Genomic DNA, 53,725 nt, shown 5'->3' on the forward strand with positions numbered 1-53,725 from the left:
GCACGACCTTGCCAAGGTCGGGGTCGCGAGTTCGAGTCTCGTTTCCCGCTCCAAATTTTCTTCCATCTCTTATTTATCCACAGTGCGATCCAGCGCCGGGGATGATTTTCGTTTGGTCTGCAGAAATACTGTGAACAGAGTTATCCACAGGTTGTCGTTTCGTCTCTGACGGCGTAAATGCTTCGCTTTGTAAATAATATCTTTATATCTAATTGAAATTTAACAATTAAATTTCATTTCGAAATGTTAATCCGATCACTTGACCTCGGTCTGCGCCTTGAAACGCAATGTGTTTTAGATTTTATTCACAGCCTGTGAATGAATCAGGCGTCGCGCGGCAGCCCTTTCTCTACCACCCTGACCAGACGTAATTTTTTCGGCAGCTGTACTTCAACGGCGTCGGCGCTCCGTTTTTTCAGCTGCTGGGCCATCGCCCACTCAATGTGTTCGTCGAGAAGCGGGTGCTCGCCCAGGCGACTCTCCAGCGCGCGAAGATGGGCTTCATCCCAGGGCGCATTACCCAGCGCGACGGCGATATTACGCAGCCAGCGCAGGTGACCAATGCGACGAATCGCCGACCCTTCGGTCACCTTCAGAAACCACGCTTCGCTCCAGGCGAACAGCTCCACCAGCGGCGGGGCATGCAGCGCCTGGCGCGGACTGAAATCCTCTTCATCGGTGAGCTGTGAGAAACGGTTCCACGGGCAGATGAGCTGGCAGTCGTCACAGCCATAGATCCGGTTGCCGATGAGCGGACGGAATTCCTCCGGGATCGCGCCTTCCAGTTCGATGGTGAGATAGGAGATGCAGCGGCGGGCGTCGACGGTATAGGGCTCGACGATGGCCCCGGTGGGGCAGATGGTCATGCAGGCGACGCAGCGTCCACACTCCTCCGCGACCGGGCTGTCGACCGGCAGGGGCAGGTCAATCAGCAGTTCGCCGAGGAAAAAGAAGGAGCCGGCGTCGCGGCTTAAGATAAGTGAGTGCTTACCTGTCCATCCAAGGCCCGCTTTTTCTGCGATGGGCCGCTCCAGGATAGGCGCGGAATCGACAAAAGGTCTAAAATTGAGCGAAGCACACTGTTCCTGAATCTTCTCACCCAGTTTTTTCAGGCGATTACGTAGCAGCTTATGATAATCACGCCCAAGGGCATAACGGCTGACGTAACCCAGCGCGGGATCTTTCAGGGTGCGGGCAAAGGCGGCGTTGGCGGGCAGATAGTTCATCCGCACGCTGATGACGCGTAACGTACCGGGCAGCAGTTCGTGGGGGCGGGCGCGCATCATACCGTGACGGGCCATCCACTCCATTTCGCCGTGGTATTGTTTATCCAGCCATGCCTGCAGTTTGGGTTCACTGGCGCTAAGGTCGGTATCGGCGATACCGACCTGCTGGAACCCGAGCTCTGTGCCCCATTGTTTGATTTGTTGCGCTAACTGAACGAGATCGAGGGGCTGTGACATGATGGACCATACAATGACGAAAAACCCTGACAGTATACCATACAACATTTGGCCTGCGGAGGCGCTGCGCCTGGCCGAACGAGAGGCGGCGGACAGCCTGGGACTGACGCTGTTTGAACTGATGCAGCGCGCGGGCGAGGCGGCGTTCCAGCTGGCCAGCCGCGCTTTTCCTGACAGCGCGCACTGGCTGATCCTCTGCGGGCATGGCAACAACGGCGGCGACGGATATGTCGTCGCGCGTCTGGCCCAGGCCGCCGGGCGGCGGGTGACGCTGCTGGCGGTGGAGAGTGACAACCCGCTGCCGGAAGAGGCGCAGGCGGCGCGGGAGGCATGGCTTAACGCCGGCGGCGTGATCCATGCGGACACTGTCCCCTGGCCAGACGATATCTCACTGATTATTGACGGCCTGCTCGGCACCGGGTTGCGCAGTGCGCCGCGCGAATCCATCGCGGCGCTCATCCACCAGGCGAACCACCATCCTGCGCCGGTGGTGGCTCTGGATATCCCTTCCGGCCTGAATGCGCAGACCGGCGCGACGCCGGGGGCGGTCATTCAGGCCGACCATACGCTGACGTTTATTGCGCTCAAGCCGGGGCTGCTGACCGGCAAGGCGCGGGATGTCGTCGGGCAGCTCCACCATCATGCGCTGGGGCTTGAGCGCTGGCTCGCCGGACAAAGTACCCCCCTGACGCGATTTTGCGCCGCCCACCTTGCCGACTGGCTGCCGCCGCGCCGGGCTACCTCCCATAAGGGCGATCACGGCAAGCTGGCGATCGTCGGCGGCGATCGCGGCACGGCAGGCGCGATTCGCATGTGCGGTGAAGCGGCTTTACGCGCTGGCGCAGGGCTGGTGCGAGTGCTCACTCACCCTGAGAATGTGGCGCCCATTGTCACCGCCCGGCCGGAATTAATGGTGGATGAACTGACGCCGCAGACCCTGAAAGCCGCGCTGGAATGGGCGGATGTGGTGGCGATTGGCCCGGGACTGGGGCAGAACGAGTGGGGACGCAGCGCCCTGCGCATGGTGGAAAGTGTTAACAAACCGATGGTCTGGGACGCAGACGCGCTGAACCTGCTGGCATTCAATCCCGATAAACGTCACAATCGCGTGCTGACGCCGCACCCCGGCGAAGCGGCCCGTCTGCTGAACGTCAGCGTGGCAGAAATTGAAAGCGATCGCTTACTTTCTGCGCAGCGTCTGGTAAAACGGTATGGCGGCGTGGTCGTGCTAAAAGGCGCGGGCACGGTGGTGGCCAGTGAAAGCGGGGCGATGGGCATTATCGACGCCGGCAATGCCGGGATGGCCAGCGGCGGAATGGGCGATGTGCTCACTGGCATTATCGCCGCATTGTTAGGACAGCACCTGACGCCGTATGATGCTGCCTGTGCCGGGTGCGTCGCGCATGGCGATGCCGCCGACCGACTGGCCGCCCGCGAGGGCACCCGCGGCATGCTGGCGACCGATCTCTTTTCCACGCTCAGGCGTGTTGTTAACCCGGATGTGATTGACGTAGACCATGATTAACCGAGTGATTCCTTTACCCGATGAGCAGGCCACGCTGGCCCTGGGCGACCGTATTGCGCAGGCCTGTACCGGCGCCACCGTGATTTACCTGTATGGTGACTTAGGCGCGGGGAAAACCACCTTTAGCCGCGGCTTTTTACAGGCGCTCGGTCACCGCGGCAATGTCAAAAGCCCAACCTATACCCTGGTGGAGCCGTACACCCTCGACAAACTGATGGTGTATCACTTCGATCTCTACCGCCTGGCGGATCCTGAGGAGCTGGAATTTATGGGGATCCGCGATTATTTTGCCGACGATGCCATCTGCCTGGTGGAATGGCCGCAGCAAGGCGCAGGTGTCCTGCCTGACCCGGACGTTGAAATTCACCTTGATTACCAGGCACAAGGGCGTGAGGCGCGCATTACCGCGATCTCCTCACGGGGTGAGTCTTTACTGGCGCGTTTAGCCATTTAGCCTGAAGGATGACGGGATGAAGTATCGCATAACCACCTGGCTTGCCGCTGCGCTGATGCTGTCGAGTCTTCACGCCACTGCGGCGAGTTTATCCGATATCCAGGTCTCCAACGGAGACCAGCAGGCCCGTATAACTCTTAGCTTTGTCGGTGAACCGGAGTATTCCTTTACCCCGCAGGGCAAACGACTGGTGGCGCTGGATATCAAGCAGACCGGCGTATTGCAGGGACTGCCGCTGAAGTTTAGCGGCAGCAACCTGGTGAAGAGTATTCGCGCCGGTACGCCGCAGGATACGCAGACGCTGCGTCTGCTGGTGGATCTGACGGAAGATGGCAAAACCCGGGCGGTGAAGCAGCAGAACGGGGCGAATTACACGGTGGTCTTTACCATCAACGCCGACGCGCCGCCACCGCCACCGCCGCCGCCTCCTGTGGTGGTGAAACGGGCCGACCCGCCGCCGGTAATGCCTTCCCGGACGGCGACGGCGGGACGCAATCCGTTTAGCTCGTCGGGCCACGATCGGCAGACGGTGATGACCCCCTCTCAGCCGGCGATGACCAACAATCAGACCGTGACCCGTCCGGCGGCCCGCACGGTGTCGGCGCAGGATAAGGTGATTATCGCCATCGACGCCGGGCACGGCGGTCAGGATCCTGGCGCGATTGGCCCGAATGGCACCAAAGAGAAGAACGTGACTATCGCTATCGCGCGCAAGCTGCGGGCGCTGCTGAACGCCGATCCGCAGTTTAAACCGGTGCTGACCCGTGACGGGGATTACTTTATTTCGGTAATGGGGCGCTCGGATGTGGCGCGTAAGCAAAACGCCAACTTCCTCGTCTCAATCCATGCCGACGCCGCGCCAAACCGCGATGCCACCGGCGCCTCGGTATGGGTGCTCTCGAACCGTCGCGCCAACAGTGAAATGGCCGGCTGGCTGGAGCAGCATGAGAAGCAGTCTGAACTGCTCGGCGGCGCGGGCGATGTGCTGGCGAACAGCCAGGCCGATCCCTACCTGAGCCAGGCGGTGCTGGATCTGCAGTTCGGTCACTCCCAGCGCGTCGGCTACGATGTGGCGACTAACGTGCTCAGCCAGCTGCAGCGGATTGGCAATCTGCATAAGCGCCGTCCTGAGCATGCCAGCCTCGGCGTACTGCGCTCGCCGGACATTCCGTCGATCCTCGTGGAAACAGGCTTTATCAGTAACAACGGGGAAGAACGGCTGCTGGGGAGCGATGATTACCAGGAGCAGATTGCGGAGGCGATTTACAACGGTCTGCGCAACTACTTTATGCAGCATCCGCTGCAGTCTGCGCCTCGCGGCGAGGCGGCGCAGACCGCCAGCGCCGCAGCGCCAGGCGGGATGTTGATTAACTAAGGAGCAGGGGATGCCGATTCAGGTTCTGCCGCCGCAGCTCGCCAACCAGATTGCCGCCGGCGAAGTGGTGGAACGGCCCGCGTCGGTGGTGAAAGAGCTGGTTGAAAACAGCCTTGATGCGGGCGCCACGCGAATTGATATTGATATCGAACGCGGCGGCGCGAAGCTCATTCGCATTCGCGATAACGGCTGCGGCATCAAAAAAGACGAGCTGGCGCTGGCCCTGGCTCGCCACGCGACCAGCAAAATCGCCTCGCTCGACGATCTCGAAGCCATTATCAGCCTCGGCTTTCGCGGCGAAGCGCTGGCCAGTATTAGCTCGGTGGCGCGTCTGACGCTCACCTCGCGCACGGCGGAACAGCAGGAAGCCTGGCAGGCGTATGCCGAAGGCCGCGATCAGGCGGTGACGGTGAAGCCGGCGGCGCACCCGGTCGGCACCACCCTGGAAGTCCTCGATCTGTTCTACAATACCCCGGCGCGGCGCAAATTTATGCGTACCGAAAAGACTGAGTTCGGCCACATTGACGAGGTGGTCCGCCGCATTGCGCTGGCGCGCTTCGACGTCACCATCAACCTCAGCCATAACGGCAAGGTGATGCGCCAGTATCGGGCAGTCGCTCAGGATGGCCAACGGGAGCGGCGGCTGGGAACCATCTGTGGCGCCGCCTTTCTTGAACATGCCCTGGCGATTGAGTGGCAGCATGGCGATCTGACCCTGCGCGGCTGGGTCGCCGATCCGCTGCATACCACCCCTGCGCTGGCGGAAATTCAGTATTGCTACGTTAACGGGCGGATGATGCGCGACCGGCTGATCAACCACGCTATCCGCCAGGCCTGTGAAGACAAACTGGGGGCCGATCAGCAGCCGGCGTTTGTGCTGTATCTGGAGATCGATCCCCATCAGGTGGATGTGAACGTCCACCCGGCCAAGCATGAGGTGCGTTTCCATCAGTCGCGCCTGGTGCATGACTTTATCTACCAGGGCGTACTGAGCGTGCTGCAGCAGCAACTTGACGCGCCGCTGGCGGAAAAAGACGACCCGCCGGCGCCCCGTGCGATGCCGGAGAACCGGATCGCGGCGGGCGGCAACCAGTTTGCGCGGCCGTCGGAAGCGCGTGAACCGGCAACCCGTTTCAGCATCACGCCATCGCGTGAGCCTGCGGCCTCCAGCGGCAGGCCGGGCGGCGCGAGCTGGCCGCACGCGCAGCCGGGTTACCAGAAGCAGCAAGGGGCGCTTTATCGTCAGTTGCTCGACACGCCAACGGCGCCAAAGCCCGCGTTACAGACTCCGGGCACGGCGGAACTGGCCGGTCACAGCCAGAGCTTTGGCAGAGTGCTGACGATTGTGAGCCGCGACTGCGCGCTGCTGGAGCGCGAGGGCGGCCTGGCGCTGCTGTCGTTGACCGTTGCCGAGCGCTGGCTGCGTCAGGCGCAGTTGACCCCGGGAGCAGAGGCCGTCTGTGCCCAGCCGCTGCTGATCCCCTTGCGGTTAAAAGTGACGGAAGGGGAAAAACAGGCGCTGGCCGCCGCGCAGCCTGCGCTGACGCAGCTGGGGATCGATATGCATACCGATGCCCTGCACGTGACGGTGCGCGCGGTCCCTTTACCCTTAAGACAACAAAATTTACAAATCTTGATTCCTGAACTGATAGGCTACCTGGCGCAGCAAAACGCATTCGACGTCGGCAATATCGCCCAATGGATGGCGCGTAATCTGACGAGCGAACAGACGTCATGGAATATGGCGCAGGCGATTGCGCTGCTGGCGGACGTTGAGCGTCTTTGCCCGCAGCTGGTGAGAACGCCGCCGGGTGGCCTGTTACAACCTGTAGATCTCCATTCGGCGATGAATGCCCTGAAAGATGAATGATGTAACCGAGGCGAGCCTGCCCAAGGCAATTTTTTTAATGGGCCCGACGGCCTCCGGCAAAACCGCGCTGGCGATAGCCTTACGTAAAGTTTTGCCAGTAGAGTTGATTAGTGTTGATTCCGCCCTCATTTATCGGGGAATGGATATTGGCACCGCCAAACCGGATGCCGCAGAGCTGAGCGCCGCGCCGCACCGGCTGCTGGATATTTTGGATCCTGCAGAGGCCTATTCCGCGGCGGATTTTCGCCGCGATGCGCTGGCGGCGATGGCGGAAATTGTCGCCGCCGGGCGAATTCCGCTGTTAGTCGGCGGGACGATGTTGTATTTCAAAGCGTTGCTGGAAGGATTGTCGCCCTTACCGTCCGCTGACCCAGAGGTCAGAGCGCGGATTGAGCAACAGGCCGCAGAGCAGGGGTGGAACGCGTTACATCAGCAGTTACAGGAGATCGATCCCGTGGCGGCTGCGCGTATTCATCCAAATGATCCGCAAAGGCTTTCCCGGGCACTGGAAGTTTTTTTCATTTCGGGTAAAACTTTAACGGAACTGACGCAAACGTCAGGAGACGCTCTGCCATATCAGGTGCATCAGTTCGCCATCGCCCCGGCGAGCCGTGAACTGCTCCATCAACGCATAGAACAGCGTTTTCATCAGATGTTAGCTTCAGGTTTTGAAGCAGAAGTACGGGCGCTTTTTGCCCGCGGAGATTTGCATACGGATATGCCTTCCATCCGTTGTGTCGGATACCGCCAGATGTGGTCATATCTCAATGGCGAGATCCCATATGATGAGATGGTTTATCGAGGTGTTTGCGCCACGAGACAGTTAGCCAAACGTCAGGTCACCTGGCTGCGCGGTTGGGAAGGTGTGCACTGGTTAGACAGTGAACAACCTGAACAAGCGCTCAACAAAGTATTACAGGTTGTTGGTGCGAGCCAGAACTGAACGTGTACAATTAAACGGTATCGTGCGTAATTTTTTTTGAGAATCGTAAGGTTCTGAGTACAAAACAAGCATACATATAAGGAAAAGAGAGAATGGCTAAGGGGCAATCTTTACAAGATCCGTTCCTGAACGCTTTGCGTCGGGAACGCGTTCCGGTTTCTATTTATTTGGTGAATGGTATCAAGCTGCAAGGGCAAATTGAGTCTTTCGATCAGTTCGTGATCCTGTTGAAGAACACGGTCAGCCAGATGGTCTATAAGCACGCAATTTCTACTGTTGTCCCGTCTCGCCCGGTGTCTCACCACAGCAACAATGCTGGCGGCGGTTCCAGTAACTATCACCACGGTGGTAGCGCGCAGGGCTCTTCTGCGCCACAACAAGACAGCGACGACGCCGAATAAGGCTAGTGCTGTTTTTCCACGCCGGGGAGCCAGGTTTTCTGCGTTCCCCGCTGGTATTTTATAAGGGGTTTACGCTTGTTTGACCGTTATGACGCCGGTGAGCAGGCGGTACTGGTACACATCTATTTTTCGCAAGACAAAGATATGGAAGACCTCCAGGAGTTTGAAACTCTGGCCTCTTCCGCCGGTGTCGAAGCAATGCAGGTGATTACCGGTAGCCGTAAAGCACCGCACCCGAAGTACTTTGTTGGTGAAGGTAAGGCAGTCGAAATTGCGGAAGCCGTTAAAGCGACCGGCGCTTCGGTCGTGCTCTTCGATCATGCCCTGAGTCCGGCGCAAGAACGCAACCTGGAACGCCTGTGCGAATGCCGGGTTATCGATCGTACCGGTCTTATTTTAGATATTTTCGCTCAGCGCGCGCGCACCCATGAAGGGAAACTGCAGGTCGAGCTGGCGCAGCTGCGCCATATGGCGACCCGCCTTGTCCGCGGCTGGACCCACCTTGAAAGACAAAAGGGCGGGATCGGTTTGCGTGGCCCGGGTGAAACCCAGCTCGAAACTGACCGTCGTTTATTGCGTAACCGCATCATGCAGATCCTGTCGCGGCTGGAAAAAGTCGAAAAACAGCGTGAGCAGGGGCGGCGGTCGCGCGCGAAAGCCGATATTCCAACCGTGTCGCTGGTGGGCTACACCAACGCAGGAAAATCAACGCTCTTTAACCAGATCACCGCCGCCGAGGTCTATGCCGCGAACCAGCTGTTCGCCACTCTGGACCCGACGCTGCGCCGCATTGACGTCCCTGACGTCGGCGAAACGGTGCTGGCCGATACCGTCGGCTTTATTCGCCACCTGCCGCACGATCTGGTGGCCGCGTTTAAAGCGACGTTGCAGGAAACGCGTCAGGCGACGCTGCTGCTGCATGTGATTGACGCGGCGGATGTCCGCGTGCAGGAAAACATTGATGCGGTAAATACGGTTCTCGCTGAAATTGAGGCCGATGAGATCCCGGCGCTGCTGGTGATGAACAAAATCGACATGCTGGACGATTTTGAACCGCGCATCGATCGCGACGATGAAAATAAACCGATTCGGGTCTGGCTTTCCGCTCAGACCGGGGTTGGCGTACCACTGCTTTTTCAGGCGTTAACGGAGCGCCTTTCCGGTGAAGTGGCCCAGCATACGCTGCGCTTACCGCCGAAAGAAGGGCGACTGAGAAGCCGTTTCTATCAGCTTCAGGCGATAGAAAAAGAGTGGATGGAGGATGACGGCAGCGTGAGTCTGCAGGTGCGCATGCCGATCGTTGACTGGCGGCGCCTCTGTAAGCAAGAGCCAACGCTTGTTGACTATGTGGTTTGACCTTGCAGCTTGCCTGAAGATATTGACCCCTGTGGGGATATCAAAAACAAATATGGAGCATATACATGGCGTGGAATCAGCCCGGTAATAACGGACAGGACCGCGACCCGTGGGGGAGCAGCAAACCTGGCGGCAACTCTGAGGGAAATGGCAACAAAGGCGGTCGCGAGCAGGGGCCGCCGGATCTGGATGATATCTTCCGCAAGTTAAGTAAAAAACTTGGCGGGCTCGGCGGCGGCAAGGGCGGACTGGGCGGCGGTAATAGCGCGCAGGGACCTCGCGGACCGATGGGCGGGCGTATTGTCGGCATCGTTGCCGCGGCGGCAGTGATTATCTGGGCGGCCAGCGGTTTCTATACTATTAAAGAAGCCGAACGCGGCGTGGTCACCCGTTTTGGTAAGTTCAGCCATCTGGTTGAGCCGGGCCTGAACTGGAAGCCGACCTTTATCGATAACGTGCAGGCAGTAAACGTGGAGTCGGTACGTGAACTGGCGGCGTCCGGCGTCATGTTGACCTCTGACGAAAACGTGGTGCGCGTTGAGATGAACGTGCAGTACCGCGTCACCGATCCGGAGCGCTATCTGTTTAGCGTCACCAGCGCGGACGACAGCCTGCGTCAGGCCACCGACAGCGCGCTGCGCGGGGTGATCGGTAAATACACCATGGATCGCATTCTGACCGAAGGTCGTACCGTGATCCGTAGCGATACTCAGCGTGAGCTGGAAGAGACGATTCGCCCGTACAACATGGGCATCACTCTGCTGGACGTCAACTTCCAGACGGCACGTCCGCCGGAAGAGGTGAAAGCCGCGTTTGACGATGCCATTGCCGCGCGTGAGAACGAACAGCAGTACATTCGTGAAGCGGAGGCTTACACCAACGAAGTCCAGCCGCGCGCGAATGGTCAGGCGCAGCGTATCCTCGAAGAGGCACGCGCCTATAAGACCCAGACCGTCCTGGAAGCCCAGGGTGAAGTGGCTCGCTTTGCTAAGATCCTGCCGGAATACAAAGCCGCGCCGGAGATTACCCGCGAGCGTCTGTACATCGAAACGATGGAAAAAGTGCTGAGCCACACCCGTAAAGTGCTGGTTAATGACAGCAAAAACGGCAATCTGATGGTTCTGCCGCTGGACCAGATGCTGAAAGGCGCCGCTGCGCCGGCAGCAAAGAGCGATAGCAGTGACGCCAGCGATCTGCTGCGTCTGCCGCCTGCATCCAGCACTGGCAGCGCCAGCACCTCATCAACCTCGAGCTCAACCGGGGGTAGCATTATGGACCAACGCCGCGCTAACGCGCAGCGTAACGACTACCAGCGTCAGGGGGAATAACGATGCGTAAATCTGTTATCGCGATCATTGTCATCGTGCTGGTAGTGCTCTACATGTCAGTCTTTGTCGTGAAGGAGGGCGAGCGCGGTATCACGCTGCGTTTCGGTAAAGTTCTGCGCGACGACGAAAACAAGCCGCTGGTATACGCGCCAGGCCTGCACTTCAAGATCCCGTTTATCGAATCGGTGAAAATGCTGGATGCGCGTATTCAGACCATGGATAACCAGGCTGACCGTTTTGTCACCAAAGAGAAGAAAGACCTGATCGTCGACTCCTATATTAAATGGCGCATCAGCGACTTCAGCCGTTACTACCTGGCCACCGGCGGCGGCGACGTCTCCCAGGCAGAGGTGCTGCTGAAGCGTAAATTCTCGGACCGTCTGCGTTCTGAAATCGGCCGTCTGGATGTGAAAGACATCGTCACCGACTCCCGTGGCCGTCTGACGCTGGAAGTGCGTGATGCGCTGAACTCAGGGTCGGCCGGTACGGAAGACGAGGTTAGCACGCCGGCAGCTGACGACGCGATTGCCAAAGCGGCAGAGCGCGTGGAAGCTGAAACCAACGGCAAAGTGCAGGTGATCAACCCGAACAGTATGGCGGCGCTGGGTATTGAAGTCGTCGACGTGCGTATCAAGCAGATCAACCTGCCGGCGGAAGTGTCGGAAGCGATCTACAACCGTATGCGCGCGGAGCGTGAAGCGGTTGCTCGTCGCCACCGTTCACAGGGTCAGGAAGAGGCGGAAAAACTGCGCGCGACCGCGGACTATGAAGTCACCAAGACGCTGGCGGAAGCCGAGCGCCAGGGCCGTATCCTGCGTGGTGAAGGCGATGCGGAATCGGCAAAACTGTTTGCCGACGCGTTCAGCCAGGATCCGGGCTTCTATTCCTTTATTCGTAGCCTGCGCGCCTATGAGAAGAGCTTCCAGAGCAATCAGGATGTCATGGTCCTGAGCCCGGATAGCGATTTCTTCCGCTATATGCGTTCACCGGATTCGGTGCGTAAATAAGTCGAAGATGACAGTAACCTACAGTGGTTAATGCAAAAAGGCGCCTGAGACAGGCGCCTTTTTTTATGCTACGACGGCGTGAATTAGTTGCCGAGCAGCTTGTTCAGCAGGCCGCCGATCACCGGCAGGCTCGCCAGCGTACTCTCGATGGTGCCGCCGATAGATGAGCCAACGCTTTCGCCCAGGGTTTTGCCCAGGTCCGGCGCCAGATCGGCCAGATTAATGGTGCCAATCAGCGGCAGGTTGATGCTCAGGGCATCGGTGCCCATCGTCCATACGGCGGCGCCGACCTTGCTACCTAAGGAGGCCAGGCCATCCTGTAACCAACCTGCGCCGCTCACATTTTCGATTTCAAATGCGGTTAATTCTCTCATGATAATCTTCCTGATTATGTAGACGTACCGGGTTGTAGTACGCGACGGCATAGTTACAGTTTAAAAAATATCCATCAATACAATTGGTTGTGAATTATGTTTCACTTTGCTGGTTCATAATGAAGCTGAAATACGGGACAATGTGAAATGAGTGAATGAATTCACTGTGCTGGCCGATGACGCCTGCGAAGGCGGCGATGATACTTTTCAATTAGGGTTGACGATGAACTCCACCATTTGGCTGGCGCTGGCGCTGGTTTTAGTACTCGAAGGGCTTGGCCCGCTACTTTATCCGCGCGCCTGGCGCAAGATGGTCGCCAGCCTGAGCCAGCTCCCGGATAATTTATTGCGGCGCTTTGGCGGCGGACTTGTGGTTGCCGGGATTGTGATCTACTACATGTTGAGGAAATCGATTGGCTGATCAAAAAGTGGTCGGATTTGCCTTATTTTGGATGCAAAAAGTGCTGTAACTCTGAAAAAGCGATGGTAGAATCCATTTTTAAGCAAACGGTGATTTTGAAAAATGGGTAACAACGTCGTCGTACTGGGCACCCAATGGGGTGACGAAGGTAAAGGGAAGATCGTCGATCTCCTGACAGAACGGGCTAAATATGTTGTGCGCTACCAGGGTGGTCACAACGCCGGCCATACTCTCGTAATCAACGGTGAAAAAACCGTTCTCCATCTTATTCCATCAGGCATTCTGCGTGAAAACGTCACCAGCATCATCGGTAACGGCGTCGTGCTGTCTCCGGCTGCGCTGATGAAAGAGATGAAGGGCCTGGAAGACCGTGGTATCCCGGTTCGCGAGCGTCTGCTGCTCTCTGAAGCCTGCCCGCTTATCCTTGACTATCACGTGGCGCTGGACGTGGCGCGTGAAAAAGCGCGCGGCGCGAAGGCGATCGGCACCACCGGTCGCGGCATCGGCCCGGCTTACGAAGATAAAGTCGCTCGTCGCGGTCTGCGCGTTGGCGATCTGTTCGATAAAGCAACCTTCGCCGATAAACTGAAAGAAGTGATGGAATATCACAACTTCCAGCTGGTGAACTTCTACAAAGCAGAAGCCGTTGACTACCAGAAAGTGCTGGACGATGTAATGGCGATTGCCGACATCCTGACCGGCATGGTGGTGGACGTTTCCGACCTGCTGGATCAGGCGCGTAAACGCGGCGACTTCGTGATGTTCGAAGGCGCGCAGGGCACGCTGCTGGATATCGACCATGGTACTTATCCGTACGTAACCTCTTCCAACACCACTGCCGGTGGCGTGGCGACCGGCTCCGGCCTGGGCCCGCGTTATGTGGATTACGTTCTGGGTATCATCAAAGCTTACTCGACTCGCGTAGGCGCGGGTCCGTTCCCGACCGAACTGTTTGATGAAACCGGCGAGTTCCTCTGCAAGCAGGGTAACGAATTCGGCGCCACCACCGGTCGTCGTCGTCGTACCGGCTGGCTGGACGCCGTCGCGGTTCGTCGCGCGGTGCAGATTAACTCCCTGTCCGGCTTCTGCCTGACTAAACTGGACGTCCTCGACGGCCTGAAAGAAGTGAAAATCTGCGTTGGCTACCGTATGCCGGATGGCCGCGAAGTGACCACCACTCCGCTGGCAGCCGACAACTGGGAAGGTATCGAGCCTATCTACGAAACCATGCCGGGCTGGTCTGAAACCACCTTCGGCGTGAAAGAGCGCAGCGGCCTGCCGCAGGCAGCGCTGAACTACATCCAGCGTATTGAAGAGCTGACCGGCGTTCCGGTTGATATCATCTCTACCGGTCCAGACCGTACCGAGACCATGATTCTGCGCGACCCGTTCGACGCATAATCACTCGCAAGGGGCGCCGTTCGGGCGCCCTTGTTTTTGCTGTTCGCCCGCCCCATTTTAAATAAATTAGCGGCCTGAGCGCTGGCTGGTTTATCATCAATAATAATGATGTCGCTCGACATACCCTGTTTTCTTTTCCCTGAGGTTTATGTGCAGTTAACGAGTTTCACCGATTACGGACTACGGGCGCTGATTTATATGGCGTCGCTGCCGGAAGGACGGATGACCAGTATCTCGGAAGTGACCGAGGTCTATGGCGTCTCCCGTAATCATATGGTTAAAATAATCAATCAGTTAAGTCGCATGGGCTACGTAACTGCCGTGCGGGGGAAGAACGGGGGCATTCGCCTCGGCAAACCAGCAGGACAGATCCGCGTCGGTGACGTGGTGCGCGACCTTGAACCCTTATCGCTGGTCAACTGCAGCAGCGAGTTTTGCCACATTACACCAGCCTGTCGTTTGAAACAGGCGCTAGCTGAAGCCGCGCAGAGTTTTCTCAAGGAACTGGATAACTATACGCTGGCTGATTTGGTTGAGAAGAATCAACCGCTTTATAAATTATTGCTGGTGGAGTGACGCCACTCTGCCGGAGATGACAACGGAGGAACCGATATGTCACAAGATCCATTCCAGGAACGCGAAGCTGAGAAGTACGCGAACCCAATCCCGAGCCGGGAATTTATCCTCGAACATTTAACCAAACGGGAAAAGCCTGCCAGCCGCGATGAGCTGGCCATCGAGTTAAATATCGAGGGCGAAGAGCAAACCGAAGCGCTGCGCCGCCGCCTGCGCGCGATGGAGCGCGACGGTCAGCTGGTCTTCACCCGCCGTCAGTGCTATGCGCTGCCGGAGCGCCTTGATCTCCTCAAAGGTACCGTTATCGGCCACCGCGATGGCTATGGTTTCCTGCGCGTTGAAGGGCGCAAAGACGATCTCTACCTGTCGTCAGAGCAGATGAAAACCTGTATTCATGGCGACCAGGTGCTGGCCCAACCGCTGGGCGCGGACCGTAAGGGCCGCCGCGAAGCGCGCATTGTCCGCGTCCTGGTGCCGAAAACCAGCCAGATTGTTGGCCGCTACTTTACCGACGCTGGCGTCGGTTTCGTCGTCCCGGACGACAGTCGCCTGAGCTTCGATATCCTGATCCCGCCGGAAGAGATTATGGGCGCGCGGATGGGCTACGTGGTGGTGGTCGAGCTGACCCAGCGCCCGACCCGTCGCACCAAAGCCGTGGGGAAAATCGTCGAAGTGCTGGGCGACAACATGGGTACCGGCATGGCCGTCGATATGGCGCTGCGCACCCATGAAATTCCATACGTCTGGCCGCCGGCGGTAGAAAACCAGGTTTCCGGCCTGAAAGAGCAGGTGCCGGAAGAGGCGAAAGCCGGGCGCGTCGATCTGCGCTCCCTGCCGCTGGTCACCATTGACGGCGAAGATGCCCGCGACTTCGATGACGCGGTGTACTGCGAGAAGAAACGCGGCGGCGGCTGGCGCCTGTGGGTAGCCATTGCCGACGTCAGCTACTACGTGCGTCCGGGGACGCCGCTGGACGCTGAAGCGCGCAGCCGCGGAACCTCGGTCTACTTCCCGTCGCAGGTGGTGCCGATGCTGCCGGAAGTGCTGTCTAACGGTCTGTGCTCGCTGAACCCGCAGGTCGATCGCCTGTGCATGGTGTGCGAGATGACGATTTCGTCAAAAGGCCGTCTGACCGGTTATAAATTCTATGAAGCGGTGATGAGTTCACATGCTCGCCTGACCTATACCAAGGTGTGGCATATGCTGCAGGGCGACCAGGAGCTGCGTGAGCACTACGCGCCGCTGGTGAAGCATATTGAAGAACTGCATAACCTCTACAAGGTGCTGGATGGCGCCCGCGAAGAGCGCGGCGGTATCTCATTTGAAAGTGAAGAAGCTAAATTCATCTTCAACGCCGAGCGCCGTATCGAGCGTATCGAACAGACCCAGCGTAACGATGCGCACAAGCTGATTGAAGAGTGCATGATCCTGGCGAACATCTCCGCTGCGCGCTTCGTTGAGAAGGCGCAGGAGCCGGCGCTGTTCCGTATTCACGATAAGCCGAGCACCGAGGCGATTACCGCGTTCCGCAGCGTGCTGGCGGAGCTGGGTCTGGAACTGCCGGGCGGCAACAAGCCGGAGCCGCGCGATTACGCCGAACTGCTGACCTCCATCGCCGATCGCCCGGATGCGGAAATGCTGCAGACGATGCTCCTGCGGTCGATGAAGCAGGCGGTCTACGATCCGGAAAACCGCGGCCACTTTGGCCTCGCGCTGCAGTCCTATGCCCACTTCACCTCGCCGATCCGTCGTTACCCGGATCTGTCGCTGCACCGCGCCATCAAATATCTGCTGGCCAAAGAGCAGGGGCATAAAGGCAATAGCACGGAGACCGGCGGCTGGCACTACAGCATGGAAGAGATGCTGCAGCTGGGCGAGCACTGCTCGATGACCGAACGTCGCGCCGATGAAGCGACGCGCGAAGTCTCCGACTGGCTGAAGTGTGACTTCATGCAGGATCAGGTAGGCAATATCTTCTCCGGGGTTATCGCCAGCGTGACCGGCTTTGGCTTCTTCGTTCGTCTCAACGATCTGTTTATCGACGGCCTGGTGCATGTTTCCTCCCTCGATAACGACTACTATCGTTTCGACCAGGTGGGGCAGCGTCTGATCGGCGAGTCCGGCGGGCAGACCTATCGCCTGGGCGACCGCGTGGAAGTCCGTGTGGAAGCGGTCAACATGGACGAGCGTAAAATCGACTTTACCCTGATCTCCAGCGAGCGCGCGCCGCGTAATGTCGGCAAAACCGCCCGTGAGAAAGCGAAAAAGAGCACCTCCGGCAAACCGGGCGGCCGTCGTCGTCAGGTTGGTAAGCAAGTGAACTTCGAGCCGGACAGCGCGTTCCGCAAAGAAAAAGACCAGGCGAAAGCGAAGCCGAAAGGCGAGAAGAAAGCGAAAAAACCGTCGGCGAAAACGCAGAAAATCGCCGCCGCGACCAAAGCCAAGCGCGCGGCAAAGAAGAAGAGCGCCGAGTGATTGACCACCCTTCACTCTGAAGTCTGCTGACGCAGAACGGGGTGAAGGGCGGATTACAGAACCTAAAACGAGTACATCAATGAGTGAAATGATTTACGGCATCCATGCGGTGCAGGCACTGCTGGAGCGCGCACCTGAGCGTTTTCAGGAAGTTTATATTCTGAAAGGCCGTGAGGATAAGCGCCTGCTGCCGCTGATCCACGCGCTGGAAGCGCAGGGCGTGGTGATTCAGCTGGCCAACCGCCAGTTCCTCGATGAGAAGAGCGAAGGCGCGGTACACCAGGGGATCATTGCCCGTGTGAAGCCGGGGCGTCAGTATCAGGAGAACGATCTGCCGGATCTGCTGGCGCAGCTCGATCAGCCGTTCCTGTTGATCCTTGACGGCGTGACCGATCCGCATAACCTCGGCGCCTGCCTGCGCAGCGCCGATGCTGCCGGCGTGCACGCGGTGATTGTGCCGAAAGATCGTTCCGCGCAGCTGAATGCGACGGCGAAGAAAGTGGCCTGCGGCGCGGCGGAGAACGTCCCGCTGATCCGCGTCACCAACCTGGCGCGCACCATGCGCCTGCTGCAGGAGGAGAACGTCTGGATCGTCGGAACCGCAGGTGAAGCCGACCATACGCTGTTCCAGAGCAAAATGACCGGGCCGATGGCGCTGGTGATGGGCGCGGAAGGCGAAGGTATGCGCCGCCTGACCCGCGAGCACTGTGATGAGCTGATCAGCATCCCGATGGCGGGCAGCGTCTCCTCGCTGAACGTCTCGGTGGCCACTGGCATCTGCCTGTTTGAGGCGGTACGCCAGCGCAGCTAAGCTGATCCGCTGACGGAACTGAAAAGCCATCCTCCGGGATGGCTTTTTTGTGACCGCTCTCGCGGGCGAGTATCTCCCTGGATAACCATACTTATGGTTATCGCCATTGATGGAGGGAGACACGATGCACTGGCAAACGCACACCGTTTTTAATCAACCGACCCCGCTGAATAACAGCAATCTGTTCCTGTCTGATACCGCCCTGCGTGAAGCGGTGGTCCGTGAAGGCGCCGGCTGGGATGGCGATCTGCTCGCCAGCATTGGCCAGCAGCTGGGGACCGCAGAATCGCTGGAGCTGGGACGCCTGGCCAACAGCAACCCGCCGGAGCTGCTGCGCTATGACGCCACCGGCGCCCGACTGGACGACGTTCGCTTCCACCCCGCCTGGCACCTGCTGATGCAGGGGCTGTGCGCGAACCGGGTGCATAATCTCGCCTGGCAGGAGGAGGCCCGTGAAGGCGCGTTTGTCGCGCGCGCCGCTCGCTTTCTGCTCCACGCCCAGGTAGAGGCCGGAACGCTGTGCCCGATTACCATGACCTTCGCCGCGACGCCCCTGCTGCAGCACGCCCTGCCTGCGCCTTTTGGCGACTGGCTGTCGCCGCTGCTGAGCGACCGTTACGATCCCCACCTCGCGCCGGGCGGCCAGAAGCGCGGCCTGCTGATTGGCATGGGGATGACCGAGAAGCAAGGGGGCTCCGATGTGCTTAGCAATACCACCCGCGCGGAGAAAACGGCGGAAGGGTTTTACCGGCTGGTGGGACACAAATGGTTCTTCTCGGTGCCGCAGAGCGATGCCCACCTGGTGCTGGCCCAGGCGCCTGCGGGCCTGTCGTGCTTCTTTGTGCCGCGCCTGCTGCCCGACGGACAGCGCAACGGCGTGCGGCTGGAGCGCTTAAAAGAAAAGCTCGGCAACCGCTCCAACGCCAGTAGCGAAGTGGAGTTTTATGACGCCTGCGGCTGGCTGGTGGGCGACGAGGGCGACGGCGTGCGGCAGATCCTCAGGATGGGCGGCCTGACCCGCTTTGACTGCGCGCTGGGTAGCCATGCCCTGATGCGCCGGGCCTTCTCGGTGGCGCTGTATCATGCGTTACAGCGCCAGGCGTTCGGTAAAAATCTGGTCGATCAACCGATGATGCGCCAGCTGCTGGGGCAAATGGCGCTCCGTCTTGAAGGACAAACCGCGTTCCTGTTTCGTCTGGCGCGGGCCTGGGACCGTCGGGATGATGCCCGGGAAAGCGCCTGGGCGCGTCTGTTTACGCCTGCGGCCAAGTTTGCCATCTGCAAGGCAGGCATCCCGTTCGTCGCTGAGGCGATGGAAGTCCTGGGAGGGATCGGCTATTGCGAGGAGAGTGAGCTGCCGCGGTTGTATCGCGAGATGCCGGTCAACAGCATCTGGGAAGGCTCCGGCAATATTATGTGCCTCGATGTGATGCGGGTGCTGAGCAAGCAGCCGGCGGCGATGGAGCTGCTGGCCGCGGAGTGTGCGGAGGTGAAAGGACAGAACCGCCATCTCGACCGCGCATGGCGTCAGCTGCAGCAATTGCTGAAACGACCCGCCGAAGAGCAGGGCAGAGAGATTGCCCGGCTGGTCTATCGTCTGGGGGCGGGGGCGCAGATGCTGCGTTTCGCTTCGCCGCCGCTGGCCGAAGCCTGGTGCCGGATGATGCTCGACACGCGCGGCGGCATACGTCTTGACGCGCCGACCCTCGACGACCTGCTGCTGCGGGCCATGGGGCGGGGGCGCCAGGCGCCTCAGGCGTAGAGGATGGCCTGCACGCGCCAGCTGTCCGGCTGTTGTTCCTCGTACATCTGAATAATGCGATACCAGGAGGCGCCTTGCTCGTCCGCTTTGCGGGCAATGGCGTGCTCCACATCCTGTTGGCTGCCGGAAAGATTAGCGACGGAGATCAGACCGATTTCATTCAGGCCGGTGACGCAATCCGCGCTGGCGAATTCGGCTGACTGCGCGGAGGTGTTGGCCGTCGCAGTGGTTAACAGCAGGCTGGATAGGGTAAAAGATCGTTTCATCGTCAGCTCCATTTCACGTAGTCCCAAGGGCAGTCCGTTGCTAACGTCCTGCCAGGTGGCTGGCCGAACGTTATTATGCACAGGAGAACGTGAATGGACGCAAAGCTGTGTAAAGCAGATTTAAAGACGCCGTCTCGTCATCGACGATAGAGGATCGCCTGCGAATACCACTGGCCGGGTACCATGGTGTCATCGATCATGATGATGACGTAGTAATCGGCTTTGGCCGCTTCTGCTTTGGCCTTCAGCGCCGCTTCGACATCCATCGGCGAACCGTACATCAGTACGCTCACCGTGGCCATTTTCTGCAGGCCAGCCGTCTGGTTGCGCTGGATCTCCTGCGGATGGTCGGTGGCGGGCGGCGGGGCTTCCGGCGTTCCCTGCAGAGCGCTACACCCGCTGAGGACGATAGCCAGTAACCACGGACAAAACCTGCGCATAACCATATCTCGTTTCCTGATAGTGATAGTGTAGTGGTAGCCTTAACAGGATTTCCGGGGAATGTTCCCGAACTGTTATCTCTGACGCGATTTTCGAATGAAAATGTTGTGAAAGCGTAACCGGGTTCTCAACATTATGAATCGTAGCAAACGGGGTTGCCTGGTGAATGCATTTTCCCATGCCGCCTAACCACAATAGAGAAGGGAGACGATAAATGATTGCACTCGAAATGCGCAACCTCGGCGGTGGCGAAATTTTGCATGCCTGCCCGCAGGAGAGTCTGGATAAGCCACTGCCCTGTATCGTCTTTTATCATGGCTTTACCTCGTCAAAACTGGTTTACAGCTACTTTGCAGTGGCGCTGGCCCAGGCGGGTTTCCGGGTGATTATGCCGGACGCGCCGGAGCATGGCGCGCGCTATCACGGTGATGAGACCGGGCGGATGCAGCGCTTCTGGCCGATCCTGCAGCAGAATTTCAGAGAGTTTCCCGCGCTGCGCGAGGCGATTATCGCCGAAGGCTGGCTGGAAGGAGAGCGACTGGCGGTGGCGGGGGCGTCGATGGGGGGAATGACGGCCCTGGGTATCATGACGCATCATCCCGAGCTGAACAGCGTCGCCTGCCTGATGGGGTCGGGTTATTTTCGTTCGCTGTCGCAAACCCTGTTTCCCTCGCCTGGCTTTGATGGCGACAGCCTCAGCGAGTGGGATGTCAGTCATCAGCTGGCGTCGCTCGCCCGGCGGCCGCTGCTGCTCTGGCATGGCGATGCCGACGACGTGGTGCCGCCGGCAGAGACCTTCCGGCTTGAGCAGGCGCTCAGGCAGGGCGATCTTGCCGCCAGGCTGACCTGCGTCTGGCAGAAAGGCGTCCGCCATCGCATCACCCCGGAGGCGCTGGCCACGACGGTCGCCTTTTTTCAGCAGCATCTTTAAACGCGGATCACGCTGACGCCCTGATCCTCAAGCTGCTTGAGGATCGCGGCATCGGCCTGTTTGCCGGTGATCACCACGTCAATTTGCCCGGCCTGGCTGAATAACATCCCGGCGCGCTCGCCGATCTTGCTGCTGTCGACCAGCACCGCCAGCTTGCCGACCACGCTGAGCATTTTCTGCTCGGCCATGGCGGTCAACATATCGGTTTTGTATAACCCCTCGGCGGTTAACCCCTTGCCGCTGGTGAACATCCAGTGCCCGGCATAGAGGCTGTTTTCGCTGCCGTGGGGGCTGAGGGTGATGGCGTGGCTGCGGTTGTACTGTCCGCCCATGATAATCACGCTGTCGTGTTCCTGGTCGATCAGGTAGTTGGCCAGCGGCAGATAGTTAGTGATGATCTGCACCGGTTTGCCGCACAGTTCACGCCCCAGCAGAAAGGCGGTGGAACCGCAGTTGATGACGATGCTCTCACCCGGGGCGATCAGCTGCGAAGCGGCGCGCGCAATACGCACTTTTTCATCCAGATTCTGCGCCTGGTGGATGTTCATCGGCGTCCAGCGGGGGCGCTGCTCGCTAATGGCTTCCGCGCCATTGCGTACCTTTTTCAGTTTGCCGCTTTCATCCAGCTTGTTGATATCACGTCGGGCCGTTGCGGGTGAGATCCCGAGCCGCGACATCACCTGCTCTACGGTAACAAACCCCGTTTGGGCGAGCAGATCCAGCAGAATTTGGTGCCTTTGCGCTTCCGTCATGAGCGAATCCGATTAAAAGTGAACGGCAAAGATGATATTTGAAATCATGTGAAAATACTAACCCTCAGGCGGGGTATTTCCGGCAGGCAGGGCCTGCCGGAGGCGGTTTACAGGAAGGATTTGAACGGCAGATCCGGCTCGATGGTGAAGCAGTCGTCGAAGCCGCGCGGGTAGTGATATTCGAAATTGTCTTTATCCAGCGGCCAGGTAAATTTGCCGCCGACCTGCCAGATAAACGGCTTGAAGCCGTACTTCAGACGATCTTTTTTCATCTCCCACAGGACGCGGATCTCCTGCGGATCGGCCTGAAAGTTCGACCAGATATCATGGTGGAACGGGATCACCACCTTCGCGTTGAGCGACTCTGCCATGCGCAGGATATCGGCGCTGGTCATTTTGTCGGTGATCCCGCGCGGGTTCTCGCCATACGAGCCGAGGGCGACGTCAATCTGATGCTCGTTGCCATGCTTCGCGTAGTAGTTGGAGTAGTGGGAATCGCCGCTGTGGTACAGGTTGCCGCCCGGTGTTTTAAACAGATAGTTGACCGCGCGCTGGTCCATCCCGTCCGGCAGCACGCCGGCGGCTTTTTGATCCGCTGGGAGGGTGATCAGCGCGGTACGGTCGAACGCATCGAGCGCGTGGATCTCAATGTCCTTAATTTTCACGACATCGCCGGGCTTCATGACGATACAGCGCGCTTTCGGCACGCCCCAGCCGATCCACATATCGACGCAGGTTTTCGGGCCGATAAATGGCACATCGGCCGGGCAGTTCTGCATGACGGCGGCGGCGACGTTGACGTCAATATGATCGTTGTGATCGTGGGTCGCAAGGACCGCGTCAATCTGGCGAATGGCGAACGGATCGAGCACGAACGGGGTGGTGCGCAGATTGGGCTGGAGCTTCTTCACCCCTGCCATCCGCTGCATCTGATGGCCGGTTTTCATCAGCGGATTGCCGTGGCTCTGCTTGCCGGTGCCGCACCAGAAATCGACGCAGACGTTGGCGCCGCCTTCGGATTTCAACCAGATGCCGGTACAGCCCAGCCACCACATGGCGAAGGTGCCGGGCGCAACCTGCTCCTGCTCAATCTCTTCATTCAGCCAGCTGCCCCATTCCGGAAAGGTGTTCAGGATCCAGGATTCACGGGTGATGGTCTGTACTTTACTCATCGCGGTCTTCCTTATGCATTTTCAAAAGTAATCAGTATTTGATTGGTTTTGATTTATGTTGTCACTGTACTTCCAGGATTGCAATCATGTTTTCCATTGGTTTTGCGAGCTGACGCGCATATTCTCCCGCCTTTTCCGCAGCTTACGCGCCTTTATTTAATTTTTATCTCTATGATTTGAAATGTTTATTTGCGTTTCGATATAAATGAATCGAAATAACCTGAACGAAGGAAAGGTTTATTGCGGTGTGCGTCACATTTAATCAAATTCAATCTTGTTGTGATTATTTTTGATTATTAGAGTGGGCGGCGAGAAATGCTGAACGTAAGGCGCGTTCAGCGCCTTCACCATCGGGAGTGTGTTATGGCAATCCTCTACAACATCTTTACCGTTTTCTTTAATCAGGTGATGACCAATGCCCCGCTGCTGTTGGGTATCGTGACCTGCCTGGGCTATATCCTGCTGCGTAAAAGCGTCAGCGTGATTATCAAAGGCACCATCAAAACCATTATCGGTTTCATGCTGTTACAAGCCGGCTCCGGCATCCTCACCAGCACCTTTAAACCGGTGGTGGCGAAAATGTCAGAGGTGTACGGCATTAACGGCGCCATCTCTGACACCTATGCCTCGATGATGGCGACCATCGACCGGATGGGCGAGGCCTATAGCTGGGTGGGCTACGCGGTGCTGCTGGCGCTGGCCCTGAACATCTGTTACGTCCTGCTGCGCCGGATTACCGGCATCCGCACCATCATGCTGACGGGCCATATCATGTTTCAGCAGGCGGGGCTGATTGCCGTCTCGTTGTTTATCTTCGGCTACTCCATGTGGACCACCATCATCTGCACGGCGGTGCTGGTGTCACTCTACTGGGGCATTACCTCCAATATGATGTACAAGCCTACTCAGCTGGTCACCGACGGCTGCGGCTTCTCTATCGGGCACCAGCAGCAGTTCGCCTCGTGGATAGCCTACAAAGTGGCGCCCTGGCTGGGGAAAAAAGAGGAGAGCGTCGAAGACCTCAAGCTGCCTGGCTGGCTGAACATCTTCCACGACAACATCGTTTCCACCGCGATTGTGATGACCGTCTTCTTCGGTGCGATCCTGCTCTCTTTCGGCATTGACGTGGTGCAGGCGATGGCGGGTAAAACCCACTGGACGGTCTATATCCTGCAGACCGGTTTCTCCTTCGCGGTGGCGATTTTCATCATCACTCAGGGCGTGCGGATGTTCGTCGCCGAGCTGTCCGAAGCCTTCAACGGTATCTCGCAGCGCCTGATCCCCGGGGCGGTGCTGGCGATCGACTGCGCCGCCATCTATAGCTTCGCGCCGAATGCGGTGGTGTGGGGCTTTATGTGGGGCACCATCGGTCAGCTGATTGCCGTCGGCATTCTGGTCGGCGTCGGCTCCCCGATTCTGATTATTCCAGGCTTCATTCCGATGTTCTTCTCCAACGCGACGATTGGCGTCTTTGCCAACCACTTTGGCGGCTGGCGCGCGGCGCTCAAGATCTGCCTGGTGATGGGCATGGTTGAAATTTTCGGTTGCGTATGGGCAGTGAAGCTCACTGGCATGAGCGCCTGGATGGGAATGGCGGACTGGTCGATTCTGGCACCGCCGATGATGCAGGGCTTCGCCTCCGTCGGACTGGCGTTTATGGCCGTCATCATCCTGATTGCACTGGCTTATATGTTCTTCGCCGGCCGCGCGCTGCGTGCCGAGGAAGACGCGGAAAAACAACTGGCAGAGGCCTCTGCCCAATAAGGAGTTCTGATTATGACCGTACGTATTCTGGCTGTGTGTGGTAACGGGCAAGGCAGTTCCATGATCATGAAAATGAAGGTGGACCAGTTCCTGACGCAATCCAACATCGACCACACGGTAAACAGCTGCGCGGTAGGTGAATACAAAAGCGAGCTGAACGGCGCGGATATCATCATCGCTTCAACCCATATCGCGGGGGAGATTACCGTCTCCGGTAATAAACATGTGGTGGGCGTGCGTAACATGCTTTCGCCGGCGGATTTCGGTCCCAAGCTGCTGGAGGTGATTAAAACTCACTTCCCGCAGGACGTGAAATAAGGAGCGGCCATGAAACTCCATGAATCGCTGGCGCAGAACCACTCCATCCGCCTGCAGGCGGAAGCGGAAACCTGGCAGGAGGCGATAAAAATCGGCGTCGATCTGCTGGTGGCCGCCGACGTCGTGGAACCGCGCTATTACCAGGCCATTCTCAACGGCGTGGCCGAGCACGGCCCCTATTTTGTGATTGCCCCCGGGCTGGCGATGCCGCATGGGCGGCCGGAAGAGGGCGTCAGGAAAACCGGTTTTGCGCTAGTGACCCTGAAAAAACCGCTGATTTTCAACCATGAAGATAACGACCCGGTCGACATTCTGATCACCATGGCGGCGGTTGACGCCACCACCCACCAGGAGGTGGGGATCATGCAGATCGTTAACCTGTTTGATGATGAAGCCAATTTCGACCGTTTACGCGCCTGCCGCAGCGAGCAGGAAGTGCTGGATTTAATTAAAAACGCCACCGCGGCGGCTGTTTAAAAGGAACACTATCATGTCATTACCTATGTTGCAGGTCGCACTGGACAACCAAACGCTGGCCAGCGCCTACGAGTCCACCCGTCTGATCGCCGAAGAGGTGGATATCATTGAAGTCGGCACTATCCTTTGCGTCGGGGAAGGCGTGCGCGCGGTGCGCGATCTGAAAGCGCTGTATCCGCATAAAATCGTGCTGGCGGACGCCAAAATCGCTGACGCTGGTAAGATCCTGTCGCGGATGTGTTTTGAAGCCAACGCCGACTGGGTCACGGTGATCTGCTGCGCCGATATCAACACCGCCAAAGGGGCGTTGGATGTCGCCAAAGAGTTCAACGGCGATGTGCAAATTGAGCTAACCGGCTTCTGGACCTGGGAGCAGGCGCAGGCATGGCGCGAGGCGGGCATTCAGCAGGTAGTTTACCACCGCAGCCGCGACGCGCAGGCGGCGGGCGTGGCGTGGAGCGAGGCGGATATCAGCGCGATTAAGCGTCTGTCCGATATGGGCTTCAAAGTGACCGTCACCGGCGGCCTGGCGCTGGAAGACCTGCCGCTGTTCGCCGGCATCCCCATCCACGTCTTTATTGCCGGGCGTAGCATCCGCGATGCCGCTTCGCCGGTGGAAGCGGCGCGCCAGTTTAAACGCTCTATCGCCCAGCTGTGGGGTTAAGGAGCGGCTATGTTGGCGAAACAAATTCCGCTTGGCATCTATGAAAAAGCACTCCCCGCCGGGGAGTGCTGGCTGGAGCGGCTGCAGCTGGCGAAAGCGCTGGACTTTGATTTTGTGGAAATGTCCCTCGATGAAACGGACGCTCGTCTTGCGCGGCTGGACTGGAGCCCGGAGCAGCGTCTGGCGCTTGTCAAGGCGGTGGCTGAAACCGGCGTCCGGGTGCCATCAATATGCCTGAGCGCCCATCGCCGTTTTCCTCTGGGTAGCGAAGACGACGCGGTGCGTCGTCAGGGGCTGGAAATCATGCGCAAAGCCATCCAGCTGGCGCAGGATGTCGGGATCCGGGTGATCCAGCTGGCAGGTTACGACGTCTATTACCAGCAGGCGAACGATGTGACGCGGCGTCGCTTTCGCGATGGTCTGAAAGAGAGCGTCGAGATGGCCAGCCGGGCCCAGGTAACCCTGGCGATGGAAATTATGGACTACCCGCTGATGAACTCGATCAGCAAAGCGCTGGGTTACGCCCATTACCTGAATAATCCATGGTTTCAGCTTTATCCTGACATCGGCAATCTGTCGGCGTGGGATAACGACGTCCAGATGGAGCTGCAGGCCGGCATGGGGCACATCGTGGCGGTGCACGTCAAAGATACCCGACCCGGCGTCTTTAAAAACGTGCCGTTCGGCGAAGGGGTCGTCGATTTTGAACGCTGCTTCGAAACCCTCAAACAGACCGGCTACTGCGGCCCGTATCTGATTGAGATGTGGAGCGAAACCAGCGCGGATCCGCTAGCGGAGGTGGCGAAGGCGCGCGACTGGGTGAAAGCGCGGATGGTCCGCGCCGGACTGATGGAGGCGGCGTAATGCAACAACTGAAACAGCAGGTGTTCGAGGCCAACAGGGATCTGCCCCGTTACGGCCTAGTGACCTTCACCTGGGGTAATGTCAGCGCGATTGACCGGCAGCGCGGGCTGGTGGTGATCAAACCCAGCGGCGTGGCCTACGACGCCATGACCGTCGATGACATGATGGTGGTCGATCTGCAGGGCAACGTGGTGGAAGGGCGCAGGCGTCCCTCCTCTGATACCGCTACCCATCTGGCGCTCTATCGCCGTTATCCCGGCCTTGGCGGGGTGGTGCATACCCATTCGACGCACGCTACCGCCTGGGCGCAGGCGGGGCTGGCGATCCCGGCGCTCGGCACCACCCATGCGGACTACTTTTTCAGTGATATCCCTTGCACCCGGGCGCTTAGCGCGCAGGAGGTGGATGAGGCCTACGAGCTGAACACCGGGAAGGTGATTATCGAAACGCTGGGCGAGGCAAACCCGTTGCATACGCCGGGGATCGTCGTCTATCAGCACGGGCCGTTCTCCTGGGGGAAAGACGCCCACGAGGCGGTGCACAACGCGGTGGTGATGGAAGAGGTGGCGCGCATGGCGTGGATTGCCTGCGGCATTAATCCGCGGCTGCAGCCGATTGACAGCTGGCTGATGGAAAAACATTTTCTGCGTAAACACGGGCCGAACGCCTACTACGGGCAGAAGTAAACGACGCGCTCCGGGGCTTTCACCGTCATGGTGAAGCAACTGGTCTGGCCCCGGAGCCGTTTTTTAGCCCTGACGATAAGCCGACGGCATAGCGCGCATGCCGATGAGCGTGACCACGCAAATTATCGCGCCAGCGTAAAACGTCGAAGCGGCGCCGAAGGTTTCCCACAGCACGCCTGCGCCGGTACTGGCCAGCAACAGCGCCAGGCCGCTCATCAGGTTGAACATACCGAACGCCGTGCCGCGTAGCGCCGGCGGCGCCGTATGGGCGACCATCGCCGCCAGTAGCCCCTGGGTCATCCCCATATGAATTCCCCACAGCGCGACCCCGACCAGCAGCGTGCTCCAGTGGGCGCTGAGGGCCAGCACGATATCGGCGAGGATCAGCACCAGCAGTCCCCACTGCAGCAGTTTGCTGTGGCTCATGCTGTCAGAGAGCTTGCCGAACGGGTAGGCCGTAACGCTGTAGACCAGGTTCATCGCCACCATTACCAGCGGAATGGTAAACAGCGGGATCTCCATCTGCTGGGCGCGCAGCACCAGAAAGGCTTCGCTGAAGCGGGCGAGGGTGAAGATGCTGCCGATGGCGACCACCCACCAGTAGGCGGCGGAGAGCTTTTGCAGATTTTCGCGCTTCAGCGGATTACTGCGTTTATGGTCGATGGCGGATTTTGGCTCCTGCAGGCCAAAACCCAGCAGGAGAATAGAGAGCACGGCGGGAATAACCGCCACCCAGAATATAGCGTGAAAATCGTTGGCCCAGATAAACATCAGCAGCACCGCCAGCAGCGGGCCGAGAAAGGCGCCAACGGTATCCAGCGCCTGACGTAGCCCGTAGGCGGCGCCGCGGATCTCCGGTGGGGTGACGTCGGCGACCAGCGCGTCGCGCGGCACGCCGCGAATGCCTTTGCCTACGCGGTCGATCATGCGGGCGCTAAACACCACGCCGGCGGTCGGGGCGATGGCAAACAGCGGCTTGCTGAGCGCGCCCAGGCCGTAGCCCAGCAGCGCCAGCCCTTTGCGCTTACCGACGTAGTCGCTGATCGCGCCGGAGAAGATTTTCAGGATCAGGGCGGTGGCTTCCGCCAGCCCCTCGATAAGACCGATGATAATCACGCTGGCGCCGAGGGTGGTGGCCATAAACAGCGGTAAGAGACTGTGGATCATCTCGGACGACACATCCATCAGCAGGCTGACGCCGCCGAGTACCCAAACGCCTTTGGGGATGCGGCCTAAGGTGGCGAAACGCGGAACCATCAATCACTCCTGAATATCAAATGGCGAGTGGCTGATTAAATCAGGTTGCGATGACGCTGATAAGTTGGTTTATAAAATAATTCTCAATTGCGTTTAGCCGCTGGCCTTGCTTCGCCCCTCGCGAGGAGAGGCGAAGAATTGACTTGGCGTTAGCGGTAAATCACCGCGCTGGCGCGAAGCGGGCCGTTGGTTTCGGGTTCGTGCATCAGGATGGGCTGAAAATATTTCGCCCCCTGCGCATCGCTCAGCTGGCTAAGGGCCTGTTCGGCCTCGTGCTCAGTGGCCATATTGTGATTGATATAGATAACGCCGAGGCTCTGCACATCGTCCATGTTGCGGGCCTGTCGTTCGGTGATTTGGATAGCTGCCAACGCGTTGGCGCTGAAGAAAAGCGCAGCCATCATGGCGATGATTTTCAGTTTCATATACTACGCTCCTGACTGACAGTCCTGACGCTGACTCGGGGCTCTCCTGTGGTCATTGGGTTTCTGATTTAAGTGTAATCGCTGATTGAACGGCGTATCGCGACCTTTTCTGATGCAGTTGTTCAAAAAAATGCCGCTTCCTTTGCTGGTTAATTTTAAATCACCCACTTAGCGCCACTTGGCGCTTAGTGCGAATTATTTGTGCAAATGCGCTTGTGTTCCTGGGGGGCCGCCATTAGAATGACGCGTCAATTTTTCAGCCGCCCTTTAACACGTTCCTTGCCTCCATGGGCCGCGGCTGACCCAGACAGGAGGCTGAATAATCCGTAAGGAGCAATTCGATGCGTCATTACGAAATCGTTTTTATGGTCCATCCTGACCAGAGCGAACAGGTTCCGGGCATGATCGAACGTTACACTGGTGCAATCACTGCAGCAGCAGGTACGATCCACCGTCTGGAAGACTGGGGCCGCCGTCAGCTGGCTTATCCGATCAACAAACTGCACAAAGCTCACTACGTTCTGCTGAACGTTGAAGCGCCGCAGGAAGCGATCGATGAGCTGGAAACTAACTTCCGCTTCAACGACGCCGTTATCCGCAGCATGGTAATGCGTACTAAGCACGCTGTTACCGAAGCATCTCCGATGGTTAAAGCGAAAGACGAGCGCCGTGAGCGTCGCGAAGATTTCGCCAACGAAACCGCAGATGATTCTGAAGCTGGGGATTCTGAAGAGTAATCCTGATGACCAACCGTCTGGAGCTGTCCGGCATTATTTGCAGGACTCCACTTCGTAAGGTCAGCCCGTCAGGAATTCCTCACTGCCAGTTCGTGCTTGAGCATCGTTCAGTGCAGGAGGAAGCCGGTTTTCACCGGCAGGCATGGTGTCAGATGCCCGTTATTATTAGCGGTCACGAGAACCAGGCCATTACTCACAGTATAACGGTCGGTAGCGCAGTAACCGTTCGAGGGTTCATCTCTTGCCATAAGGCAAAGAACGGCTTGAGCAAAATGGTTCTGCATGCCGAGCAGATTGAATTGATAGATTCTGGAGACTAGCCATATGGCACGTTATTTCCGTCGTCGCAAGTTCTGCCGTTTCACCGCGGAAGGCGTTCAAGAGATCGACTATAAAGATATCGCTACGCTGAAAAACTACATCACCGAAAGCGGTAAGATTGTCCCGAGCCGTATCACCGGTACCCGTGCAAAATACCAGCGTCAGCTGGCTCGCGCTATCAAACGCGCTCGCTACCTGTCCCTGCTGCCGTACACTGATCGTCATCAGTAATCGGTCACGGTCCATTAATACGACTTTGAGAGGATAAGGTAATGCAAGTTATTCTGCTTGATAAAGTAGCAAACCTGGGTAGCCTGGGTGATCAGGTTAACGTTAAAGCGGGCTATGCTCGTAACTTCCTGGTCCCGCAGGGTAAAGCTGTTCCTGCTACCAAGAAAAACGTTGAATTCTTCGAAGCACGTCGCGCTGAACTGGAAGCCAAACTGGCTGACGTTCTGGCAGCTGCTGAAGCTCGTGCTGCGCAGATCAACGCCCTGGAATCCGTAACCATCGCGTCTAAAGCTGGCGACGAAGGTAAACTGTTCGGTTCCATCGGTACTCGCGACATCGCTGACGCTGTCACTGCAGCAGGCGTTAAAGTTGCTAAGAGCGAAGTTCGCCTGCCGAACGGCGTTCTGCGTAACGTTGGCGAGCACGAAGTGGACTTCCAGGTTCACAGCGAAGTATTCGCTAAAGTTATCATCAACGTGGTTGCTGAGTAATCGGCCTCTGACGTTCTGGTAACAACAAATCGCCGGCCTTGTGCCGGCGTTTTGCTTTTTAGCGCCTTTCATTTTGCGGCGGCGTAACGCTCGCTGTCGTCTTCGCTGCTAGCGCGCACGCACAAAGCTGCCGTTCGACTGGCGGGTAAACAGCACCTGCTGGCCGTTGCCGGTATCAATAGTGAGCCCGGTGACCACGCCGTTGGCGTTCTGCCGAATCTGCACCGTCTGTCCGCTCTGCAACGTGCTTAATGGTTTACCTGCGCCTTCAACCTGCGCCATGGCGTAAACGTCGGTGGCCGGCAGCCCATGATCGCGGAACAGCTGGGCCAGGGTTTTGCCTGACTCGATGCGATAGGTCCGCCATTGCTGCTCAATGCCCGGCGCGGACTGCTGCGATGAGGATTGATAGGGCTGGGAGGCGGCGGGCTGCTGCGTCTGCGCCTGATCCGGCTGCTCATCCTGAATCGGCTCCGGGGCGACCGGCGCCATCTGGTCGGCATCGCTCACGGTAGGCGTATTGGTGATCGGCGGCAGCGGAACGGCCTGATTGCCGCCAGCTTGCGGTTGGGACTGCGACTGCAGATTCAGGTTTGCTTCACGGCTGGTGGACGCCGGGTTTTGGCTATCGTCTGAGGGAAGCAGAATGCCAATAATCACCAACAGGAAGCCAGCGATAATTCCCCGGCGGTGCATCGGGGGCAGTGGGTCCAGGAGGCGAAAATGATCCGGGGCGTGCCAGATTTTCGCCAGGGTAGATGTCAGTTCAAAGCGCCCGGGCATGGCTTTCCTCCTGCTCCGCATATTTTTATCCTGCCTATGAGTATAGATGGCTAACGTCCTGATGACCGGAACAAAGTGAAGTTAACCTGATGCCGCCTATTGTTTCTTTTTCGCTGAGATTTGTCATCATCCGCCGACAAAGTTTTACCCATTTCGCTATGGCTGTTATGCTTCCGGACGCTTTTCTCTTGATGTTTATCACCCAAAAAAGGAACAAAGATGGCAACCCCAACTTTTGACACTATCGAAGCGCAGGCAAGTTACGGTATCGGCTTGCAGGTTGGACAACAGCTGAGCGAATCCGGCCTGCAGGGGCTGCTGCCGGAAGCGTTGGTGGCGGGTATCGCCGATGCGCTGGAAGGTAACCAGCCGCAGGTGCCGGTAGAAGCCGTCCACCGTGCGCTGCGTGAAATCCACGAGCGCGCCGACGCCGTGCGTCGCGAGCGTTTCCAGGCGATGGCCGCTGACGGCCAGAAATACCTTGATGAAAACCGCGAGAAAGAGGGTGTGAACAGCACCGAGTCCGGTCTGCAGTTCCGCGTGCTGACCCAGGGCGAAGGCCCGATCCCGGCCCGTACCGACCGCGTACGCGTGCACTACACCGGTAAACTGATCGACGGCACCGTCTTCGACAGCTCCGTCGCCCGCGGCGAACCGGCAGAGTTCCCGGTGACCGGCGTAATCGGCGGCTGGATTGAAGCGCTGACCCTGATGCCGGTAGGTTCCAAATGGGAACTGACCATCCCGCACAACCTCGCCTACGGCGAGCGCGGCGCTGGCGCGTCGATTCCTCCGTTCAGCACTCTGATCTTCGAAGTTGAACTGCTGGATATTATCTAAACAGCAGAGGCTTCCTCTTCCCCGGCGGCGGGGGAAGCCACAAAAATAGCGTAAAATCCTTAAGTTAAAAATTAATTGGAATTATGTTTTGCATTCATCGCGTATGGGTGTATTTTTGTGAGCTATTTCGCTTTAGATGAGTGATATAACACTCACTTTAAACATAAAATTAACATTATATCTAAATCATAGTATTCATCCCTCCGATTCTTACCTAATATCGACTAGCCCTTGCTGGGGTTAATGACAGACGACAGGCCATCAGAGCCTGAACAACACAGACAGGTACAACAGGAAGAAATCACATGGTAGATCAGGTTAAAGTCGCTGCTGTCGAGCAGGAGCCGACTGAACAATCGCTACGGCGAAATCTCACAAACCGACATATTCAGCTGATTGCAATTGGCGGGGCGATCGGCACTGGATTATTTATGGGTTCTGGCAAAACCATCAGCCTTGCCGGGCCATCCATTATTTTTGTTTATATGATTATCGGTTTTATGCTGTTTTTCGTTATGCGAGCCATGGGCGAATTACTGCTGTCGAACCTCGAATATAAATCCTTCAGCGACTTCGCGGCCGATCTGCTGGGCCCCTGGGCGGGCTACTTTACCGGCTGGACCTATTGGTTCTGCTGGGTGGTGACGGGGATGGCGGACGTGGTGGCGATCACTGCCTACGCGCAGTTCTGGTTTCCCGGACTCTCCGACTGGGTCGCGTCGCTGGCGGTGATCCTGCTGCTGCTGGGCCTGAACCTTGCCACCGTCAAAATGTTTGGCGAAATGGAGTTCTGGTTCGCGATGATCAAAATCGTCGCCATCGTGGCGCTGATCGTGGTCGGCCTGGTGATGGTCATGATGCATTTCAAATCGCCGACCGGCGTCGAAGCCTCTTTCGCGCATCTGTGGAATGACGGCGGCTGGTTCCCGAAAGGGCTGAGCGGCTTCTTCGCCGGCTTCCAGATTGCGGTATTCGCCTTCGTGGGGATTGAGCTGGTCGGTACCACCGCGGCCGAAACCAAAGACCCGGAAAAATCCCTGCCGCGGGCGATTAACTCCATCCCGCTGCGTATCATTATGTTCTACGTCTTCGCGCTGATTGTGATTATGTCGGTGACGCCGTGGAGCTCCGTGGTGCCGAGCAAGAGCCCGTTCGTCGAGCTGTTCGTGCTGGTCGGTCTGCCGGCGGCGGCGAGCCTGATTAACTTCGTGGTGCTGACTTCCGCAGCCTCATCGGCCAACAGCGGTGTCTTCTCCACCAGCCGTATGCTATTCGGTCTGGCGCAGGATGGTCAGGCGCCGAAGATGTTCGCCAAGCTGTCGAAGCGTGCGGTGCCGGCGAAGGGCTTAACCTTCTCCTGCATGTGCCTGCTGGGCGGTGTGGTGATGCTGATGGTCAACCCGAGCGTGATCGCCGCGTTCACCATGATCACCACGGTGTCGGCGATCCTGTTCATGTTCGTCTGGACCATCATCCTTTGCTCTTATCTGGTCTACCGTAAAAAGCGTCCGCAGCTGCACGAGAAGTCCAAATATAAGATGCCGCTGGGCAAATTAATGTGCTGGGTGTGCATGGCCTTCTTCGTCTTCGTACTGGTGCTGTTGACCCTCGAAGATGACACCCGTGAAGCGCTGATGGTCACCCCGCTGTGGTTCGTTCTGCTGGGTGCGGGCTGGCTGTTTGCCGGCAAAAAGCGTCTGGCGAAATAAAAGAGCATTTTAACGTTGCTTGCAACGGACCGTCATAAAAAAGGCCACCCGGAGTGGCCAAATAAGACGGACAATGTCGAGGGCGCCTGCGGGCGCCTTTTTCGTTATTCTCCTGCGAGGGCACGCGGGAACAGCACGTTATTTTCCAGGCTGATGTGCTCCATCAGATCGTCAATCATCTCGTTGATACCGTTATACATCGCTTTCCAGGTGGTGCACGCTTCCGGCGGCGGCGTCACGTTATGGGTGATATGTTTGATCACCTCCAGCAGTTCACCCGCTTCGTCATGCTCGCTTTCCATCACGCTGATGGGGCCCCCGGCCTGGGCGCCCATCCCCTGTTTGATCATCGGGAACAGGATTTGCTCCTCTTTCATCATGTGGCTGGAGAGCTCCTGCTGCAGCATGGTCAGGTACTTCGTCAGCCCTTTCGGCACGTTCGGTTTATCGGCATGGACCCGTTCCACCTTGGTGGCCTGCAGGATCAGCTCCGGCAGCTGTTCGCGGTGCCGATCATGATAGCGAACTATGATATGGTCGATAATCTCCGCGAGAGGCGCCGCGCGCCAGTCGTGGGTGACGGGCTGCTCGGCCAGTTTCGCCAGCTCGGCTTCGATCACCGCGACATCCAGCGCTTTACGCGATGCGGCGCGCGCCAGCGTCTGTTTGCCGCCGCAGCAGTAGTCCATATCGTATTGACGGAACAGGGCGGAGGCGCGGGGGATGGACAGCGCCAGCTCGCCTAAAGGTTGGTCACGGAAAGCCATAGCAGTTACCTCGTCATCAGGAATATAAGATGCATTTTAAATGCATCTTTATGGCGAGGGAATACCCCTTAAGAGGGCCCAGCTACTTTTTTTCGTGCGTCAGCGGTTGCAACGTCGGTTTGTCCGGCCTGGCGCGTACGGCGGAGACCACGCCGAGCACCAGCAGCAGGATACCGCTCAGGGTCAGCAGCGGTGGTAAACTTTGCCGCAACAGAAAGGTATACAGTAGCCCGGCCAGGGTTTCGAAAACGATAAGCGGCCCGAGAATCACCGTCGGCAACCGTTGACTGGCAATATTCCAGCACAGCGCGCCGACCCATGAGCAGAGCACCGCGATGGCCAGCATCAGCGTAATGAACACCGCCGGGCGCGGGCCGAAGGGCAGGGGGAACCCGGCCTGCTGACCGTGCAGCCAGGCGCAGGCGGCGAGATAACCGGCCAGCGAAACCGGAAGCGTCACCAGCGCCTGAGCGGTAGCCCACATCATCGGCGGTTGATGCGGATTCTCCCGCAGCCAGCGGGCGTTGCGCAGCGCATACCAGGCCCAGCAGACCACCGACCCCAGCGCCAGCGCGATGCCGGATCCGTAGCGCCACGGGCTAAAATCAGGCAGCCCCTGGCGCAGTTCCGCGACGTTAACGCAGATCAGGCCGACGGCGATGCAGACCAGCGCCGGAAACAGGCGCCGCCACGGCAGCTTTCCGTCGCGCTGGCTGTAGAGCAGATTGGCGAAGACCGGCAATACCACCGGCAGCGTGCCGATAATCATGGTGGAGACCGGCGCCCCGGTGCGCTGAATGGCGCTGGCCAGACAGACGTAATAGATAAGATTTCCCATCATCGTCAGACCCAGCGCGGTCCACCAGTCGTTCCGGCTCAGTTGGCGCAAACGCGCGCGCCCGAGCCATGCCAGCGGCAGGGCGATCAGACCCAGCGCCAGATAGCGTCCCATCGACTGGAGCATCGCCGGATACTCGGGCACCAGCAAAGGCCCGACAAAGATTAATCCCCACATCAGCCCCGCCAGCAGGGCGTACAACACACCACTAATCATCATTGCATCCATTGTCATCACTGTTGTCTGCAGTGTAGAAGGAGGGCGGGCGGGAATATTGTATGAGATTGCGCATCAGCGCCTGGCGACCTGCTTCTGATAGCGTACCGGCGTAATGCCGTAACGCTGGGTGAAGGCGCGGGTCAGGTGAGACTGGTCGGTAAGGCCGACGGCTATCGCCACTTCGGCGGCGGGCATGCCGTGGGTGAGAAACGCCTTGGCGCGCCACAGGCGGATGGCCATCAACATCTGATGGGGCGTCACATGATAGTGGGCTTTAAACTGGCGCTGAAAGTGGTACGGGCTAAGCGCCGCCACCTGAGCCAGCTCGTCGAGGGTGATGGGGCGCATATAGTTATCGTGCAGGTAGTCGCGCACGCGGTCGAAGCGATGTCCTGTCTCGCCCTGCGCCGAGGCATGGTGGGCCAGAGGGCGGAAGGTGTCGATGAGGTCGAGCAGCATTCCCTGCTGGGCCAGCGCATCGTCGCTGTGCCACAGGCCATATATTAGCTGGCCAATCCGCCGGGACCGCAGGGGATCCTCGCGGACCACCTCGCTGAACCACCAGTCGCGCACCCCGGTGATGGCCTCCAGACGGTCCGGCTCCAGATAAATCATCCGGTAGCGCCAGCCGTCGGCGGTTTCCGCTTCGCCGGTGTGCAGCTCGTCGGGATTCATGGTGACAATAGCGTTGGCGGCGGCGATATGCTGGCTGCCACGGTAGCGAAAGCGCTCGGCGCCTTGCTCAATCACGCCGATGCCGAAGGCTTCGTGAGTATGGGGTTCAAAGGCGTAGCGGGAGATATGGGCGTGGTAAAGCTCCACCCCGGGCAGCTGTTCGAGATGGCGAAAGCGCGCACGATCTTTTTCATCACTAAATTGGGGTGGTACGCCCTGCATGCCTGCCTCCCGACGGTTGATCTCTTCAATATGAGAGAGGAACCGCCGGGACGCAACCGCAAAAGCTGAGAGGGGCGGTTACAGCATGCCTTTCACGCTTTCGGCAAGGGAAGTGGTCGGACGGCCGATCAATGTACTCAGGGTGTGGCTGTCGTCAAACAGCCCGCCTTTCGAGGCGCCGACGTCGGAGTCCGCCAGCATATCCGCCAGACCCGCCGGCAGGCCGACGCTTTTCAGCGCGGCGGCGAAGTCGGCTTCGCTGAGGTTCTGATAGACCACGTTTTTCCCGCTGTGCGTGCTCAGCTCGGCAGCCAGGTCGCTCAGCGTCCAGGCGTTATCGCCCGCCAGTTCGTAAACTTTCCCTGCATGGCCTTCACCGGCGATAACGCGGGCGGCCGCGGCGGCATAATCCGCGCGGGTAGCGGAGGCAATTTTACCTTCGCCGGCGGCGCCGATAAACACGCCGTGCTCCAGCGCCGGCGGCGCGCTGGCCAGATAGTTTTCGGTATACCAGCCATTGCGCAGCAGGGCGTAAGCGATGCCAGAGTCGGCCAGCATCTGCTCGGTTTCAATATGCTCTGCGGCCAGGCCCAGCGGCGAAGTGTCGGCGTGCAGCAGGCTGGTATAGGCGATGAATGTCACCCCAGCGGCTTTGGCGGCGTTGATGACGTTACGGTGCTGTACGGCACGCTGGCCGACTTCGCTGGAGGAGATTAACAGCAGTTTATTCACGCCCTGCAGCGCGGCGGTCAATGCCGCTTCGTCGCTATAGTCGGCCTGGCGGACGACGACGCCCTGCTGGCTGAGCGCCTGGGCTTTGGCCGGGTTGCGGACAATCGCCACAATCTGGCTGGCAGGAACGGTTTTAAGCAGGTCTTGCAGAACGTAGTGGCCAAGCTGGCCGGTGGCACCGGTAAGGGCGATCATGGGGCTTCTCCTTCGTGTTTATTGGCAGTTGTGGTAAGCTAACACCTTAACTAACTTTTAGTAAGTACGTACAAAAAGGTAAGTATGAAAATGGCCGAACCGACGCTGAGCGATAAACTGCGCAACGGCAATCTGTTTGCGGAACAGTGCCCGTCGCGCGATGTGCTTAAACATGTCACCAGCCGCTGGGGCGTGTTGATTCTGGTGGCGCTGCGCGAGGGGACCCATCGCTTCAGCGATCTGCGGCGCAAAATGGGCGGGGTCAGCGAAAAGATGCTGGCGCAGTCGCTGCAGGCCCTGGAGCAGGATGGTTTTATCGACCGCGTCTCTTATCCGGTGGTGCCGCCGCACGTTGAATATAGCCTGACGCCGCTCGGTCTGCAGGTGAGCGATAAGGTGGCCGCCCTGGCGGACTGGATCGAGGTTAATCTGCCCGCGGTGCTGGCGAGCCACGGGGAGTGAAAATGTATCACTCCCTGTAGCCCCGCCACCGGGGAGATGTACCCGGATAGCGGCTGGCGCCTTATCCGGGCTACCCGTCAGCTCCGGTTTGTAGCCCCGGTAAGCGCAGCGCCACCGGGGAACAGGCATTACTGACTCAAATCCAGCTGATAAATGGCGAAGCCGATATCATCGGCGGCCACCTGGCGCATCGGATACTGGGCTTTCTCTTTGATAAACGCCGCGGCTTTGTCGCCAGGCGAGGTCTCAAAACGAATATCCAGCGGTGTCTTACTGTGGATCGGCGCCAGGCGCCAGTTGTTATCCGCCGCCGGATGGATCGCGCCATCCTTCTTCGATTGCGCGCCAATCCACGCCGCCAGCACCGAACGGTTTTCATCCGGTGAGGCAAAGGCGATATGGCTTTCGCCGGTGCCGGCGAATTTACCGCCATAAGCGCGATAGTTATTGGTGGCGACCAGGAAAGTGGCCTGCGGATCGACCGGTTTGCCATTGAAGGTCAGGCCCTTGATGCGCTCTGCCTGCGGATGGATCATCTGGCACTCGCCGTCGTAGCGGGCCGGCTGGCTGACGTCGATCTGGTAGTTCACCCCGTCAATCACGTCGAAGTTATAGGTGCGGAAGCCGTCCCAGTTGATCAGCGACTGCGGCTTGCTGCTGGCCGGGTCTATCTGGTTAAACTGCCCGGCGGAGCACTCCAGCCACTCCTTGACCTCCCTCCCGCTGACCTTCATCACCACCAGGGTGTTGGGGTAGAGATAGAGGTCGGCGGCGTTGCGGAAGGTGAGCTGGCCTTTTTCCACTTCCACGAAGCTCGCCGGATCGTTTTTACGCCCGCCGACTTTAAACGGCGCGGCGGCGGAGAGCACCGGCAGTTTCGCCAGGTCCGGGTCGCCCTGAATGTAGTGTTCGACGTAGGCTTTTTGCGCCATGTTGACCACCTGCACCGTCGGGTCGTCCTGCACCAGCGCCAGATAGCTGTACATGTTGTCGGCGGACTTGCCGATCGGCTGACTGACGAACTCGCGAGTGGCGTCGTGATCGGCTTTCAGCACCGCCACCAGCTTGCCGTCTTCCGCCGCCAGCGATTTCTTCGCCACCGCGTCGTAGATTGGCCGCGCTTCCGCTTTACTCTGAGTCACCTGCCATTTTCCGCTGTCGTTGTTCAGCACCAGATCGACCACCCCGAGGTGATCGCCCCACATTCCCGGCATTACCGCCGGCACGCCGTTCAGCGTCCCTCTGGCGATATCCGCGCCTTTAATGTTGGCGAAGTCTTTGCCGGGGAACACCGCGTGGGCGTGGCCGAACATGATGGCGTCAACGCCGGGCACCTGGCTTAAGTAGTAGACCGAGTTCTCGGCCATCGCCTGATACGGGTCGGCGGAGAGGCCGGAGTGCGCGACCACTACGACCACGTCAGCGCCTTTCGCCCGCATCTCCGGGATATATTTGCGCGCGGTTTCGGTAATGTCGTTGACCGTCACTTTGCCGCTAAGATTGGCTTTATCCCAGGTCATGATCTGCGGCGGCACAAAGCCGATATAGCCGATGCGCAGGGTGTGGGATTGACCGTCGCTGTCCTGAACCGGGGTATCCTGAATCAGGTAGGGGGTGAACAGCGGTTTGCCGGTTTTGGCATCGATGATATTGGCGTTCACGTAGGGGAATTTCGCCCCCGCCAGCGCTTTGTGCAGGAAGTCGAGGCCGTAGTTGAATTCATGGTTGCCCAGGTTGCCGACGGCATAATTCAGGGTGTTCATCGCCTTATACACCGGATGAACATCGCCCTCTTTCAGCCCCCTGGCGGCCATGTAGTCGCCCAGCGGGCTCCCCTGGATCACATCCCCGTTATCTACCAGTACGCTGTTTTTCGCTTCTGCCCGCGCCTGTTCGATCAGGGTGGCGGTACGCACCAGGCCGAATTTCTCCGTGGCGGCATCTTTGTAATAGTCAAAGTCCATCATATTGCTGTGCAGATCGGTGGTTTCCATGATCCGCAGGTCGACCGTTGCGGCGCTGACGCTGGCGGCGATCAGCGTGGCCAGGAGCGTTGCGCTAAACTTAATCATCAGAGGCGTCCTTTTTTTATGAGCGATAGCACAGAAGAAAATGTATTTATATTCTGTTGCTTACAGAAATGTGAATCTTGCCAGAAAAGTGGGCAGCGAAACCGCCATCGTTATCACAGATAGCGGAACTTGCGGTGATGCGATATAAATAAAACAACGAGTTAACGCCACTGTAACCAGACGAGGTGGAGAATGTTAGAACAAGTATGTCAGCTTGCACGGAACGCGGGCGATGCCATCATGGAAGTTTACGATGGAAACCAACCGATCAACGTCGCCAGCAAGAAAGATGATTCTCCGGTCACGGCGGCGGATATCGCGGCGCATAAAGTCATTGTCAGCGGCCTGCAGGCGCTGGATGCCACCATTCCTGTTTTGTCGGAAGAGGACCCGCCGGCCTGGGAAGTGCGTCAGCACTGGCAGCGCTACTGGCTGGTCGACCCGCTGGACGGCACCAAAGAATTTATTAAGCGTAACGGCGAGTTCACCGTCAATATCGCGCTGATTGAAAACGGCAAGCCGACGCTGGGCGTGGTCTACGCGCCGGTGATGAAGGTGATGTACAGCGCGGAAAAAGGCAAAGCCTGGAAAGAAGAGTGCGGCGTGCGCAAGCAGATCCAGGTCCGCGATGCCCGTCCGCCGCTGGTGGTGATCAGCCGCTCCCATGGCAACGATCCGGAGCTGCAGGAGTACCTTGAGCAGCTGGGCGAGCACCAGACCACCTCTATCGGCTCCTCGCTGAAGTTCTGCCTGGTGGCGGAAGGTCAGGCCCAGCTCTATCCGCGCTTCGGGCCGACCAGCACCTGGGACACCGCCGCCGGCCATGCGGTCGCGGTCGCCGCCGGGGCGCATGTTCACGACTGGCAGGGGAAAACCCTCGACTACACGCCGCGTGAATCCTTCCTCAACCCCGGCTTCCGGGTCTCTATTTATTAAGCAGCTTACGCAGCAGGTCGATCACCTGCTGCACCTCCTGCTGGGTGAGCGCGCCGTCTTTGGCCCACTGTACGCGCCCGCTCTTATCCAGCACCACAATCGCGGAGCTCTTCTCGTCCAGCTGCCAGGCTTTCCGCACCAGCCCGTTGCTGTCGACGATAAATTGCGACCACGGGAAGAGCTGTTTATTACTCTCGATACTGTTGCGTACGAACATGCCGGTGCCCGGGATGGCATCGTCGGTATTGACAATGGTGGTGGTCTGATAGCGATCGTGTGGGAAGCTCGCCGCTTTAATCGCCTCGATCAGGTTGGCATTTTTCTCTTTTGCTGACGAGCGACCAGCGATGTGCTGGATGACTCGCACTTTTCCCACCAGCTGCGAGCTATTCCAGTTTTTATAGCTAAACTTATCATTATCCAGAATAAGTTCGCCCCGATCCGCGACGCCGACCGGCTCCACGCGCTGGCCGTCGACAAAGTTATGCGCTGAGGCCAGCAGCGGGAAGAGGAGTAACGAGGCGGCCAGTATGCTACGTAGGGTCATGCGGAATCCTTAATCATTTTTGTGCAGGTGATCCGACCACTTGGTCTCGTTTAATGATAAGTGCGATTGGCGACGATTACCCGCAATGAGGATGCCAGTTTGCGTGTTGACGCACAAATTAGTCGAAAAACGGCGACTTATACTTACTTCATCGTATGTCCGAAACGAAAATTCTGAATTATTGTCATCAAACGGTAAATAAACTTATACACACTGGGTCCCTCTGAGATTCTGGACTATAGTTTTAGGGCATTAAAATTTGCGCTCCCGATACGTGGGCTAACTGTGGCACCACAGGAGCGTAACCCTGGCAGGAGAGAAGAATGAAAATTTTCCAACGCTACAATCCGCTGCAAGTGGCGAAGTACGTGAAGATCCTGTTTCGTGGACGGTTGTACATCAAGGACGTTGGCGCATTTGAATTTGATAAGGGCAAAATCCTTATCCCGAAGGTCAAGGACAAGCTGCATCTGTCAGTGATGTCCGAAGTCAATCGTCAGGTGTTGCGTCTGCAAACTGAGATGGCATAACCTGACACGTAGCAGTACGTAGTAGGTAAAAGACGGCTCCCGATGGGGGCCGTTGATGTTTTCAGCCCTTCATCTCCGCATAGCGTTTGCGATACTCCCCCGGTGGAATGCCGTTATGTTTACGAAACAAGCGGGTGAAATAGACCGGATCGCTGTAACCCACCGATAAGGCAATCTTGTTAAGCGGGAGTGTGGTGCTCTGAATGAGCCACCTGGCGCGGTTGATGCGCTGAGCTTCCCGCCAGGCGTAAACCGTCTGCCCCAGCTCATTTTTGAAAAGGTGCGCCAGACGTGAAGGAGAGATAAATACCATCGCCGCCAGGGTCTCGATTTTTACCTCTTGCGCGATATGGGCGTTAAGGTAGTCGCAGACGGCGTTAATTCGCGGATCGTGGGCGTGGCGGTTGCTGATGGGCTGTTGCTGAAAACAGCGGAGGATCAACCTTTCCAGGGCGTTCATCGCCAGCGCTTCCGACAGCGGCGCGGAGGCCGAGTGGTGGCGTATCACTTCATGGAACAGATCGCGCAGGTGCTGGAGCTGGTCGGGGTCAGCAACGGTCGTTTTGCCGATGCCGTGTGTGGTTTGGTCCCATTTTAGCCAGTCTATCCAGTAGGGGCGGGGAATAAAGTAGATCCAGAGATGGTCCCAATACTCGCTGTGTTCGTCTCTGCCGTAATGATGAGGCACGCCGGGGGGAAACAGCAGCAGATCGTTTTCCCGACACAGAAGAAAGCCATCGCCCGCTTTCGCTCGCGCCTGGCCACGCAGGGTCAGATTGATGATGTAACCTTTCATCCCCTGCGGACGATTAATGTAGTAGTCCAGTTTGGAGCCGCGGGTTATCGGCGTGAAGCCCGCGACAACCCAGGCATTGAAGGTAAAGGTTTTCATCAATGGCGAGAAATTGAGTAGCTCATTGATATCAAGTTCCATTCTCTCTCCCACCTGAGCGTCGCAGCGTCATTACCTTTCGATGATAGTAAATTCCCATGCCCTGAGGCGCAACGGCTGGCCGCAGCGCACTGTTTCCCCGCTCAGCAGGTCGTTCCCCGCCGTTTCGCTACCGAAATCGAGCGTCTCGCCAGAGTAATTGAACAGGAAGTGGATGGTTTTCCCGGCGCGATTACGCATCTTTTTGACCACTAATGGGTAGCGATAGGCGGAAGTGCGCGAGCGCAATGCGAGATCGGCAGTGAGTACATCAAACAGCTGGCTAATCAATCGCTTCTGCGGCAGGAAGCCAACGTACATCGATCGTCCCCGGCCATAATCCGCTTCGGTGGCGGCCGCGTACTCGCCCCATGCCGGATGCTGATAGCGCAGCAGAGTGCGGGTCCCGGCATCGGGCGTCAGCAGCTCCATCCACAGCTCCGCCTGATTGTCGTTGCGGCAATCAATATCCGCGCAGCATGAGCTTACCGTTGTCCCTTCCGGCAGGGTGAACTGGCTGTAGCTGACGCCACAGCTCTGCCGCAGGATCCCAGGCTGCGCGCTGCGGCGCACTTTGACGTTTTCATCGCTAAAGCCCGATTTAAAGCCGATAAGCGCTCTGCCGCCCTCGGCGATATAGTGGTTGATACGCGCCAGCAGGCCATCATCGGCAGCGTACAGGCCGGGAACGATCAGCACCCGGTAGCGAGAGGTCTCCTCGTTGACGTCGTGGATGATATCGAGGCTGATATTGTGGTCATACAGCGCATCGTGGAAGCGGCGGAAAATATCGTTATAAATATTGCCCTTGGCGTCGCCGGGGCGGAACTGGTTAAGGGCGTCCATTGCCTCATTGCTTATCAGCAGCGCAACGTCGTTTTCGGCCTTCAGCTCCGCCAGCTGCGGCGACAGGCGGGCAAAGTCAGCCCCGATAGTGGTGGCCTCCTGCCAGGTCGGATTACGCGAGAAGTCGTGGCTGAGCAGCCCCTTCCAGTAGGTTTCGAAGGCGTTATGAATTGAATGCCAATGCCAGTAGGAGACCATGGCGGCGCCGGAGGCGATATGGCTGAACGCCTGCAGGCGCAGCTGCCCCGGGAAGGGAGTCCACTGGGCGAAACCCTGCGCCTGCGTTTCCAGCACGAAGTAGTTCTGGCCCGGCTTAAGCGAGCGGGTGATGGCGCCGCCGAAGGCGATTTCCCGCCCGGTCAGGTGCGCCTGGCTCGGGTGATAGATATCAACACCGGCGATATCCAGTGCCTGCGCTGCCGCAAAATGGTCGACCCGCGGCTGCACGCCGTAAGAGTAACCGCGCCATTCAAAATCGAAGTTGTGGGTGACGAACTGGTGCGGCTGGGCGTACTCGCGCACGATCTCCGCCTGCCAGGCCAGATACTCGGTGACCTGCTGGCGCTGATAACGGAAAAAGGCGCAGGCGAGGCTGGCGTTGATGGTATTTTCCACCGGCGGAAAATCCTGCCAGCGGTCAATGCGGTTGCTCCAGTAATCCAGACCGAAATCGTGATTTAGCTGCCGGAGGTCAGGATATTTCTCCTGCAGGCTGCGCACAAAGCCCTCCTGCATATAGCGGCCGATATTGTCGTAATGCTTGGTTTCGTTATCCAGTTGCCAGCCGATAATTGCCGGATGGTGCTGCACATGCGCCATCAGCGTGCGGATAATTTTTTCGGCATAGCGGCGAAAGGTCGGGTTGACGATATCCATGATCTGCCGTGGGCCATACTTTTGCTGCCCTGTGACGGTGGTGACCAGAATATCGGGATGTTTCGCCGCCAGCCAGGCCGGGACCGCGTAGGTCGGCGTCCCGACGATGACCGCGATGCCGGCCTCATGCATCGCCGCCAGCACCCGGTCGATATGGTAGAAATTGTACTGGCCCTCTTCGGGTTCCAGCGTACTCCATGTGGACTCGGCGATACGCACTACGTTAATGCCGGTTTCGCGCATTAAGGCAATATCCTTGGCCAGCCGATCTTCCGGCATATATTCATCGTAATACGCCACGCCATAAAATAACTGAGACATGCAGACTACCTCCTGACATTAATTCGCGGGCACAGGTTGTGAAGAGAACACGCGCGCTTTATCCAGCGTGATAAACGAAATGAGCGTGAAGCACAGGGCGATACTTCCCAGCACGATATAGCTGCTGGTAAAGCCCATTCTCTGGTACATATGGCCGATGCCGGTGGAGAGGAAAATAGAGCTAAAGCTTTTTGAAAACTGAAAACCAATTAAGTAAACCGTCGCAGAAAGCAGGGGGTTAAAGTTAGCGGTAATATATTTAAGCGCCGCGACGAGTAACACCGAGCTTTCAAATCCATGGAGAAGTTTAATCAGGCTGATGGATATCGGGCCAATAGCCCACGCGGAACCGATAATGCGCAAGCTCATAATCAGCCCGCAGTATAACAGCGCATTTTTGGGGCCGATTTTATTCACAAACCACGGCGCAAAGAACATGACGACGGCATCAAGGAAAATCTGTCCTGTCGTTAAATAACCGAAGACTTCTGCGCCCCGGGCTTTACTCTCAAAGAAGTGGCTGTAGTAGATAGCGAACTGCTGGTCATAGGTTTCATAGACCGCGCCCACGCCAATCACATAGAGCGCGAAGAACCAGAATTTTTTAATTTTCAGCAGCGAGGCGGCATCGCGGAGGGTGACCGGAGACGTTTTGCCAGACAGTAGCCCCTGCTGCTGATGGGTGCTGATCTGCATTTTCCAGACAATCACCAGCAGGCAGACACCTGCCGCGCTGGCCAGCCAGAAAATCATGTTCTGATCGATGCCGTAGAGCTTTCCTGCCGCAAAGGTGCCGATCGCGGCGCCGATGCCGCCGAACATCCTCGCCCGACCAAATTCGAAGCCGGAGGCGCGGCTGACCTTATCGATGTAGGCTTCGCAAATCCCGCAGCCTGCGCCGTAGGCCATGCCAATATAGAGGCCGCCAGCCAGTGCGCCGAGGAACACATTTATTTTTAACAGAGGCGCGAAGACATAGATCCAGTATGGGGCGAATAAGGTGATAATGATCGCCAGCATCCACATCAAATTCTTACGATACACCAGCTTATCCGATATAAAACCGAATAATGGCTGAACGCAGACGGCCACAATAGCGGTGAAAGAATAAACCAGACCGACGTCCGTGTAGTTAATACCGATGGTTTCCGTTAACCACAGTGATAAATAGGGGTAGCAGCATCCCCAGCCTATAAAGAAAAACAGGAAAAACAGACAGCTGATAAAGTAATTTTTATTCGACGTTATCATGGTAACCCTCGCTTCCTTTATTCAGGAATATGATCGTGTAGACGCGAGCAACGTTACCTTTTTGCGCACGGGGGAGTCATGAACGTTTCGCTATGGAGCAGTAATAATCTGCTATCGGCAGAGGGGCGTGAGCCGCTTCACATTCGGGCAATAAAAAGGGCGGATGATCATCCGCCCTTAAGAGAGAGAAAAGATGACGCTCAGGCGTTCTGGCTTTCCGCCGCTTCCGACTGCTTGGGCACCAGCACCGTTGGCTTGTTATCGATGCGGGTCACCAGCAGCTGGTCGATACGGTAGTTGTCGATATCCACGACCTCGAACTTATAGCCGGAGAACTTCACCGCGTCGGTGCGCTTGGGGATTTTACGCAGCATAAACATCATAAAGCCGCCGATGGTCTCGTAGTTCCCGGACTGCGGAAACTCGTCGATATCCAGCACGCGCATCACGTCATCAATCGGCGTACCGCCATCGATCAGCCACGAGTTTTCATCGCGAGCGACGATCTGCTCTTCCAGCCCCTGGCCGACGAGATCGCCCATCAAAGTCGTCATCACGTCGTTAAGGGTGATGATCCCGACCACCAGCGCATATTCATTCATGATCACCGCGAAGTCTTCCCCGGCGGTTTTGAAACTTTCCAGCGCTTCGGAGAGGGTCAGGGTATCCGGGACGATCAGCGTGTTGCGGATCTGCACGCCGCCGGTCAGCACCAGGCTCTGGTTCGCCAGCACGCGGTTCAGCAGATCTTTGGAATCGACGTAGCCGATAATATGGTCGATATCTTCATTACAGACGAGGAACTTCGAGTGCGGATGCTCGGCCACTTTATTCTTCAGGCTCTGCTCGTCTTCATGCAAATCAAACCAAATGACGCTTTCACGCGGGGTCATGGAGGAAGGAACGGTGCGGGACTCCAGCTCGAACACGTTCTCAATCAGCTCATGCTCCTGCTTGCGCAGCACCCCGGCCAGCGCGCCGGCCTCAACCACGGCATAGATATCGTCGGAGGTGATATCGTCTTTCCGCACCATCGGCAGTTTGAAGATGCGGAAGATCATATTAGCCATGCCGTTAAACAACCACACCAGCGGGCGGAAGACTAACAGGCAGAAGCGCATCGGGTTGATGATGCGCAGGGCCACGGTTTCGGGCGCAATCATACCGATGCGTTTCGGAGTCAGGTCAGCAAACAGGATGAACAAGCTGGTGACCAGGGTAAAAGAGATGATGAAGCTCAGCTGCTCGGAGAGCTCCGGTGACATATACCCGCTGAGCAGGCTATAAAACGCCGGGGAGAAGGCCGCGTCGCCCACGATACCGCCCAGAATGGCGACGGCGTTAAGGCCAATCTGCACAACGGTAAAGAAGGTGCCCGGGTTCTCCTGCATCTTCAGCACCCGCTGTGCGTTGACGTTGCCTTCATCGGCCAGCAGTTTCAGTTTGATTTTACGTGAGGCGGCCAGTGAGATTTCCGATATCGAAAAAAAGGCACTGACGGCTATCAGACAGAGTATTACTAAAATACTGTTTAACATATCTTTTCTGACCGTTGAGGTCAGATCCTCGGAAGGGAAGTTGATCGAACTAAAAGGAAGCTACTTGAACACCCGCCCACAGGCGCGGGCTGGCAATTTCAGAGGCTAGTATAGCGTAACAGTCGGTAAAATCGCCAGAGTATTGATTAATCATTGTTAATTACGCGGGTATCTCACCTCCGCACCTCATCGTAAAAGCGTACATATGATGATAAGAGAGTGAATAGTTATTTACAGCAGGAAGCGTGCTGATGATCTGGCGAGAGGTGAGGTCTACTCTGGTAATAGAGGGCGCGCATGGATCACAAAAATGCGCAGTGCCTGATGAAAAAACCTGAAAATTTGTGAGGACAATAGCAAGGATATTTTTAGCGGCTTGACCATTTATATTCGGAAATTGAATCATACCGGCCAATGAAAACGATATAGCAAACGTTCTCACATTAATTTTATAAATATATTAGTGCCGTCATATTATTTTCCGTTTCATTGAATAATGATCAATTTTAGGGATGAAATATGCATAAAAAAATCGGTTTTATCGTATGTTGCGCGCTTGGGATACCTACAGTCAGTCACGCCCTGACTTTTGATGTCAGAGGTGGATATCGGGCAGGGAGTCACTCCTACGAATCTCGCTATAAAGTCAGTCAGGGGTGGCAAAACGGCTGGTGGGCGAGTATGGAGATGGATAATAAAAACAATAAAAATAACCACCAGGGAAAAAATGGTACCGATAAAGCCGATGGGTCCCACTCCTTTGGCGACAGTACGGTCGATTACAATGAAATAGAGGTCAACTATAGTTGGCCATTCGCCGAAAAATGGACGTTGCAACCAGGCGGGATCTATCACTGGAGCAGCAAAGGTACCCAACTGCGGCCTTATCTGCGCGTTAATGTTAAATCCACGCCAGACCTCACCTTTGGCCTGCGTTACCGCTATGACTACAACACTTACGAAACGGTCAATAGCGCCGGCGAGTCGCATCGGGACAGCGTCAATCGCCTGGATATCTATGTTAACTATAAATTTAACGCGCAATGGAGCGCCTTATATCAAGGCACCGTTTATCGACACGTTAATGACGATTATAAATACAGGAATGACAAATCGTCGGCGACAGAAAATGCCTTTACGCTACGCTATAAATGGAATGACTGGTTCAGTCCCTATATCGAATATGATTATCTCGGGAAACAGGGTTACCATGACGGCCAAAATAAAATTTCAGAGTCCCGTTATCGAATTGGAATGACGTTTACGCTTTAATCTCACCCTGACGCGCAAGAAATAATATTGGTTGCTTCCCCTGGCCCAGTCACGCCTTTGGGCCAGGATTGCGCGCCGTTTAGCGATATGGTCGCGTGGAGGCGCGGGGGATCAGCGTGGGCAGAGAATAGCGCTGGGGATTTTCCGCGTGATTGCTTAGCAGCAGCTCAACGGCATGGCTGGCAAGCTGATCGAGGGGCGTTTTCACCGACGTTAAGGGTATCGGCAGGCGGCTGACCAAAGGAATGTCGTTATAGCCTACCAACGACACGTCGTTGCCAATCTGCAGGCCAAGCCGGTGCGCGGCGGCCATCACCCCGATAGCCAGGTCATCATTGACGGCGAAAATAGCGCTGGGGCGGGAAGGGCTATTCAGTATTTCATAACCGGCGTTTTCACCAGCCACAATGGTAAAGTCGGAATCTCGCCACCAGTGGGGATTCACCTCTGCCTGCGCTTCCTGCATGGCGCGCAGGAAACCTTTTTGCCGGTTTAACGTACTCGATGAGAAATTCGGGCCGGCAATGATGCCGATTTCCCGGTGGCCTAAATCCAGTAAGTGGCGGGTCGCCAGATAGCCCCCCAGTTCGTCATCACCCACCGCTGACGGGCTAATGCCGTCGGTCCTTAATGCTAAAACATGGTTGATCTGTTTTTCCCGCAGCTGCTGGGGCAGGCGGTCACCCAGCCGACAAGTGGAAAGGATCAGGCCGTCCACCCGACGATCAAGCAGAGATTGCGTGGCTCGCTCTTCGGTTTCCGGATCGTTGCCGCAGGTTGCTACCACCGTGAAATAACCCTGACGCGCGGCGGCCTGAGAGACCGCTTCATAGAACATCGCCGTGACGGTATCGGTCAATCTCGGGACCAGAACGCCTATCGTGCCCGTATCGCCACGGCGCAAACTGGACGCCACGTAGTCTCGTCGATAGCCCAACTGCTTCGCCGCTTCACGTATTTTCTCAGCGGAGGGGCTACGGGATGGGGGAAGGCGTTCATCCAGCACGCGCGAAACAGTTGAAACACTCACACCTGCGGCGCGGGCCACATCCTGCATCGTGATTGTTCTTCCGTTTTGTTCTGAAGATGACTGATTTCCCATGGCCCATTCCCTGTTTAAATTCAGCTGAGATTGTATTCGTAGTTATTTCTTCCACGCAACTTAATTGGCGCGAGCGGTGGTAAGTAACAATGTGGGAAATAGATCACGTAATGCAGATTGATAAACATTTAAGCCGCTCATTTTTGTGATTCCAACTGCATTTATTAGCAGAGTCCCCTTGATCTTGGGAGGTAAAGGGAAGACATTTCAATTGACTTGCAATCGTTCCTGCAATCGATTTCAAGAAAGAAGGTTTATCATCTTTATCTATTGAGATTTGAAAGGAGTTAACATGAAAGCACTTGATTTGCGTGGTATTGTTCCAGCCCCCGTTACCCCTTTTACCCGTGATGGCCGCGTTGATCATCAAGCGATCAAACGCTTAGGTTCCTGGCTTGGCAGCGTGAAAGGGGTGAAAGGCCTGGTGGTGCTGGGACACGCCGGGGAAGGTACCTTCCTGACTCAGCAGGAGCAGGCCGACGTCATCCGTAGTTTTGTTGACTCGACCGATGGCCGTGTGCCAGTGATCGCCGGTATTACTGGCGAAGGGACAGAAGTGGCGGCGCTGGAAGCGCAGCGCGCCGTCGAAGCTGGCGCCTCGGCGGGTCTGCTGTATCCCTCACACGGCTGGCTGCGTTTTGGCTATCAAAAAGGCGCTCCGCAGGATCGCTATCGCGTAGTATACGAAGAGAGCGGCTTACCCCTTATTCTCTTCCAGTATCCGGATGTCACTAAAGCCACGTATAACCTCGAAACGATGCTGGATATTTCCGCGCAACCCGGGGTCTTTGCGATGAAAAATGGTGTGCGTAATATGCGCCGCTGGGATACGGAAATTCCGGTTATTCGCCGCGAACGCCCTGATTTACAGATCCTCAGCTGTCATGATGAATATCTGCTGCATACCGCCTTTGATATTGATGGTTTCCTTGTAGGGTATGGCAATATTGCTCCGGAACTCCTGCTGGAACTGCTGGAAGCCGGTAAAGCGCAGGATTATGTGAAGGCTAAAGCGGTTCACGATCGCCTGCTACCAGTTACTAAGGCCGTTTATCATCGCGGATCGCATATGGAAGGTACCGTGGCGTTGAAACATGCCCTGGTTGAACGTGGCATTCTGGAACATGCGACCGTTCGTTCACCTCTGCTGCCGCTTGAACCGGGCGCCGAAGAAGAGATCAAAGCGGCTATCCGTGCTGCAGGAATTAAAAAAGCGGTTATTTAATTTATTATTTGAATACCGAGCCCGTATTCATTATGAATACGGGTTGATTTTAATACAGATAATCAGGTTTTATTCAGTATATCAGTGTGGCCGTATAATCTTTTATAAAGATACTATAATGAGGCTGTCATGAGTAATTTAGAAAAAACATCTACCGCTGTACCCGCACAAATAGAAATACTGCCCTTCTCTCAATTAATTCGCCGTATTGGTCCGGGAATTGTTCTCACCGGCGTAGTGGTCGGTCCCGGCGCCATCACCACCGCGTCGATGTTAGGGGCGGACTATGGCTATTCCCTGCTATGGCTGCTGATCCCCATTGCCTTTATGGGGATCACCTTCATGTTGACGACCTATCGTATCTCCATGCTCACCGGGATGCCGTCGATAGAAGCTATCCGTCATTATTATGGCAAAGTCGCCGCAGGCTTTGTCGGCGTCGCCACTTTTTTAGCTTGCCTTTTTTTTACCATGGGGAATATCTCGGGGACCGGAGCGGGCATGAACCTGGTTTTCGGCATCGACTGGAAACTCGGCGCGCTAATAATGATTGCGGTGATGATCTATTGCTATTTTTCTAAAGGTGTTTATTCCAAAGTCGAGAAGGGGATCACCATTTGTATTGTGGCAATGATTTTTGCCTTTTATATCACGCTGGTGGGAACAGGAGGACCGGACTGGAAAGCCAGTGGCGAAGGATTAACGCACTGGATCTTTCCCGCGGGCAGTTTAGTCGCGGCGTTGGGCTTTATTAGCACCAATGCCTCTCTGACGACCGGGATCTATGGTACCTATCTTGGTAAAGAGAAAAAATGGAAGAAAGATGATCTTTTTAATGGCGTGATGGTGGCCGATACCGTCGCCCATATCATCGGCGTACTGCTGATCAGCGGGGCGATTATTCTGGTGGGGGCCATCGTCCTTTTTCCCCAAGGGATATCGATTAATACGCCTGCGCAACTGGCGGATTTGTTGACGCCAAGCATGGGGCGTGCCGCGAAATATATTATGGGAGTGGCGTTATTGGGGGCGGGTTTCTCATCATTGTTGGGAAACACTCAGCGTGGGGTTGTTCTGCTTAATTCGGGGTTCAATAAGTCTACTGCGTTGGAAAGTAAAGCGGTGCAGTGGGGATCCATGGTGGTGCTGGTGGTTGCGGGGTTAATTTGCTTTAGCTTCGGCGGCTCTCCGGTGCAGTTAATTTACTTAGCGAATGTCGCAACGGCGGTGTCGACGCCTGTCGCGGGTCTGTTTATCTGCCTGCTGCTGTGGCGAAAGGATATTAATAAAGGATATAAGACGCCAAGGTTATTACAAATATGTATGGTGATCAGCTATCTCTTTTGTTTGTTACTCACTCTCGTCGCCTTGATTAACACCTTACCTAAATTTATATCCTCTCTTTCTACCATGTTTTGAGGTGGAGTATGACTGATGCCGTCCTGCTGGGTGAAGGCTTCACCCTGATGTGCCTCGGCATGGGGTTCGTGCTGGCGT

Annotated in this window: 54 protein-coding genes and 1 pseudogene; 35 read left to right on the plus strand and 20 right to left on the minus strand. The window is 57.2% G+C overall.

The window, feature by feature from the left end:
- Nucleotides 1-323: 323 nt before the first annotated feature.
- Complete coding sequence (gene queG / locus ABLV52_RS22560; RefSeq protein ID WP_032454627.1) at nt 324-1,463, minus strand: tRNA epoxyqueuosine(34) reductase QueG; 1,140 nt, start codon at nt 1,461-1,463, stop codon at nt 324-326.
- Nucleotides 1,464-1,476: 13 nt separating this feature from the next.
- On the opposite strand from queG, the gene nnr reads away from it, so the two are divergent.
- The 9 genes from nnr (at nt 1,477) to hflC (ending at nt 11,722) form a co-directional block, all read left to right on the plus strand.
- The gene (gene nnr, locus ABLV52_RS22565; protein ID WP_023291710.1) at nt 1,477-2,988 is read left to right on the plus strand and encodes a bifunctional ADP-dependent NAD(P)H-hydrate dehydratase/NAD(P)H-hydrate epimerase; all 1,512 of its coding nucleotides are present in this window, start codon (nt 1,477-1,479) and stop codon (nt 2,986-2,988) included.
- On the plus strand, nt 2,981-3,442 hold the full coding sequence (gene tsaE, locus ABLV52_RS22570) for a tRNA (adenosine(37)-N6)-threonylcarbamoyltransferase complex ATPase subunit type 1 TsaE (protein WP_004206439.1): 462 nt from the start codon (nt 2,981-2,983) through the stop codon (nt 3,440-3,442). Before nnr ends, tsaE begins: the two co-directional genes overlap by 8 nt.
- Nucleotides 3,443-3,458: 16 nt before the next feature.
- On the plus strand, nt 3,459-4,817 hold the full coding sequence (amiB, locus tag ABLV52_RS22575; RefSeq protein ID WP_044525185.1) for an N-acetylmuramoyl-L-alanine amidase AmiB: 1,359 nt from the start codon (nt 3,459-3,461) through the stop codon (nt 4,815-4,817).
- Nucleotides 4,818-4,827: 10 nt separating this feature from the next.
- Nucleotides 4,828-6,687, plus strand: coding sequence for a DNA mismatch repair endonuclease MutL (gene mutL, locus ABLV52_RS22580; RefSeq protein WP_086076019.1), 1,860 nt, complete (start codon nt 4,828-4,830; stop codon nt 6,685-6,687).
- Nucleotides 6,680-7,630, plus strand: a complete 951-nt coding sequence (miaA, locus tag ABLV52_RS22585) for a tRNA (adenosine(37)-N6)-dimethylallyltransferase MiaA (RefSeq protein ID WP_004206442.1) — start codon at nt 6,680-6,682, stop codon at nt 7,628-7,630. Before mutL ends, miaA begins: the two co-directional genes overlap by 8 nt.
- A 92-nt stretch (nt 7,631-7,722) precedes the next feature.
- The gene (gene hfq, locus ABLV52_RS22590; RefSeq protein ID WP_002885659.1) at nt 7,723-8,031 is read left to right on the plus strand and encodes an RNA chaperone Hfq; all 309 of its coding nucleotides are present in this window, start codon (nt 7,723-7,725) and stop codon (nt 8,029-8,031) included.
- A 75-nt stretch (nt 8,032-8,106) separates the two neighbouring features.
- A complete protein-coding gene (hflX, locus tag ABLV52_RS22595; RefSeq protein WP_004146725.1) occupies nt 8,107-9,387 on the plus strand; it encodes a ribosome rescue GTPase HflX in 1,281 nt (426 codons plus the stop codon).
- A gap of 65 nt (nt 9,388-9,452) precedes the next feature.
- The gene (hflK, locus tag ABLV52_RS22600; protein WP_004206443.1) at nt 9,453-10,715 is read left to right on the plus strand and encodes an FtsH protease activity modulator HflK; all 1,263 of its coding nucleotides are present in this window, start codon (nt 9,453-9,455) and stop codon (nt 10,713-10,715) included.
- A 2-nt stretch (nt 10,716-10,717) separates the two neighbouring features.
- Complete coding sequence (gene hflC / locus ABLV52_RS22605; protein ID WP_004192484.1) at nt 10,718-11,722, plus strand: protease modulator HflC; 1,005 nt, start codon at nt 10,718-10,720, stop codon at nt 11,720-11,722.
- 83 nt (nt 11,723-11,805) lie between these two features.
- Here the strand turns inward: hflC and ABLV52_RS22610 are convergent, their stop codons facing one another.
- Nucleotides 11,806-12,096, minus strand: a complete 291-nt coding sequence (locus ABLV52_RS22610; RefSeq protein WP_048296471.1) for a hypothetical protein — start codon at nt 12,094-12,096, stop codon at nt 11,806-11,808.
- A 223-nt stretch (nt 12,097-12,319) separates the two neighbouring features.
- On the opposite strand from ABLV52_RS22610, the gene ABLV52_RS22615 reads away from it, so the two are divergent.
- The 6 genes from ABLV52_RS22615 (at nt 12,320) to ABLV52_RS22640 (ending at nt 19,542) form a co-directional block, all read left to right on the plus strand.
- Nucleotides 12,320-12,517 carry a DUF2065 domain-containing protein gene (locus ABLV52_RS22615; RefSeq protein ID WP_002885664.1) on the plus strand — a complete coding sequence of 66 codons (198 nt, stop codon included), beginning with the start codon at nt 12,320-12,322 and terminating at the stop codon, nt 12,515-12,517.
- Nucleotides 12,518-12,619: 102 nt separating this feature from the next.
- Nucleotides 12,620-13,918, plus strand: a complete 1,299-nt coding sequence (locus ABLV52_RS22620) for an adenylosuccinate synthase (protein ID WP_012543110.1) — start codon at nt 12,620-12,622, stop codon at nt 13,916-13,918.
- A 150-nt stretch (nt 13,919-14,068) separates the two neighbouring features.
- On the plus strand, nt 14,069-14,494 hold the full coding sequence (gene nsrR / locus ABLV52_RS22625) for a nitric oxide-sensing transcriptional repressor NsrR (RefSeq protein ID WP_002885667.1): 426 nt from the start codon (nt 14,069-14,071) through the stop codon (nt 14,492-14,494).
- A gap of 36 nt (nt 14,495-14,530) precedes the next feature.
- A complete protein-coding gene (rnr, locus tag ABLV52_RS22630) occupies nt 14,531-16,969 on the plus strand; it encodes a ribonuclease R (protein WP_023291716.1) in 2,439 nt (812 codons plus the stop codon).
- Nucleotides 16,970-17,048: 79 nt separating this feature from the next.
- On the plus strand, nt 17,049-17,780 hold the full coding sequence (gene rlmB / locus ABLV52_RS22635) for a 23S rRNA (guanosine(2251)-2'-O)-methyltransferase RlmB (RefSeq protein ID WP_002885669.1): 732 nt from the start codon (nt 17,049-17,051) through the stop codon (nt 17,778-17,780).
- A 124-nt stretch (nt 17,781-17,904) separates the two neighbouring features.
- Nucleotides 17,905-19,542, plus strand: a complete 1,638-nt coding sequence (locus ABLV52_RS22640; protein ID WP_023291717.1) for an isovaleryl-CoA dehydrogenase — start codon at nt 17,905-17,907, stop codon at nt 19,540-19,542.
- Here the strand turns inward: ABLV52_RS22640 and yjfN are convergent.
- Both yjfN and bsmA read right to left on the minus strand, forming a co-directional pair.
- Nucleotides 19,533-19,808: a DUF1471 family protease activator YjfN gene (gene yjfN / locus ABLV52_RS22645; RefSeq protein ID WP_004206450.1), complete on the minus strand. Its 276-nt coding sequence runs from the start codon at nt 19,806-19,808 to the stop codon at nt 19,533-19,535. The two genes, ABLV52_RS22640 and yjfN, sit on opposite strands and share 10 nt — an antisense overlap.
- A gap of 137 nt (nt 19,809-19,945) precedes the next feature.
- The gene (gene bsmA / locus ABLV52_RS22650) at nt 19,946-20,254 is read right to left on the minus strand and encodes a biofilm peroxide resistance protein BsmA (protein ID WP_023291718.1); all 309 of its coding nucleotides are present in this window, start codon (nt 20,252-20,254) and stop codon (nt 19,946-19,948) included.
- Nucleotides 20,255-20,463: 209 nt separating this feature from the next.
- Between bsmA and yjfP the strand changes: the two genes are divergently transcribed.
- The gene (gene yjfP, locus ABLV52_RS22655; RefSeq protein WP_085551707.1) at nt 20,464-21,180 is read left to right on the plus strand and encodes an esterase; all 717 of its coding nucleotides are present in this window, start codon (nt 20,464-20,466) and stop codon (nt 21,178-21,180) included.
- On the opposite strand, the gene ulaR is transcribed toward yjfP, so the two are convergent.
- Nucleotides 21,177-21,932, minus strand: a complete 756-nt coding sequence (gene ulaR / locus ABLV52_RS22660; protein ID WP_004206453.1) for an HTH-type transcriptional regulator UlaR — start codon at nt 21,930-21,932, stop codon at nt 21,177-21,179. The two genes, yjfP and ulaR, sit on opposite strands and share 4 nt — an antisense overlap.
- 107 nt (nt 21,933-22,039) lie before the next feature.
- A complete protein-coding gene (ulaG, locus tag ABLV52_RS22665) occupies nt 22,040-23,104 on the minus strand; it encodes an L-ascorbate 6-phosphate lactonase (protein WP_048294047.1) in 1,065 nt (354 codons plus the stop codon).
- A gap of 363 nt (nt 23,105-23,467) precedes the next feature.
- On the opposite strand from ulaG, the gene ulaA reads away from it, so the two are divergent.
- The 6 genes from ulaA to ABLV52_RS22695 are packed head-to-tail and all read left to right on the plus strand — an operon-like array spanning nt 23,468 to nt 27,877.
- Nucleotides 23,468-24,868, plus strand: coding sequence for a PTS ascorbate transporter subunit IIC (gene ulaA / locus ABLV52_RS22670; RefSeq protein WP_348890948.1), 1,401 nt, complete (start codon nt 23,468-23,470; stop codon nt 24,866-24,868).
- A 12-nt stretch (nt 24,869-24,880) separates the two neighbouring features.
- The gene (gene ulaB, locus ABLV52_RS22675) at nt 24,881-25,186 is read left to right on the plus strand and encodes a PTS ascorbate transporter subunit IIB (protein ID WP_023291723.1); all 306 of its coding nucleotides are present in this window, start codon (nt 24,881-24,883) and stop codon (nt 25,184-25,186) included.
- A gap of 9 nt (nt 25,187-25,195) precedes the next feature.
- On the plus strand, nt 25,196-25,663 hold the full coding sequence (gene ulaC / locus ABLV52_RS22680) for a PTS ascorbate transporter subunit IIA (RefSeq protein WP_348890949.1): 468 nt from the start codon (nt 25,196-25,198) through the stop codon (nt 25,661-25,663).
- Nucleotides 25,664-25,676: 13 nt separating this feature from the next.
- A complete protein-coding gene (gene ulaD, locus ABLV52_RS22685; protein WP_023291725.1) occupies nt 25,677-26,327 on the plus strand; it encodes a 3-keto-L-gulonate-6-phosphate decarboxylase UlaD in 651 nt (216 codons plus the stop codon).
- 9 nt (nt 26,328-26,336) lie between these two features.
- Nucleotides 26,337-27,191 (plus strand): L-ribulose-5-phosphate 3-epimerase, encoded by an 855-nt coding sequence (locus ABLV52_RS22690; RefSeq protein ID WP_348890950.1) that lies wholly within the window; start codon nt 26,337-26,339, stop codon nt 27,189-27,191.
- On the plus strand, nt 27,191-27,877 hold the full coding sequence (locus ABLV52_RS22695; RefSeq protein WP_348890951.1) for an L-ribulose-5-phosphate 4-epimerase: 687 nt from the start codon (nt 27,191-27,193) through the stop codon (nt 27,875-27,877). Before ABLV52_RS22690 ends, ABLV52_RS22695 begins: the two co-directional genes overlap by 1 nt.
- Before the next feature lie 63 nt (nt 27,878-27,940).
- Here ABLV52_RS22695 and ABLV52_RS22700 read toward each other — a convergent pair whose 3' ends face one another.
- Both ABLV52_RS22700 and ABLV52_RS22705 read right to left on the minus strand, forming a co-directional pair.
- The gene (locus tag ABLV52_RS22700; protein ID WP_348890952.1) at nt 27,941-29,134 is read right to left on the minus strand and encodes an MFS transporter; all 1,194 of its coding nucleotides are present in this window, start codon (nt 29,132-29,134) and stop codon (nt 27,941-27,943) included.
- 149 nt (nt 29,135-29,283) lie between these two features.
- Nucleotides 29,284-29,559 carry a DUF1471 domain-containing protein gene (locus ABLV52_RS22705; protein WP_004206463.1) on the minus strand — a complete coding sequence of 92 codons (276 nt, stop codon included), beginning with the start codon at nt 29,557-29,559 and terminating at the stop codon, nt 29,284-29,286.
- 341 nt (nt 29,560-29,900) lie between these two features.
- On the opposite strand from ABLV52_RS22705, the gene rpsF reads away from it, so the two are divergent.
- Genes rpsF through rplI form a run of 4 tightly spaced genes read left to right on the plus strand, consistent with a single transcriptional unit; the run spans nt 29,901 to nt 31,339 of the window.
- Entirely contained in the window at nt 29,901-30,296 is a 396-nt protein-coding gene (rpsF, locus tag ABLV52_RS22710) for a 30S ribosomal protein S6 (protein ID WP_008807174.1), read from the plus strand.
- Between the two features lie 5 nt (nt 30,297-30,301).
- Nucleotides 30,302-30,616, plus strand: a complete 315-nt coding sequence (gene priB / locus ABLV52_RS22715; RefSeq protein WP_002885722.1) for a primosomal replication protein N — start codon at nt 30,302-30,304, stop codon at nt 30,614-30,616.
- 4 nt (nt 30,617-30,620) lie between these two features.
- Complete coding sequence (rpsR, locus tag ABLV52_RS22720; RefSeq protein WP_000135199.1) at nt 30,621-30,848, plus strand: 30S ribosomal protein S18; 228 nt, start codon at nt 30,621-30,623, stop codon at nt 30,846-30,848.
- Between the two features lie 41 nt (nt 30,849-30,889).
- Nucleotides 30,890-31,339: a 50S ribosomal protein L9 gene (rplI, locus tag ABLV52_RS22725; RefSeq protein ID WP_004206464.1), complete on the plus strand. Its 450-nt coding sequence runs from the start codon at nt 30,890-30,892 to the stop codon at nt 31,337-31,339.
- 108 nt (nt 31,340-31,447) lie between these two features.
- Here rplI and ABLV52_RS22730 read toward each other — a convergent pair whose 3' ends face one another.
- Nucleotides 31,448-32,122, minus strand: coding sequence for a LysM-like peptidoglycan-binding domain-containing protein (locus tag ABLV52_RS22730; RefSeq protein WP_023291729.1), 675 nt, complete (start codon nt 32,120-32,122; stop codon nt 31,448-31,450).
- 219 nt (nt 32,123-32,341) lie between these two features.
- Here ABLV52_RS22730 and fklB point away from each other — a divergent pair, with 219 nt between their 5' ends.
- Both fklB and cycA read left to right on the plus strand, forming a co-directional pair.
- A complete protein-coding gene (fklB, locus tag ABLV52_RS22735) occupies nt 32,342-32,962 on the plus strand; it encodes an FKBP-type peptidyl-prolyl cis-trans isomerase (RefSeq protein ID WP_002886687.1) in 621 nt (206 codons plus the stop codon).
- 305 nt (nt 32,963-33,267) lie between these two features.
- Complete coding sequence (gene cycA / locus ABLV52_RS22740) at nt 33,268-34,671, plus strand: D-serine/D-alanine/glycine transporter (RefSeq protein WP_023291730.1); 1,404 nt, start codon at nt 33,268-33,270, stop codon at nt 34,669-34,671.
- Nucleotides 34,672-34,775: 104 nt separating this feature from the next.
- Here the strand turns inward: cycA and ytfE are convergent, their stop codons facing one another.
- The 4 genes from ytfE to ABLV52_RS22760 all read right to left on the minus strand — a co-directional run bounded on the left by ytfE (nt 34,776) and on the right by ABLV52_RS22760 (nt 38,319).
- Nucleotides 34,776-35,438 (minus strand): iron-sulfur cluster repair protein YtfE, encoded by a 663-nt coding sequence (ytfE, locus tag ABLV52_RS22745; RefSeq protein ID WP_048296476.1) that lies wholly within the window; start codon nt 35,436-35,438, stop codon nt 34,776-34,778.
- Between the two features lie 82 nt (nt 35,439-35,520).
- Nucleotides 35,521-36,492, minus strand: coding sequence for a DMT family transporter (locus tag ABLV52_RS22750; protein ID WP_044525189.1), 972 nt, complete (start codon nt 36,490-36,492; stop codon nt 35,521-35,523).
- Between the two features lie 75 nt (nt 36,493-36,567).
- Nucleotides 36,568-37,392, minus strand: coding sequence for an AraC family transcriptional regulator (locus tag ABLV52_RS22755; RefSeq protein WP_023291733.1), 825 nt, complete (start codon nt 37,390-37,392; stop codon nt 36,568-36,570).
- A 78-nt stretch (nt 37,393-37,470) separates the two neighbouring features.
- The gene (locus ABLV52_RS22760; RefSeq protein ID WP_023291734.1) at nt 37,471-38,319 is read right to left on the minus strand and encodes an SDR family oxidoreductase; all 849 of its coding nucleotides are present in this window, start codon (nt 38,317-38,319) and stop codon (nt 37,471-37,473) included.
- 90 nt (nt 38,320-38,409) lie between these two features.
- Here ABLV52_RS22760 and ABLV52_RS22765 point away from each other — a divergent pair, with 90 nt between their 5' ends.
- Nucleotides 38,410-38,781, plus strand: coding sequence for a helix-turn-helix domain-containing protein (locus ABLV52_RS22765; protein WP_032429258.1), 372 nt, complete (start codon nt 38,410-38,412; stop codon nt 38,779-38,781).
- 128 nt (nt 38,782-38,909) lie between these two features.
- On the opposite strand, the gene cpdB is transcribed toward ABLV52_RS22765, so the two are convergent.
- Nucleotides 38,910-40,853: a 2',3'-cyclic-nucleotide 2'-phosphodiesterase gene (cpdB, locus tag ABLV52_RS22770; protein WP_348890953.1), complete on the minus strand. Its 1,944-nt coding sequence runs from the start codon at nt 40,851-40,853 to the stop codon at nt 38,910-38,912.
- Between the two features lie 192 nt (nt 40,854-41,045).
- Here cpdB and cysQ point away from each other — a divergent pair, with 192 nt between their 5' ends.
- Nucleotides 41,046-41,789 carry a 3'(2'),5'-bisphosphate nucleotidase CysQ gene (gene cysQ, locus ABLV52_RS22775; RefSeq protein ID WP_023291737.1) on the plus strand — a complete coding sequence of 248 codons (744 nt, stop codon included), beginning with the start codon at nt 41,046-41,048 and terminating at the stop codon, nt 41,787-41,789.
- On the opposite strand, the gene ABLV52_RS22780 is transcribed toward cysQ, so the two are convergent.
- Nucleotides 41,779-42,336: a YtfJ family protein gene (locus ABLV52_RS22780; protein WP_348890954.1), complete on the minus strand. Its 558-nt coding sequence runs from the start codon at nt 42,334-42,336 to the stop codon at nt 41,779-41,781. The two genes, cysQ and ABLV52_RS22780, sit on opposite strands and share 11 nt — an antisense overlap.
- A 323-nt stretch (nt 42,337-42,659) precedes the next feature.
- Between ABLV52_RS22780 and ABLV52_RS22785 the strand changes: the two genes are divergently transcribed.
- On the plus strand, nt 42,660-42,866 hold the full coding sequence (locus ABLV52_RS22785; RefSeq protein WP_002886707.1) for a DUF1107 domain-containing protein: 207 nt from the start codon (nt 42,660-42,662) through the stop codon (nt 42,864-42,866).
- A 61-nt stretch (nt 42,867-42,927) separates the two neighbouring features.
- Here ABLV52_RS22785 and araC read toward each other — a convergent pair whose 3' ends face one another.
- From araC to ABLV52_RS22805, 4 genes are all read right to left on the minus strand, one after another.
- Entirely contained in the window at nt 42,928-43,800 is an 873-nt protein-coding gene (araC, locus tag ABLV52_RS22790; protein ID WP_023291739.1) for an arabinose operon transcriptional regulator AraC, read from the minus strand.
- A 30-nt stretch (nt 43,801-43,830) separates the two neighbouring features.
- Nucleotides 43,831-45,840: a beta-galactosidase gene (locus ABLV52_RS22795; protein WP_348890955.1), complete on the minus strand. Its 2,010-nt coding sequence runs from the start codon at nt 45,838-45,840 to the stop codon at nt 43,831-43,833.
- Between the two features lie 18 nt (nt 45,841-45,858).
- Nucleotides 45,859-47,091: an oligosaccharide MFS transporter gene (locus tag ABLV52_RS22800; RefSeq protein WP_032454642.1), complete on the minus strand. Its 1,233-nt coding sequence runs from the start codon at nt 47,089-47,091 to the stop codon at nt 45,859-45,861.
- Between the two features lie 200 nt (nt 47,092-47,291).
- Nucleotides 47,292-48,629: a hemolysin family protein gene (locus ABLV52_RS22805; protein WP_023291742.1), complete on the minus strand. Its 1,338-nt coding sequence runs from the start codon at nt 48,627-48,629 to the stop codon at nt 47,292-47,294.
- 519 nt (nt 48,630-49,148) lie between these two features.
- Between ABLV52_RS22805 and ABLV52_RS22810 the strand changes: the two genes are divergently transcribed.
- Entirely contained in the window at nt 49,149-49,901 is a 753-nt protein-coding gene (locus tag ABLV52_RS22810) for an oligogalacturonate-specific porin KdgM family protein (protein WP_348890956.1), read from the plus strand.
- A gap of 79 nt (nt 49,902-49,980) precedes the next feature.
- On the opposite strand, the gene ABLV52_RS22815 is transcribed toward ABLV52_RS22810, so the two are convergent.
- Nucleotides 49,981-51,003 (minus strand): LacI family DNA-binding transcriptional regulator, encoded by a 1,023-nt coding sequence (locus ABLV52_RS22815; RefSeq protein WP_032454644.1) that lies wholly within the window; start codon nt 51,001-51,003, stop codon nt 49,981-49,983.
- 292 nt (nt 51,004-51,295) lie between these two features.
- Between ABLV52_RS22815 and ABLV52_RS22820 the strand changes: the two genes are divergently transcribed.
- From ABLV52_RS22820 to ABLV52_RS22830, 3 genes and pseudogenes are all read left to right on the plus strand, one after another.
- Nucleotides 51,296-52,228 carry a dihydrodipicolinate synthase family protein gene (locus ABLV52_RS22820; RefSeq protein WP_060589674.1) on the plus strand — a complete coding sequence of 311 codons (933 nt, stop codon included), beginning with the start codon at nt 51,296-51,298 and terminating at the stop codon, nt 52,226-52,228.
- A 129-nt stretch (nt 52,229-52,357) separates the two neighbouring features.
- The gene (locus ABLV52_RS22825) at nt 52,358-53,647 is read left to right on the plus strand and encodes an Nramp family divalent metal transporter (protein ID WP_032454646.1); all 1,290 of its coding nucleotides are present in this window, start codon (nt 52,358-52,360) and stop codon (nt 53,645-53,647) included.
- Between the two features lie 8 nt (nt 53,648-53,655).
- Nucleotides 53,656-53,725 (plus strand): annotated as a pseudogene (locus ABLV52_RS22830) (oxaloacetate decarboxylase gamma chain); the annotation flags it as partial.

The sequence above is a fragment of the Klebsiella sp. GB_Kp056 genome, assembly GCF_040064755.1.
GTDB lineage: Bacteria > Pseudomonadota > Gammaproteobacteria > Enterobacterales > Enterobacteriaceae > Klebsiella > Klebsiella quasipneumoniae.

Coding starts and splice junctions, on each gene's coding strand:
- rpsF (WP_008807174.1), top strand. CDS start 29,901: ATGCGTCATTACGAAATCGTTTTTATGGTCCATCCTGACCAGAGCGAA.
- fklB (WP_002886687.1), top strand. CDS start 32,342: ATGGCAACCCCAACTTTTGACACTATCGAAGCGCAGGCAAGTTACGGT.
- ABLV52_RS22705 (WP_004206463.1), bottom strand. CDS start 29,559: ATGAAACTGAAAATCATCGCCATGATGGCTGCGCTTTTCTTCAGCGCC.
- amiB (WP_044525185.1), top strand. CDS start 3,459: ATGAAGTATCGCATAACCACCTGGCTTGCCGCTGCGCTGATGCTGTCG.
- ABLV52_RS22615 (WP_002885664.1), top strand. CDS start 12,320: ATGAACTCCACCATTTGGCTGGCGCTGGCGCTGGTTTTAGTACTCGAA.
- cysQ (WP_023291737.1), top strand. CDS start 41,046: ATGTTAGAACAAGTATGTCAGCTTGCACGGAACGCGGGCGATGCCATC.
- tsaE (WP_004206439.1), top strand. CDS start 2,981: ATGATTAACCGAGTGATTCCTTTACCCGATGAGCAGGCCACGCTGGCC.
- miaA (WP_004206442.1), top strand. CDS start 6,680: ATGAATGATGTAACCGAGGCGAGCCTGCCCAAGGCAATTTTTTTAATG.
- bsmA (WP_023291718.1), bottom strand. CDS start 20,254: ATGGTTATGCGCAGGTTTTGTCCGTGGTTACTGGCTATCGTCCTCAGC.
- yjfN (WP_004206450.1), bottom strand. CDS start 19,808: ATGAAACGATCTTTTACCCTATCCAGCCTGCTGTTAACCACTGCGACG.
- ulaD (WP_023291725.1), top strand. CDS start 25,677: ATGTCATTACCTATGTTGCAGGTCGCACTGGACAACCAAACGCTGGCC.
- ABLV52_RS22820 (WP_060589674.1), top strand. CDS start 51,296: ATGAAAGCACTTGATTTGCGTGGTATTGTTCCAGCCCCCGTTACCCCT.
- ABLV52_RS22795 (WP_348890955.1), bottom strand. CDS start 45,840: ATGTCTCAGTTATTTTATGGCGTGGCGTATTACGATGAATATATGCCG.
- ABLV52_RS22620 (WP_012543110.1), top strand. CDS start 12,620: ATGGGTAACAACGTCGTCGTACTGGGCACCCAATGGGGTGACGAAGGT.
- ulaC (WP_348890949.1), top strand. CDS start 25,196: ATGAAACTCCATGAATCGCTGGCGCAGAACCACTCCATCCGCCTGCAG.
- ABLV52_RS22815 (WP_032454644.1), bottom strand. CDS start 51,003: ATGGGAAATCAGTCATCTTCAGAACAAAACGGAAGAACAATCACGATG.
- ABLV52_RS22780 (WP_348890954.1), bottom strand. CDS start 42,336: ATGACCCTACGTAGCATACTGGCCGCCTCGTTACTCCTCTTCCCGCTG.
- cpdB (WP_348890953.1), bottom strand. CDS start 40,853: ATGATTAAGTTTAGCGCAACGCTCCTGGCCACGCTGATCGCCGCCAGC.
- hflC (WP_004192484.1), top strand. CDS start 10,718: ATGCGTAAATCTGTTATCGCGATCATTGTCATCGTGCTGGTAGTGCTC.
- ABLV52_RS22700 (WP_348890952.1), bottom strand. CDS start 29,134: ATGGTTCCGCGTTTCGCCACCTTAGGCCGCATCCCCAAAGGCGTTTGG.
- hfq (WP_002885659.1), top strand. CDS start 7,723: ATGGCTAAGGGGCAATCTTTACAAGATCCGTTCCTGAACGCTTTGCGT.
- ABLV52_RS22750 (WP_044525189.1), bottom strand. CDS start 36,492: ATGATTAGTGGTGTGTTGTACGCCCTGCTGGCGGGGCTGATGTGGGGA.
- ABLV52_RS22825 (WP_032454646.1), top strand. CDS start 52,358: ATGAGTAATTTAGAAAAAACATCTACCGCTGTACCCGCACAAATAGAA.
- ABLV52_RS22730 (WP_023291729.1), bottom strand. CDS start 32,122: ATGCCCGGGCGCTTTGAACTGACATCTACCCTGGCGAAAATCTGGCAC.
- queG (WP_032454627.1), bottom strand. CDS start 1,463: ATGTCACAGCCCCTCGATCTCGTTCAGTTAGCGCAACAAATCAAACAA.
- ABLV52_RS22610 (WP_048296471.1), bottom strand. CDS start 12,096: ATGAGAGAATTAACCGCATTTGAAATCGAAAATGTGAGCGGCGCAGGT.
- ulaA (WP_348890948.1), top strand. CDS start 23,468: ATGGCAATCCTCTACAACATCTTTACCGTTTTCTTTAATCAGGTGATG.
- ABLV52_RS22810 (WP_348890956.1), top strand. CDS start 49,149: ATGCATAAAAAAATCGGTTTTATCGTATGTTGCGCGCTTGGGATACCT.
- ulaR (WP_004206453.1), bottom strand. CDS start 21,932: ATGACGGAAGCGCAAAGGCACCAAATTCTGCTGGATCTGCTCGCCCAA.
- ABLV52_RS22640 (WP_023291717.1), top strand. CDS start 17,905: ATGCACTGGCAAACGCACACCGTTTTTAATCAACCGACCCCGCTGAAT.
- rplI (WP_004206464.1), top strand. CDS start 30,890: ATGCAAGTTATTCTGCTTGATAAAGTAGCAAACCTGGGTAGCCTGGGT.
- ABLV52_RS22755 (WP_023291733.1), bottom strand. CDS start 37,392: ATGCAGGGCGTACCACCCCAATTTAGTGATGAAAAAGATCGTGCGCGC.
- rnr (WP_023291716.1), top strand. CDS start 14,531: ATGTCACAAGATCCATTCCAGGAACGCGAAGCTGAGAAGTACGCGAAC.
- ABLV52_RS22690 (WP_348890950.1), top strand. CDS start 26,337: ATGTTGGCGAAACAAATTCCGCTTGGCATCTATGAAAAAGCACTCCCC.
- priB (WP_002885722.1), top strand. CDS start 30,302: ATGACCAACCGTCTGGAGCTGTCCGGCATTATTTGCAGGACTCCACTT.
- ulaB (WP_023291723.1), top strand. CDS start 24,881: ATGACCGTACGTATTCTGGCTGTGTGTGGTAACGGGCAAGGCAGTTCC.
- ABLV52_RS22785 (WP_002886707.1), top strand. CDS start 42,660: ATGAAAATTTTCCAACGCTACAATCCGCTGCAAGTGGCGAAGTACGTG.
- ABLV52_RS22695 (WP_348890951.1), top strand. CDS start 27,191: ATGCAACAACTGAAACAGCAGGTGTTCGAGGCCAACAGGGATCTGCCC.
- ulaG (WP_048294047.1), bottom strand. CDS start 23,104: ATGAGTAAAGTACAGACCATCACCCGTGAATCCTGGATCCTGAACACC.
- hflK (WP_004206443.1), top strand. CDS start 9,453: ATGGCGTGGAATCAGCCCGGTAATAACGGACAGGACCGCGACCCGTGG.
- ytfE (WP_048296476.1), bottom strand. CDS start 35,438: ATGGCTTTCCGTGACCAACCTTTAGGCGAGCTGGCGCTGTCCATCCCC.
- ABLV52_RS22760 (WP_023291734.1), bottom strand. CDS start 38,319: ATGATCGCCCTTACCGGTGCCACCGGCCAGCTTGGCCACTACGTTCTG.
- mutL (WP_086076019.1), top strand. CDS start 4,828: ATGCCGATTCAGGTTCTGCCGCCGCAGCTCGCCAACCAGATTGCCGCC.
- araC (WP_023291739.1), bottom strand. CDS start 43,800: ATGGAACTTGATATCAATGAGCTACTCAATTTCTCGCCATTGATGAAA.
- nnr (WP_023291710.1), top strand. CDS start 1,477: ATGACGAAAAACCCTGACAGTATACCATACAACATTTGGCCTGCGGAG.
- ABLV52_RS22805 (WP_023291742.1), bottom strand. CDS start 48,629: ATGTTAAACAGTATTTTAGTAATACTCTGTCTGATAGCCGTCAGTGCC.
- ABLV52_RS22765 (WP_032429258.1), top strand. CDS start 38,410: ATGGCCGAACCGACGCTGAGCGATAAACTGCGCAACGGCAATCTGTTT.
- cycA (WP_023291730.1), top strand. CDS start 33,268: ATGGTAGATCAGGTTAAAGTCGCTGCTGTCGAGCAGGAGCCGACTGAA.
- rpsR (WP_000135199.1), top strand. CDS start 30,621: ATGGCACGTTATTTCCGTCGTCGCAAGTTCTGCCGTTTCACCGCGGAA.
- yjfP (WP_085551707.1), top strand. CDS start 20,464: ATGATTGCACTCGAAATGCGCAACCTCGGCGGTGGCGAAATTTTGCAT.
- rlmB (WP_002885669.1), top strand. CDS start 17,049: ATGAGTGAAATGATTTACGGCATCCATGCGGTGCAGGCACTGCTGGAG.
- ABLV52_RS22800 (WP_032454642.1), bottom strand. CDS start 47,091: ATGATAACGTCGAATAAAAATTACTTTATCAGCTGTCTGTTTTTCCTG.